The sequence below is a fragment of the Streptomyces sp. NPDC059455 genome (assembly GCF_042750115.1).
Taxonomy (GTDB): Bacteria; Actinomycetota; Actinomycetes; order Streptomycetales; family Streptomycetaceae; genus Streptomyces; species Streptomyces endocoffeicus.
Genome location: NZ_JBHYVB010000005.1, coordinates 1 through 43,808, shown reverse-complemented (window position 1 = coordinate 43,808; position 43,808 = coordinate 1). Strand labels below are relative to the sequence as shown.

Annotated in this window: 37 protein-coding genes, 1 tRNA gene and 4 pseudogenes (1 of these 42 running past the window's edge); 33 read left to right on the top strand and 9 right to left on the bottom strand. The window is 70.2% G+C overall.

Features of this window, described 5'->3' with window-relative positions:
- Positions 1-822, bottom strand: partial view of a TIGR02677 family protein gene (locus ACFXB5_RS03090; protein WP_385201815.1) — the 5' portion only. It extends 120 nt beyond the left edge of the window; the window shows 822 of its 942 coding nt (coding positions 1-822); its start codon is at positions 820-822; its stop codon lies off the left edge, out of view.
- A 473-nt stretch (positions 823-1,295) separates the two neighbouring features.
- On the opposite strand from ACFXB5_RS03090, the pseudogene ACFXB5_RS03085 reads away from it, so the two are divergent.
- A pseudogene (locus tag ACFXB5_RS03085) lies at positions 1,296-1,450 on the top strand (AAA family ATPase); the annotation flags it as partial.
- A 286-nt stretch (positions 1,451-1,736) separates the two neighbouring features.
- On the opposite strand, the gene ACFXB5_RS03080 reads toward ACFXB5_RS03085, so the two are convergent.
- Positions 1,737-2,426, bottom strand: coding sequence for a hypothetical protein (locus tag ACFXB5_RS03080; RefSeq protein WP_385201813.1), 690 nt, complete (start codon positions 2,424-2,426; stop codon positions 1,737-1,739).
- A 562-nt stretch (positions 2,427-2,988) separates the two neighbouring features.
- Between ACFXB5_RS03080 and ACFXB5_RS03075 the strand changes: the two genes are divergently transcribed.
- Both ACFXB5_RS03075 and ACFXB5_RS03070 read left to right on the top strand, forming a co-directional pair.
- Positions 2,989-4,422 (top strand): ATP-binding protein, encoded by a 1,434-nt coding sequence (locus tag ACFXB5_RS03075; RefSeq protein ID WP_385201811.1) that lies wholly within the window; start codon positions 2,989-2,991, stop codon positions 4,420-4,422.
- Positions 4,423-4,535: 113 nt separating this feature from the next.
- A pseudogene (locus tag ACFXB5_RS03070) lies at positions 4,536-4,715 on the top strand (SWIM zinc finger domain-containing protein); the annotation flags it as partial.
- Between the two features lie 446 nt (positions 4,716-5,161).
- Here the strand turns inward: ACFXB5_RS03070 and ACFXB5_RS03065 are convergent.
- Both ACFXB5_RS03065 and ACFXB5_RS03060 read right to left on the bottom strand, forming a co-directional pair.
- Positions 5,162-5,350: pseudogene (locus ACFXB5_RS03065) on the bottom strand (helix-turn-helix transcriptional regulator); the annotation flags it as partial.
- 811 nt (positions 5,351-6,161) lie between these two features.
- Positions 6,162-6,233, bottom strand: a tRNA-Arg gene (locus ACFXB5_RS03060).
- Between the two features lie 169 nt (positions 6,234-6,402).
- Between ACFXB5_RS03060 and ACFXB5_RS03055 the strand changes: the two are divergent.
- From ACFXB5_RS03055 to ACFXB5_RS02935, 25 genes and pseudogenes are all read left to right on the top strand, one after another.
- A pseudogene (locus ACFXB5_RS03055) lies at positions 6,403-6,883 on the top strand (response regulator).
- A 209-nt stretch (positions 6,884-7,092) separates the two neighbouring features.
- On the top strand, positions 7,093-8,115 hold the full coding sequence (gene nrtL / locus ACFXB5_RS03050) for an ArgS-related anticodon-binding protein NrtL (RefSeq protein ID WP_385201809.1): 1,023 nt from the start codon (positions 7,093-7,095) through the stop codon (positions 8,113-8,115).
- Between the two features lie 38 nt (positions 8,116-8,153).
- Positions 8,154-9,554: a diaminopimelate decarboxylase gene (gene lysA, locus ACFXB5_RS03045; RefSeq protein ID WP_385201807.1), complete on the top strand. Its 1,401-nt coding sequence runs from the start codon at positions 8,154-8,156 to the stop codon at positions 9,552-9,554.
- 236 nt (positions 9,555-9,790) lie between these two features.
- The gene (locus tag ACFXB5_RS03040; RefSeq protein WP_201851301.1) at positions 9,791-11,083 is read left to right on the top strand and encodes a homoserine dehydrogenase; all 1,293 of its coding nucleotides are present in this window, start codon (positions 9,791-9,793) and stop codon (positions 11,081-11,083) included.
- Positions 11,084-11,186: 103 nt separating this feature from the next.
- A complete protein-coding gene (thrC, locus tag ACFXB5_RS03035; RefSeq protein WP_385201805.1) occupies positions 11,187-12,305 on the top strand; it encodes a threonine synthase in 1,119 nt (372 codons plus the stop codon).
- Positions 12,306-12,785: 480 nt separating this feature from the next.
- Positions 12,786-13,700 (top strand): homoserine kinase, encoded by a 915-nt coding sequence (gene thrB / locus ACFXB5_RS03030; protein WP_385201803.1) that lies wholly within the window; start codon positions 12,786-12,788, stop codon positions 13,698-13,700.
- 402 nt (positions 13,701-14,102) lie between these two features.
- Positions 14,103-16,262: a transcription termination factor Rho gene (rho, locus tag ACFXB5_RS03025; protein ID WP_385201802.1), complete on the top strand. Its 2,160-nt coding sequence runs from the start codon at positions 14,103-14,105 to the stop codon at positions 16,260-16,262.
- Between the two features lie 357 nt (positions 16,263-16,619).
- Positions 16,620-17,744, top strand: coding sequence for an LCP family protein (locus tag ACFXB5_RS03020; RefSeq protein ID WP_385201800.1), 1,125 nt, complete (start codon positions 16,620-16,622; stop codon positions 17,742-17,744).
- Positions 17,745-17,932: 188 nt separating this feature from the next.
- Complete coding sequence (gene rpmE / locus ACFXB5_RS03015) at positions 17,933-18,157, top strand: 50S ribosomal protein L31 (protein WP_201851294.1); 225 nt, start codon at positions 17,933-17,935, stop codon at positions 18,155-18,157.
- Between the two features lie 263 nt (positions 18,158-18,420).
- Positions 18,421-19,491: a peptide chain release factor 1 gene (gene prfA / locus ACFXB5_RS03010; RefSeq protein WP_385201799.1), complete on the top strand. Its 1,071-nt coding sequence runs from the start codon at positions 18,421-18,423 to the stop codon at positions 19,489-19,491.
- Between the two features lie 61 nt (positions 19,492-19,552).
- Positions 19,553-20,398 carry a peptide chain release factor N(5)-glutamine methyltransferase gene (prmC, locus tag ACFXB5_RS03005; protein WP_201851290.1) on the top strand — a complete coding sequence of 282 codons (846 nt, stop codon included), beginning with the start codon at positions 19,553-19,555 and terminating at the stop codon, positions 20,396-20,398.
- Positions 20,399-20,444: 46 nt separating this feature from the next.
- Positions 20,445-21,092 carry an L-threonylcarbamoyladenylate synthase gene (locus tag ACFXB5_RS03000; protein ID WP_014054918.1) on the top strand — a complete coding sequence of 216 codons (648 nt, stop codon included), beginning with the start codon at positions 20,445-20,447 and terminating at the stop codon, positions 21,090-21,092.
- Complete coding sequence (locus tag ACFXB5_RS02995) at positions 21,089-21,748, top strand: protein-tyrosine-phosphatase (protein ID WP_201851288.1); 660 nt, start codon at positions 21,089-21,091, stop codon at positions 21,746-21,748. The genes ACFXB5_RS03000 and ACFXB5_RS02995 overlap by 4 nt, the downstream gene beginning before the upstream one ends.
- 137 nt (positions 21,749-21,885) lie before the next feature.
- Positions 21,886-23,175: a serine hydroxymethyltransferase gene (glyA, locus tag ACFXB5_RS02990; RefSeq protein WP_385201796.1), complete on the top strand. Its 1,290-nt coding sequence runs from the start codon at positions 21,886-21,888 to the stop codon at positions 23,173-23,175.
- A 75-nt stretch (positions 23,176-23,250) separates the two neighbouring features.
- On the top strand, positions 23,251-24,645 hold the full coding sequence (locus ACFXB5_RS02985) for an MraY family glycosyltransferase (protein ID WP_385201794.1): 1,395 nt from the start codon (positions 23,251-23,253) through the stop codon (positions 24,643-24,645).
- 301 nt (positions 24,646-24,946) lie between these two features.
- Complete coding sequence (locus ACFXB5_RS02980) at positions 24,947-25,402, top strand: hypothetical protein (RefSeq protein ID WP_385201793.1); 456 nt, start codon at positions 24,947-24,949, stop codon at positions 25,400-25,402.
- A 264-nt stretch (positions 25,403-25,666) separates the two neighbouring features.
- Positions 25,667-26,476 (top strand): F0F1 ATP synthase subunit A, encoded by an 810-nt coding sequence (gene atpB, locus ACFXB5_RS02975; RefSeq protein WP_385201791.1) that lies wholly within the window; start codon positions 25,667-25,669, stop codon positions 26,474-26,476.
- A 77-nt stretch (positions 26,477-26,553) separates the two neighbouring features.
- On the top strand, positions 26,554-26,796 hold the full coding sequence (atpE, locus tag ACFXB5_RS02970) for an ATP synthase F0 subunit C (protein ID WP_037951036.1): 243 nt from the start codon (positions 26,554-26,556) through the stop codon (positions 26,794-26,796).
- Positions 26,797-26,834: 38 nt separating this feature from the next.
- On the top strand, positions 26,835-27,398 hold the full coding sequence (locus tag ACFXB5_RS02965; protein WP_037951034.1) for a F0F1 ATP synthase subunit B: 564 nt from the start codon (positions 26,835-26,837) through the stop codon (positions 27,396-27,398).
- Positions 27,395-28,210: a F0F1 ATP synthase subunit delta gene (locus ACFXB5_RS02960; RefSeq protein WP_385201789.1), complete on the top strand. Its 816-nt coding sequence runs from the start codon at positions 27,395-27,397 to the stop codon at positions 28,208-28,210. The genes ACFXB5_RS02965 and ACFXB5_RS02960 overlap by 4 nt, the downstream gene beginning before the upstream one ends.
- A 90-nt stretch (positions 28,211-28,300) precedes the next feature.
- Complete coding sequence (gene atpA, locus ACFXB5_RS02955; RefSeq protein WP_385201787.1) at positions 28,301-29,872, top strand: F0F1 ATP synthase subunit alpha; 1,572 nt, start codon at positions 28,301-28,303, stop codon at positions 29,870-29,872.
- Positions 29,873-29,874: 2 nt separating this feature from the next.
- The gene (locus tag ACFXB5_RS02950; protein WP_385201785.1) at positions 29,875-30,789 is read left to right on the top strand and encodes a F0F1 ATP synthase subunit gamma; all 915 of its coding nucleotides are present in this window, start codon (positions 29,875-29,877) and stop codon (positions 30,787-30,789) included.
- Positions 30,790-30,793: 4 nt separating this feature from the next.
- Complete coding sequence (gene atpD, locus ACFXB5_RS02945) at positions 30,794-32,239, top strand: F0F1 ATP synthase subunit beta (protein ID WP_119991496.1); 1,446 nt, start codon at positions 30,794-30,796, stop codon at positions 32,237-32,239.
- A gap of 111 nt (positions 32,240-32,350) precedes the next feature.
- Positions 32,351-32,728: a F0F1 ATP synthase subunit epsilon gene (locus ACFXB5_RS02940; protein ID WP_037951023.1), complete on the top strand. Its 378-nt coding sequence runs from the start codon at positions 32,351-32,353 to the stop codon at positions 32,726-32,728.
- Between the two features lie 120 nt (positions 32,729-32,848).
- Positions 32,849-33,298 carry a DUF2550 domain-containing protein gene (locus ACFXB5_RS02935; protein ID WP_385201782.1) on the top strand — a complete coding sequence of 150 codons (450 nt, stop codon included), beginning with the start codon at positions 32,849-32,851 and terminating at the stop codon, positions 33,296-33,298.
- Between the two features lie 72 nt (positions 33,299-33,370).
- Here ACFXB5_RS02935 and ACFXB5_RS02930 read toward each other — a convergent pair whose 3' ends face one another.
- Positions 33,371-34,060 carry a response regulator gene (locus ACFXB5_RS02930; RefSeq protein WP_385201780.1) on the bottom strand — a complete coding sequence of 230 codons (690 nt, stop codon included), beginning with the start codon at positions 34,058-34,060 and terminating at the stop codon, positions 33,371-33,373.
- A 23-nt stretch (positions 34,061-34,083) separates the two neighbouring features.
- Positions 34,084-35,313: a sensor histidine kinase gene (locus tag ACFXB5_RS02925; protein ID WP_385201778.1), complete on the bottom strand. Its 1,230-nt coding sequence runs from the start codon at positions 35,311-35,313 to the stop codon at positions 34,084-34,086.
- 172 nt (positions 35,314-35,485) lie between these two features.
- Here ACFXB5_RS02925 and ACFXB5_RS02920 point away from each other — a divergent pair, with 172 nt between their 5' ends.
- Positions 35,486-36,037 (top strand): hypothetical protein, encoded by a 552-nt coding sequence (locus tag ACFXB5_RS02920; RefSeq protein ID WP_385201777.1) that lies wholly within the window; start codon positions 35,486-35,488, stop codon positions 36,035-36,037.
- Positions 36,038-36,217: 180 nt separating this feature from the next.
- Here ACFXB5_RS02920 and ACFXB5_RS02915 read toward each other — a convergent pair whose 3' ends face one another.
- Genes ACFXB5_RS02915 through ACFXB5_RS02905 form a run of 3 tightly spaced genes read right to left on the bottom strand, consistent with a single transcriptional unit; the run spans position 36,218 to position 38,389 of the window.
- On the bottom strand, positions 36,218-36,790 hold the full coding sequence (locus ACFXB5_RS02915; RefSeq protein ID WP_385201775.1) for a cob(I)yrinic acid a,c-diamide adenosyltransferase: 573 nt from the start codon (positions 36,788-36,790) through the stop codon (positions 36,218-36,220).
- Positions 36,791-36,813: 23 nt separating this feature from the next.
- Positions 36,814-37,569, bottom strand: coding sequence for an ABC transporter permease (locus ACFXB5_RS02910; protein ID WP_385201773.1), 756 nt, complete (start codon positions 37,567-37,569; stop codon positions 36,814-36,816).
- Between the two features lie 37 nt (positions 37,570-37,606).
- The gene (locus tag ACFXB5_RS02905) at positions 37,607-38,389 is read right to left on the bottom strand and encodes an ABC transporter ATP-binding protein (RefSeq protein WP_385201772.1); all 783 of its coding nucleotides are present in this window, start codon (positions 38,387-38,389) and stop codon (positions 37,607-37,609) included.
- Positions 38,390-38,469: 80 nt separating this feature from the next.
- Between ACFXB5_RS02905 and ACFXB5_RS02900 the strand changes: the two genes are divergently transcribed.
- The 4 genes from ACFXB5_RS02900 to ACFXB5_RS02885 all read left to right on the top strand — a co-directional run bounded on the left by ACFXB5_RS02900 (position 38,470) and on the right by ACFXB5_RS02885 (position 43,511).
- The gene (locus ACFXB5_RS02900) at positions 38,470-39,111 is read left to right on the top strand and encodes a TetR/AcrR family transcriptional regulator (protein WP_385201770.1); all 642 of its coding nucleotides are present in this window, start codon (positions 38,470-38,472) and stop codon (positions 39,109-39,111) included.
- A gap of 125 nt (positions 39,112-39,236) precedes the next feature.
- Positions 39,237-40,085, top strand: coding sequence for a 3-hydroxyacyl-CoA dehydrogenase family protein (locus ACFXB5_RS02895; RefSeq protein WP_385201768.1), 849 nt, complete (start codon positions 39,237-39,239; stop codon positions 40,083-40,085).
- A gap of 155 nt (positions 40,086-40,240) precedes the next feature.
- Positions 40,241-40,564 carry an STAS domain-containing protein gene (locus ACFXB5_RS02890; protein WP_201851260.1) on the top strand — a complete coding sequence of 108 codons (324 nt, stop codon included), beginning with the start codon at positions 40,241-40,243 and terminating at the stop codon, positions 40,562-40,564.
- Between the two features lie 211 nt (positions 40,565-40,775).
- Complete coding sequence (locus tag ACFXB5_RS02885; RefSeq protein WP_385201766.1) at positions 40,776-43,511, top strand: ATP-binding protein; 2,736 nt, start codon at positions 40,776-40,778, stop codon at positions 43,509-43,511.
- Positions 43,512-43,808: the final 297 nt, after the last annotated feature.

Below are 43,808 nucleotides of genomic sequence, written 5' to 3'. Positions count from 1 at the left end.
GCGCCCCCACCAGTTCGCCGCCCCCCGATAATCCGCCTGCTCCTGGGCGTTTTGGGCTTCGGGGGGCGGGGGGGGGGCGGCCCCCGGGCCCGCCGCCAGCCGCAGCAGCACACCGGCCCGCCCGTCCTGCTCCAGCTCGCCGATGAGCACCGCGATCCGCCCGCCCAGCGTGATCAGATCCTGGATGAACCGCTCCAGATACTGGATCAGCCGGTCCTTGTAGGCGAGGAACACCTCGACCTCCACACCGTGCAGATCCATGGTGCGCTGCAGCGACCCCATGAACGCCCGCGCGTTCTCCGCCAGCGCCTCGAACCGGCCCGTCAGCGCCGACAGCGCCAGATGCGCCTTCGCCGCGTCCGGCCCGCCCTCCTCCCGCTCAGCCGCGATCACCAGAAGGGCCCGCAGCTGCGTGACGATGTCGTGCAGCGCCACCGCCTGCAGCGCACCGCGCCGCCCCAGCGCCTCGTCGTACACCGACAACGCCTGTTCGGCGGCCTCCCCGGCCTGCGTGAGCTGGTAGATGAACCGCTTGCGGTAGAAGTCCTCGACCGCGGTGACCCGGGAGGTGTCCGGATCCGCCCGCAGATTGCCCCACTCCACGAGGCTGTCCAGCGCCTTCACCACCGCGTCCGGATCGGGCGGCCGGTGCTCCGGCTCCAGCGCGGCGTGCACGTCCTCGGGCCGCAGATGCACCGCGAACCGCTCCTTCGCCGCGAGGAACGCACGCATCACCTGACGGTACAAGGCCGCGTTCGGCACGGTCAGATGGATGAACGGCGCGTGCTCGCTGCCGCGCGGACCGGAAGCTGGAGACGTCATCGTCCCGGCATTCTTCCCGACACGTACACCGGGGCGGAAATCCCCGCCGCGGGGATTGACAGGACGCCCTGCCGGCCGCTTACGCGTCACACCCCGCATGCGCGGAGCGACCGGTCGCTCGCGGACCACACCGACCTCCCATCGGGAGCACGACGACACGACGTACCTCTTCGGCAGCCGGCTCCGCCCCAGAAACATCGCCGGCCACGAAGAAAACCGTACGGCGCACCACTGACAGACCCGGCGGACGCAGTACGACCGCCGCCACGCGCGGGAGGTGAGGGCGCGGTTCGCGCGCGGTCAGATCCTGATAACGGTGGCCCGGCTGCCGCGCAGTGTGGCCAGACGACCACCAGCAAACGTGCCGTCGTGCGTATCGCCTCCTTGGCGTCGGCCGACGACGATGCGTGGCGAAGGCCGATCTGTTGCGGTATGTGTCTTCGCGGCGATCGCCTACCGGATAGGTTCATCCCATGCCCAGCCGCCTCCTCGAACTCCACGTCGAGAACTTCCGAAGCCTGCGCGACGTGACCATCCCGCTCGGTCCGCTGACCGTGCTGGTGAGGCCGAACGGCGTGGGCAAGTCGAACGTGTTGAAGGTTTCGACTTCCTTGCCGACATCATTCGCGGAGGCGTTCCCGAGACGATCAGTCGGCAACCGCTACGGCCATCCAGCGCCACGGCCTCCCCGCGCGCTGACCCCTGTACTCGCCGAGGGTCCTCCACCCGCTCCGCTGGGCCATGGGCGTTCCGGGGGGACGAGTTGCGCCTTTCGTGCGGGTTGTGCTCGCGGCCGATCGGGATGCTCGGGTACCTGTGGAGCAGTAGTCGGCTTATACCGGGGTAGTGAGCGCTGGCAACCGTCCAACACTCCTCGTGCCCGCCCCACCTGAACGATCGATCGCTTCCGAACGTCAGCATGGCCACGATGTCGGAGGTGGGCCGAATGCGTGACGACCGGCCCTCACTGCCAGAGTGGCCATGGCAGCGTTGGCGCCACCACCGATCACAGCGCCGATACCGAACGGTGCCACTCGACCGAGAACGATGATTCCCTGCTTGGTCCCGTACTTGGTGACGAAGTTCGTCCCCAAGATCCGGTTGATCTGACGTAACGTCTCGACAGGCACCTTGGCGACAACCTGACGCCCCCAGTGTTGTCCCGTACGCTCGGCGACCTTGGCAATGGTGGTGGAGCCGGTCCCGCCGAGCATGATTCCCATCACGATCGTTCGGCGGCGCTCGATCTCGTCGATGGCGACTCCGTGGACTTCGGCGATCGAGAGCGCGAAGAGGGCGGTCAGCTCAAGAGACGACAGAGCCTCGCCTGCCGACAGTGCCAGTGCGACTCCCGTACCGACACCGGGCGCGGCTGCGGCTCCTCCGACCGCAGCACCCGTCCCGGCCAAGGCGCTGACGTACATCCGCTCCAGATTGCGGATTACCTGTGCTGGTGTCGCCTCTGGGTTCCGCTGGCGGGCCCGGGCGATGTTCTTGCGCACCAGAGGGCTCTGGATGTCGATGGCCTTGTCCAGGAGGTCGAGGACTCGCTGCCCACGTATGTCTGCTGCCGGAACCGGTCCACCGTGGGCATCTGTTGCCATGCTTTGAACTCCTTAGGTCGTTACGTCCCAACGGAGTTTCCCACTCAGACTGTCGATTCCGGGACGTATTCCCGAGACCACGGTCGGCTGTTCTTCAACGAGCGGGGTGGGATCGTCGCTTCGTGCACCTACTACCGGGTTTGGCGTGATGTGCCAGGCTTGGCGCTCCCGCCCGATCAGGTCGCTTCGCCGCTGGCGGCCCGCCCGTATGGCCTGGCAGCACTCGGGGCTGTCCACCTGGCGCGAGGTGCCCCCGGCGAAGGGCCCGGTGCATGCGGACGAACTGACCCAGTGGTGGGCGGTGAGCTGGTGATCCAGGCGGTCGTCCCGGTGAATCGAGCGAGCGCGTAGCCGATCGGTGCTTCGACCGCTGCATACGGGAGCCGCCCTCGCGGCTCCCTGCCGCGCCCGGCGTTTCTCGACTTCAGGGGCAGGGCGTCTGTCGGGCCCGATCGATGCCGGAGTCGGCTGCGGCACCCTAAGAAGCGAGCTAGCATCTAAGTAAGATTCAATCTACGTAAGATCGAAACTATGTTTGATAGGGGTCGGAGGTACGGCAGGGATGGACTTCAAGGGCAGGCTCGCTGACCTCGATCTCCTGACCAGGCAACTGGGCGTCGTGACCGGGGGCGCGGGAGCCACCCGGGGCCAGGCTGTGATCATGACGGGGCGGCGTCGGGTGGGGAAGTCTCGTCTGGTCCAGGAGTTCTGTGACCGGTCCGGTGTTCCGTACGTGGTCTTCCAGGCGACCCGGGGCCGTAACGCCGTCGCCGAGCGGGCGGACTTCTCCGCGGCGCTCGCGCAGTCCGCGCTGCCCGGGGCGGAACTGGTGGCCGGGCTGCACGCCGCGGACTGGAACCAGGCGCTGCGGTCCCTGGCCGTCGCGGTTCCGGACGATGCCCCGAGCGTCGCGGTGATCGACGAAGTGCCCTGGCTGGTGGAGCAGGACCAGGAATTCGAAGGGGCGCTGCAGACGGTCTGGGACCGCCACCTGTCCGCCAAGCCGGTGCTGCTGATCCTGGTGGGCAGCGACATGTCGGTGATGGAGGCGCTGCAGTCGTACGGCCGTCCGTTCTTCGGCCGGGCCGCGAAGATGACCGTACGGCCGCTGCACCTGGCCGATGTGCAGGCCATGACCTCTCTGGGCGCGGCGGACGCGGTGGACGCGCTCTTGATCACGGGGGGCTTCCCCGAGATTGTCCAGTCGTGGCGACCGGGAATGGGCCGTACGGACTTCCTACGCGAGGCCGTGGCCAACCCTCTGTCGCCGCTACTGGTGGCAGGCGAACTCTCACTCCTGGGCGAGTTCCCCGAAGCCTCGCATTCGCGGGCGGTGCTGGAGGCGGTCGGCAGCGGCGAGCGGACCTTCTCCACCATCGCCGCACAGGCCGGAGGCGCGGGTGCCCTGCCCTCCGGGACCCTGTCGCCATTGCTGCACACCCTGCAGGCCAAGCGCATCTTGGCCACCGACCTCCCGCTTTCCACGAAGCCCGATACCAAGAACAAGCGCTATCGGATCGCCGACCCGTATCTCCGGTTCTGGCTGGCCTTCCTGCGGCGGGGAATCCCGCTCATCGAACGCGGCCGCGGCGATCTGGCCCTGGAGCGCATCGAGCGGTCCTGGACCACGTGGCGAGGACGTGCGGTCGAGCCGGTCATCCGCGAGTCGTTGCTGCGCCTCCTCCCCGATGACAGATGGCCCCAGACGGAAGCGGTCGGCGGCTGGTGGAACCGGCAGAACAACCCCGAGATCGACCTGATCGGCGCCGACCGCGAACCGGTCGCGGGGGCGGTGCACTTCATCGGCTCCATCAAGTGGCTGGAGTCTCATCCGTTCGGCCGCCGCGAGTACGACGCCCTGGCCCGGGACATGCTCGCGGTGCCCGGCGCCGAACCGGACACCCCACTCGTCGCCGTCTCACGCTGCGGCATCGAGGACGACCTGCCGCTCGCGGCGCACTGGGGCCCGGAAGAACTGGTCCGCGCGTGGCAGTAACCGGGGAAAAGGCGGGCGAGCGCTCCAGAGGGCGGACGCCGGGCAACCGGCGGGCAGGCGCCCCAGAGGGCGGATGCCAGGGTCAGCAGACGGCACGAGAGCAGAGGAAGGCCATGGAAGGGTTCAGCGAGTCGACTCTGCGGGCGTTGGCCGGCCCCCGCTCCTACGAGCGCGGGCTCGGCTACCTGGACGCGGTGTCCGGGGTCGAGGTCGGTGACGGCTGGGTCACCGCGAGTGTCCATGGCACGGAGCGGTACGAGGTGGAGCTGACGCTGGACGGGCCAGGTGGGCTGTTCTGCCGACGCATCCACATCTCAGCCTCGGTCATCCGGTCATCCCGCATGATCTCGCCGAGATAGACACGCTGCCGCTCATTCAAGTCCTCCCAGGTGCCGACTGCTGAAGCCGGTGGGCCCTTCCGTTCCCGGTCGGGCAGACTCGGGGGTTCATCAGCCGGCCGCGTACGCATCCAGGCGTCCATGACCATGCGGACCGGCACTTCGTACACGGCGGCGAGCTGCTGCACGAGCCGGCCGGTGTATTCGGTCTTCTTCCAATTCCAGCCGGACACCCGACGGTTCCGCTCCAGGCTGCGGATCTTGTGGGCGTCCACGAAGAGATCCTTCCCGGCGGGAGTGGCGCGCAGCCGGGTTGAGACCTGCTCAGCGGTGAGACCGGATGCATACCGGAGGTCGGCCAGTGTCTCGGTTCCGCTCGGCGTACCCGTGAGCTCGGCGGTGGCGCAGCCCAGCGCATCGGCGAGACGCCGCACATTCCGGGCTTCCGGTACGTACCTGCCCTCCTCCCAGTACATGACCACGCGATACGTGACTCCCACGCGGTCAGCGAGCTCCTGTGGGGTCAGTCCAGCCCGCTCGCGCAGCGTCCGGATCTTCGGGTGCTCAATCGCCAGCAAACGCCTCGGCATACCGGCCAGAGAACCTCAGTGAAGTCTTCATGGCAACTTGTTTTGCGCCGAGCGGCTCATGACCTCAGCATGAGATCCGCCGCGAGCTGAGGCAGCTACAAACTCTCGCGGTGTGTGCACGGAAGGCTGCTCACTGGCGGACCGAAGCGCCCTGACAAGGTGGCGGACTGGCTCAACGCATGGTGCCCGACTGACGCAGTGAGCATCGGATGCCCGCTTGGCGATGACTGGATGGGCGGAGTGACCGACCTCGCCGTCCTCAACGCTCGCGACCGGGCACACAGCATCGTGGAGTACCTCGCCCACGCCGAGGTCGCCGGCAAGGTCGGCAGTCGGCTCGCTGTCTGAACCCTGGACCTCGTCGGCCCTGCAGCAGCAACCGCAGTGGCATTGCTGCTCGAGCTTTCGGCACCCCCTGTGGGCGATGTAGGTCGCGGCATCCCGGCGAGCGCGCCAAGATCAATACGGCATGACCCTCATTGCTCGGGCTGAATTGGCAACGACCCACCAGACCGCTTACGTTTCTGCGTGACGTCAGCCACATCAATGCAGGTCACGGGCAGTGTGCGCGGAAAAGCGGCGCTCCGATGCCCACGACGAGGTGCGGTCAATATGTGTTGGTGGGCGAGACCGCAAAACGCCGCGCCGCGGGTCTTTGACCTGCGGAAATCTGTCAGCGGAAGAGGTTATTCACAGCGTGTGGAGCGATGCCCGTACCGAAAAGGGCAACGGTCAAAAGACCGTGTGCGTTTTGGCGTGAACGCAAAAACTCCCAACCTGTATTTCTGCAGGTCAGGAGCCTTTCCCGGAGTGCCCCCGGCAGGATTCGAACCTGCGCACACGGCTCCGGAGGCCGTTGCTCTATCCCCTGAGCTACGGGGGCTTACGTCTGTCGCTGCTGTCTCGCGGCGACAGGTAGAACACTATCAGCTCGCAGAGGGTGGTCATGAACGTTTATCGGGGGGGGCGGATGTGGGAGTGGAGGGGCGTATACCGCATGTGGAGGGTGGGGCGCAGGGGTCTTGGGGAAAGGTCCCTCGCACGGGGCGGAAGTGGGGAAAACCCGGACGCAGCCGCGGCTGCGCGCCTACTCTTCAGGATGTGCCTGGCTTGTCCGGCCGGGTCCTTGTCGTCGACGACAACAAGGTCATCCGGCAGCTGATCAGGGTCAACCTCGAGCTGGAGGGCTTCGAGGTCGTGACCGCGGCCGATGGTGCCGAGTGCCTGGAGATCGTTCACCAGGTGCGGCCCGATGTGATCACTCTCGATGTCGTGATGCCCAGACTTGATGGGCTGCATACGGCGTCGAGGCTGCGTGCTGATGCTCGAACGTGTCATGTGCCCGTCGCGATCATCAGCGCGTGTACGCAGTACGAGATGGACAGCGGGAAGGCGCTGGGCGTCGATGCCTTCCTCGCGAAACCCTTCGAGCCCGTCGATCTTGTCGAGCTCGTGCGGCGGCTGATGCGGCAGGGGGCGGCCGGTGCGGCCGCGCCTGGTGATGCCGAGCCGGTTGTGGGGCCCACCGGGTAGTGGTGGGCCCCAGGCCCGGGCCTCTGCCTTTTCCTTCCGGTTCGGCCCGGGGGGCTTGGGCTTCGGTTCTGTTCGGGGCTTGGGTTTTTTGTGGGTTCGGTCGGGTCCCGGGTCTCTTTGGGCCCGGGGCCCGTCCTCCTCGTTGTGCGCTCGTCCGAAGGGCGAAACCGGTTCGCTTTCGTACCCCCCTCCTCCCATACGCTTGTGCCGTGACTCCCGCCCAGCTCTCCCGCACTGTGCTGCACACCGTGCGTCGTGCCGTTGAGGACGACGAGCTGTGCGTTGCCGTGCCGGAGCGGGTGAAGGTGCGGACGCCGCCTCGGCCTGGGTGTGGGGATTACGCCACCAATGTCGCCCTGCTGCTGGCCAGGGGGGAGGGGGATGCGCTCGTTATCGCCGAGGTTTTGCGGCGGCGGCTTGTCCTCGCTCCCGGGATCGCCCGCGTTGATGTCGCCGCTCCTGGGTTTCTCAACATCACCCTTGATGCCCATTCGCATGCTCAGCTTGTGCGGGACGTCCTCTCCCAGGGGTCTCGCTACGGGCACGGGGAGGCGCTTGCCGGGGTTTCGGTTCCGCTGGGGTCAGCTGATGAGGTGCGGGCCGCCCTCTTCGCTCATGTGGTGCGAGGGCTCGTCGGCGCTGTTGGGGGAGTCGTTGTTCCTGGGCATGGGCCTGTTGTGCGGCCCGTTCCGGTCTCCGGGGCTGATCTGCTCCGCTCCCTCGGGCCCGACGCCGCCCGCTGGGCGTTGCTTCGGCCCGCCGGGCATGATCTGCCCGATCTCGACCCTGCCCGGCTTCTCTCGCAGCGCGAGGACAACCCCCTCTTCCGGGTTCAGTACGCATACGCCCGCACCCGCGCCCTCGTGCGGAATGCGCGCCAGCTCGGCATCACGCCCGAGCCCGCGTCCGGGGCGTACGACCACCCCGCCGAGATCGGCCTTCTCGGCCTCCTCGCCGATCATCCCCGCATCATCGAGGCCGCCGCCCGGCATCGTGCGCCCGATCAGCTCGCGCGGCATCTTGTCGGCGTCGCCGATGCCTTCTTCCGGTTCCATGACCGGTTCCTTGACCGGTTCCATGACGACTGCCCGGTCCTGCCCTCCGGAGACTCCTCCCACCAGCACAAACCCTCGGCCGTCCACCGTTCCCGGCTGGCCCTTGCCGATGCCACCGGGGCGGTGCTCGCCGGCGGCCTGCATCTGCTCGGCATCAGCGCACCCGAACATCTGTAGACCTTGTGTAAGACCTTGAGAGAGACAGCAGAGACAGCATGAGCCGTTCCGCCCATCCCGCCGGGCCCCGCCACGCCGATGTCCTTCCCGAGGGGCACTACGCCGCGCCGCCCGCCGATCTCAATCAGCTCGATCCGCGCGTGTGGTCCCGTACGGTCGGCCGGAACGCCGATGGCGTCGTGGCCGTCGGCGGGATCGACGTCAAGACGCTCGCGGAGGAGTTCGGGACGCCCGCGTACTTCCTCGACGAGGCCGACTTCCGGGCCCGCTGCCGGGCCTGGCGGGAGGCGTTCCAGGAGCAGGAGGAGGACGCCGACGTGTTTTACGCCGGGAAGGCGTTCCTCTCCCGCGCCGTCGTGCGCTGGCTGAACGAGGAGGGGCTCAACCTCGATGTGTGCTCCGCCGGGGAGCTGGCCACCGCGCTCGCCGCCGGGATGCCCGCCGAGCGGATCGCGCTGCACGGGAACAACAAGTCCACAGCCGAGATCGAGCGGGCGGTCGAGGAGGGCGTCGGGCGGATCGTGCTCGACTCGTTCCAGGAGATCGTGCGGGTCGCGCATATCGCCCAGCGGCTCGGCAGGCGCCAGCGGGTGCAGATCCGGATCACCGTGGGTGTGGAGGCGCATACCCACGAGTTCATCGCGACCGCCCACGAAGACCAGAAGTTCGGCATTCCGCTCGCGGGCGGGCTGGCCGCCGAGGCCGTGCGGCGGGCGCTCAAGCTCGACGGGCTCGAGCTCATCGGGATTCACTCGCACATCGGGTCGCAGATCTTCGACACATCCGGGTTCGAGGTCGCGGCACACCGGGTCGTGGGGCTGCTGAAGGAGATCCGGGACGAGCACGGCGTCGAGCTGCCCGAGATCGACCTCGGCGGCGGCCTCGGCATCGCGTACACCTCGGAGGACGACCCGCGCGAGCCGCACGAGATCGCCAAGGCGCTGCGCGACATCGTGCACCGGGAGTGCGACGCGGCCGGGCTCGCGGTGCCGCGGCTGTCGGTCGAGCCGGGGCGGGCGATCGTCGGGCCGACCGCGTTCACGCTCTACGAGGTGGGCACGGTCAAGGAGCTGCCGGGGCTGCGGACGTACGTCAGCGTCGATGGCGGGATGTCCGACAACATCCGTACCGCGCTCTACGACGCCGAGTACTCGGTGGCGCTGGTCTCCCGCGCCTCCACCGCCGAGCCGATGCTCTCCCGCGTCGTCGGCAAGCACTGCGAATCCGGCGACATCGTCGTACGGGACGCCTTTCTGCCCGCCGATCTGGCGCCCGGCGATCTGATCGCCGTCCCCGCCACCGGCGCGTACTGCCGCTCGATGGCGAGCAACTACAACCACGCGCTCCGGCCGCCCGTCGTCGCCGTACGGGACGGGCAGGCGCGCGAGATCGTCCGGCGTGAGACGGAGGAAGATCTGCTGCGGCTCGATGTCGGCTAGCGAGGATCCGCTGGTGGGGGCCTGCTGGTGGGGGCCTGTTGGTGGGGATCCGCTGGTCGGGACCTGCTGGTATGGGACTGCTGGTGGGGCCCGCCAGCGGCAATCCGCCGGTGGGAATCGGCTAGCGAGAAATAGATCTCGGATACTGGACCCGGGACAGGAAATCCCGTCCAGTGCATGAGACTGGTGCACTAACGCGCTGATGCATTAACGCGATGGATGAGAGACGAGGTCGGATGATGCGTACGCGTCCGCTGAAAGTGGCGCTGCTGGGCTGTGGAGTGGTCGGCTCAGAGGTGGCGCGCATCATGACGACGCAGGCGGACGACCTCGCGGCGCGCATCGGGGCCCCGGTCGAGCTGGCCGGGATCGCCGTGCGCCGTCCCGGCCGGGTCCGGGAGGGGGTGCCGGCGGAGCTGGTGACCACCGATGCCACGGCCCTGGTCAAACGCGGGGACATCGATGTGGTGGTCGAGGTCATCGGCGGGATCGAGCCCGCCCGCACCCTCATCACCACCGCCTTCGACCACGGCGCGAGCGTGGTGTCCGCGAACAAGGCGCTGGTCGCCCAGGACGGCGCGGCGCTGCACGCCGCGGCCGAGCAGCGCGGTGCGGACCTCTACTACGAGGCCGCGGTCGCGGGGGCGATCCCGCTGGTGCGGCCGCTGCGCGAGTCGCTCGCGGGCGACAAGGTCAACCGTGTCCTCGGCATCGTCAACGGCACCACCAACTTCATCCTCGACCGGATGGACTCCAGCGGCGCCGGCTACAGCGAGGCGCTGGACGAGGCCACGGCCCTGGGTTACGCCGAGGCCGACCCGACCGCCGACGTCGAGGGCTTCGACGCCGCCGCGAAGGCCGCGATCCTCGCCGGGATCGCCTTCCACACCCGGGTCACCCTCGACGATGTGCACCGCGAGGGCATCACCGAGGTGACCGCCGCCGACATCGCCTCCGCCAAGCGCATGGGTTGTACGGTCAAGCTGCTCGCGATCTGTGAGCGGGCCGCCGACGGCCAGTCGGTCACCGCGCGGGTGCACCCGGCGATGATTCCGCTGAGCCACCCGCTCGCCTCGGTCCGCGAGGCGTACAACGCGGTCTTCGTGGAGGCCGACGCCGCGGGGCAGCTGATGTTCTACGGGCCGGGTGCGGGCGGTTCGCCGACCGCCTCGGCCGTCCTCGGCGACCTCGTCGCCGCCTCCCGCAACAAGCTGGCGGGCGCCACCGGACCCGGGGAGTCCGCCTACAGCCGGCTCCCGGTGAGCCCGATGGGCGATGTGGTCACTCGCTACCACATCAGCCTGGACGTCGCCGACAAACCGGGAGTTCTGGCGCAGGTCGCCACAGTCTTCGCCGAGCACGGCGTGTCCATCGATACGGTCCGCCAGCAGGGGAAGGACGGCGAGGCGTCCCTCGTCGTCGTGACCCACCGCGCGAGCGACGCCGCGCTGTCGTCGACCGTGGAGGCGCTCCGTCGGCTCGATACCGTCCGCGATGTCGCGAGCATCATGCGGGTCGAGGGCGAGTAGAGGGCGACTGGAGGATGAGTCGTGGGCGAGCAGTGGGCGAGCAGAGGCCGGGTAGCGGCCGCGCTGAGGCCGTACAGAGGGTGAGCGGAGAGTAAGGAAAATCATGAACGCAATCGCCGACGCCGGGCCTCGAATGTCCGGCACCCGCCAGTGGCACGGCTGGCGGGGCATCATCGAGGAGTACCGCGACCGCCTCCCGGTCGGCGGGACCACCCCCGTCGTCACCCTGCGCGAGGGCGGTACGCCGCTTGTCCCCGCGCAGGTGCTCTCCGAGCGCACCGGCTGTGAGGTCCACCTCAAGGTCGAGGGCGCCAACCCCACCGGGTCGTTCAAGGACCGCGGGATGACGATGGCCATCAGCGCGGCCAAGGAGGCCGGCGCCAAGGCCGTCATCTGCGCCTCCACCGGCAACACCTCGGCCTCGGCGGCGGCGTACGCCGTACGGGCCGGGATGGTCTGCGCGGTGCTGGTCCCGCAGGGGAAGATCGCGCTGGGCAAGATGGGCCAGGCCCTCGTCCACGGCGCGAAGATCCTCCAGGTCGACGGCAACTTCGACGACTGTCTGACGCTGGCGCGCGGGCTGTCGGAGAAGTACCCGGTGGCGCTGGTCAATTCGGTCAACCCGGCCCGGATCGAGGGCCAGAAGACCGCCGCCTTCGAGATCGTGGACATGCTCGGGGACGCGCCCGACATCCATGTGCTGCCGGTTGGCAACGCGGGCAACATCACGGCCTACTGGAAGGGCTACACGGAGTACGCGGCGCCGTTCGCCGACAGCGAGCCGTGCGCCTCCCGTACGCCCCGGATGTGGGGCTTCCAGGCGTCCGGCGCGGCGCCGATCGTGCGTGGTGAGCCGGTCAAGGAGCCGAGCACCATCGCCACCGCCATCCGCATCGGCAACCCGGCCTCGTGGACCTTCGCCGAGCAGGCGCGCGACGAGTCCGGCGGCCTCATCGACGAGGTGACCGACCGTCAGATCCTCGCCGCCTACCGGCTGCTCGCCGCCCAGGAGGGCGTTTTCGTCGAGCCCGCCTCCGCGGCGAGCGTGGCGGGTCTGCTGAAGGCGGCCGAGCAGGGGCTGGTCGACCCGGGCCAGCGCATCGTCTGCACGGTGACCGGGAACGGGCTCAAGGACCCGGACTGGGCGGTGGCGGGTGCGCCGCAGCCGGTCGTGGTCCCGGTGGACGCGGACGCCGCGGCCGTACGGCTCGGGCTGGCCTGACACCGCGTGCCGCGGCGCGACCCGGAGCGGGCCGGTCCGGTAAGGCGCGGTGCGCCTTGGGCCGGGCCGCTCCGATACGCCGCGACCCGGCTCTGACCAGGGCCGGGACCTGATGTGGTGGGGGTTTCGGCGGCCGCGCGGACCGGCCCGCCGAGCCTCCGCGCAACCCCCCATCGGTCCCTCGTTCAACCCGTTCCGTAGGCTTCTCTAAAGATCCACTCAAGTGGTGGCAGAGCAGCGCGAGGGCGCGCGGAGCGCTCCAGTAGAGTGGTCGCGGACGATGGCAGGGAGCGCGACACGCATCGTGCGCCTCCCGTGCGCCCTATGTCGCCACAGAACCTTCCTTCGATAGGCTGTACTGAATCCGCCCCGACGCAGAGCGCTCGCCTCTGCGCGGCGTCGCCGTACTTGTCACGGCCCTCGCGGTGTTCCGTACCTCTTCGAGCAATCGCACGTAACCACAAGGAGAGTCATCGAGCGATGGCCGGTCCAGCGTTCCGCGCCGCCGCCGTCCGAGTGCGCGTCCCCGCCTCGAGCGCCAATCTCGGTCCTGGCTTCGACGCCCTCGGCCTGGCCCTGGGCCTCTACGACGACGTGGTGGTCCGGGTGGCCGACTCCGGTCTCCACGTCGACATCGCCGGTGAAGGCGCGGAGTCGCTCCCGCGCGACGAGAACCATCTGCTCGTACGCTCCCTGCGCACCGCCTTCGACCTGCTGGGCGGGCAGCCCCGCGGCCTCGAGCTGGTCTGCGCCAACCGCATTCCGCACGGCCGGGGCCTGGGCTCCTCCTCCGCCGCCATCTGCGCCGGGATCGTCGCCGCGCGCGCGGTGACCATAGGCGGCGCCGAGCGGCTCGACGACGCGGCGATGCTGGAGCTGGCCACCGAGATCGAGGGCCACCCCGACAATGTCGCCGCCTGTCTGCTCGGCGGCTTCACCTTGGCCTGGACGGAAGCGGGGTCCGCCCGTGCGATCAGGATGGACCCCGCGGATTCCATCGTTCCGGTGGTCTTCGTCCCTGGCCGGCCGGTGCTCACCGAGACCGCCCGCGGCCTGCTGCCGCGCACCGTCCCGCATGTGGACGCCGCGGTCAACGCGGGCCGGGCCGCACTGCTCGTCGAGGCCCTGACCAGGCGTCCCGAGCTGCTGCTGGCCGCGACCGAGGACCGACTGCACCAGGAATACCGTGCTCCGGCGATGCCCGAGAGCGTGAGCCTGGTGAACCGACTGCGGGCGGACGGCGTCCCCGCGGTCATCTCCGGCGCGGGCCCCACGGTGCTCGCGCTGGTCGAGGACGGTGCGGCCGACAAGGTCGCACGACTGGCGGGCGAGGGGTGGGCGGCCAACCGGCTGGCTCTCGACGCCGGGGGGGCGAGCGTCCTGCCGCTCACCTGACACCGCGCTCCGGGGTGTCCCCGGAGCCGGGAAAACTCGATAGCCGGTCTTGGAGAGGGGGAATGTTTGTTGGATCCGGTAGTGTTAACCTCAAGTCTGCACTCGATGCCTCTTGGATGTACTCGGAGGCGAGGTGCGCAGTGTCCCTATCAGGGACCACCCTTCTTCCGGGAGCCTCCCCCACTGCCTGAGCAGCCTGCCTGAGCAGTATCGAGCACGCTCCGGAATCGGCGTGGCGGATTCTCGTGAATCCTCCGCTGCGTCGGAACCATGAACTGATTCCTCCGCCGTACCCGGCGGACCACCGCCCCGGCCCGGTCCGTAACCGAAGGACCACAGCCGGACAGCACAACCGGTCGCCGAGCCAGACAGGCCGACGCCCGCTCCAGGGAAGGACCCTTCGTGAGCGACACCACCGATCTGATGGGCGTGAACGCCTCCGGCACCTCCGACAGCGGTGTCGGCAACAACGCGCCCGCCACGGACGCTTCCGCGCCCGCCAACGGTGCTGCCACTGGCGCTGCCCCGCGGCGACGCCGCTCGGGCACCGGCCTCGACGCCATGGTCCTGGCCGAGCTTCAGCAGCTCGCCTCGAGCCTTGGCATCAAGGGCACCGCGCGGATGCGCAAAGGCCAGCTGATCGAGGTCATCAAGGAGAAGCAGGCCGCGGGCTCCGGCTCCGCCCAGGGCTCCGAGAGCACTCCGTCCGACGCGGAGGGAGTGACCAAGCCGAAGCGCCGCACCACCTCCCGGGCCCGTACGGGCGACGACGCCGAGGAGAAGACCGGCGCCAAGTCCTCGAAGTCCGCCGGGAAGGCGGAGAAGGCCGACAAGGCCGACACTGAGGAGAAGGTCGCCGCGCAAGCGCAGATCGAGATCCCCGGCCAGCCCGGTGAGCCCGCCGGCGATGAGCAGCCGGCCGGTGAGCGCCGCCGCCGCCGGGCCACCGCGCCCGCCGCCACCCCCGACTCCGGGGGCACGGCCACCGCTGTCGAGACCAAGACGGAGGCGCGCAGCGACGTCTCCGCGAAGACCGAGGCCAGGACCGAGCCCAAGGGCGACGGGAAGGCCGAGGCCGCCGCCGACACCGCCGAGGGCAAGGGTGCCAGGGGCGGTGACCGCCAGGAGCGCGGTCAGAAGGGCGACCGCCGGGACCGCCAGGACCGCCAGCGCGACCGTGGAGACCGCGGAGACCGTGGAGACCGTGGAGACCGCGGTGACCGCCGCGGCAAGGGCGAGGACGGCCAGCAGGGCGGCGGCCGTCAGCAGCGCGACGGGCGCGGCCAGAGCCAGCAGCGCGCCGACGAGGCCGACGACGACTTCGACGGCGGGCGCCGCGGGCGCCGCGGCCGCTACCGCGACCGGCGTGGCCGCCGTGGCCGTGACGACTTCGGCAATGAGCCGCAGGTGTCCGATGACGATGTGCTGATCCCCGTCGCGGGCATCCTCGACATCCTCGACAACTACGCGTTCATCCGGACCTCCGGCTACCTCCCGGGCCCGAACGACGTGTATGTCTCGCTCGCCCAGGTGCGCAAGAACGGTCTGCGCAAGGGCGACCACGTCACCGGCGCGGTCCGTCAGCCGCGCGAGGGCGAGCGCCGCGAGAAGTTCAACGCGCTGGTGCGGCTGGACTCGGTGAACGGCATGGCGCCCGAAACCGGGCGCGGGCGGCCGGAGTTCGGCAAGCTGACGCCGCTTTACCCGCAGGACCGGCTGCGTCTGGAGACCGAGGCCGGCGGGCTGACGACCCGGATCATCGACCTGGTCGCGCCGATCGGCAAGGGCCAGCGCGGTCTGATCGTGGCCCCGCCGAAGACCGGTAAGACCATGATCATGCAGGCGATCGCCAACGCGATCACCCGCAACAGCCCCGAGTGCCATCTGATGGTCGTCCTCGTCGACGAGCGGCCGGAAGAGGTCACCGACATGCAGCGGTCGGTCAAGGGCGAGGTCATCTCCTCGACCTTCGACCGCCCGGCCGAGGACCACACCACCGTCGCGGAGCTGGCGATCGAGCGGGCCAAGCGCCTGGTCGAGCTGGGCCATGACGTGGTCGTCCTGCTGGACTCGATCACCCGCCTGGGCCGTGCGTACAACCTGGCGGCGCCCGCCTCCGGCCGCATCCTGTCCGGTGGTGTCGACTCGACCGCGCTCTACCCGCCGAAGAAGTTCTTCGGCGCCGCGCGCAACATCGAGGACGGCGGCTCGCTGACCATCCTGGCCACCGCGCTGGTCGAGACCGGCTCGCGGATGGACGAGGTGATCTTCGAGGAGTTCAAGGGCACCGGCAACATGGAGCTCAAGCTCGACCGGAAGCTCGCCGACAAGCGCATCTTCCCGGCGGTGGACGTCGATCCGTCCAGCACCCGTAAGGAAGAGATCCTGCTGGCGCCGGAGGAGCTGAACATCGTCTGGAAGCTGCGCCGGGTGCTGCACGCGCTCGACTCCCAGCAGGCGATCGAGCTGCTGCTGGACAAGATGAAGCAGACGAAGTCGAACGCCGAGTTCCTGATGCAGATCGCCAAGACCACGCCCACCCCGGGCAACAACGGCGACTGACCGGACACCCGCCGGAACGCTCGGTAGCCGAGGCCCCCCGCATCGCGGGGGGCCTCGTTTGCGTTCCATGAGAGGTGAGCCACATCTTCCGGCCAGGCCACGGACCGGTTCTGATCATGTTATCGCCCGCGAAAGTGCAGGTCAGAGCGGTAAGACGGACGAAGGGGACGAACGGTACGCCCGGCGGCCCGGGCGAAAACCGGCCATCGCAGATATGCAACCCTGGCGCACGGCCTTCCATCTGTCAGGTCGGAATACGGGGCCGGAACACAGGCTGACTCCACCGCGAAACGCGACGCCACGCCTGACCGTGACGGCAGGGGGTACTCGGGCACCACAAAGAGGACTGAGGAGCACATGGCCGAGGACAGCAACAACGCACCGGGGAGCGCGGGCCGCCACCGTGCCCGCGGCACGACGGCCGGGCGCCGTCGCAAGGGGCCCAGCACGCGCCGTAGGGCCGTGCTCTACACGGTGTGGACGCTGGCCGCCGTGCTGGTGCTCGGCGGTGCCGGACTCGGCTACCTCTACTACAAGCTGAACGGGAACCTCACCGGCGTCGACGTCAACGCCGCCCTCGGCACCGACCGCCCCGAGAACGTCGACAACGGCTCGATGGACATCCTCGTGCTCGGCTCCGACTCCCGGGCCGGCAAGAACGCCAAGTACGGCACGGACGAGGGCAGCTCGCGCTCCGACACGGCGATGATCGTCCACGTCTACAAGGGCCACAAGAAGGCCAGCGTCATCAGCATCCCGCGCGACACCCTCATAGAGCGGCCGTCCTGCACCACCAAGGGCGGGCAGCAGACGCCCGCCGTGCGGGCGGCCATGTTCAACAGCGCCTACGAGGCCGGCGGCCCGGCCTGCACCATCAAGACCGTCGAGTCCATGACGGGCATACGCATGGACCACTTCCTCGAGGTCGACTTCTCCGGCTTCAAGCAGCTGATAGACGACCTCGGCGGCGTCAACATCACCACCACCGCCCCGATCCACGACCCCAAGAGCCACCTCGACCTGGAGGCCGGCCCGCACACCCTGGACGGGGAGCAGTCGCTGGGCCTGGTGCGCACCCGGCACGGCGTGGGCGACGGCAGCGACCTCGGCCGGATCAAGCTCCAGCAGGCGTTCGTCAAGGCGCTGCTGGACCAGGTCAAGCACGTGGACCTGTTCGGCAACCCGAAGAAGCTCTACGACCTCGCGGACACCTCCACCAAGGCCCTCACCACCGACTCCGAGCTGGCCTCGGTGAGCAAGCTGAAGGGCTTCGCCGAGTCCCTGAAGGGCATCGGCTCGGGCAACATGAAGATGACCACGCTGCCCGTCGAGTACGACCCGCAGAACCCGGCCCGGGTGCTGCCCATGGAGCGCAAGGCCAAGCTGATATGGACCGCGCTCCGCGATGACCAGCCCGTTCCCGCCTCCGCCACCAAGGGCTCCGCGGGCGATGCCACCAGCGCGGGCAAGGTCGTCAAATAGGGCCGTCCAAGGTCAAACGGGGCTGTCCGAGGGCGTTCCGACAGCCTCCCGGGCGGGCCGGGAATATCCGGGCCCGCCCCCCGGTTTTGGGGGATGCGGCCAGTACTGGCAAACTGGATCGTCGGTCCCGGTTCACGACAGGCAACCCGCCCATCGACCCGGTGCCCTCCCGAACCTAGGAGATTCCCTTGAAGCGCGAGATCCACCCGGAGTACGTCGAGACGCAGGTCAGCTGCACCTGTGGCGCGTCCTTCACCACCCGTAGCACCGTGAGCGGCGGCACCATCCGCGCCGACATCTGCTCCGAGTGCCACCCGTTCTACACGGGCAAGCAGAAGATCCTCGACACCGGTGGCCGTGTGGCGCGGTTCGAGGCCCGCTTCGGCAAGAACGCCGGGTCCGCCAAGAAGTAGCGACCCGCACGGCGCCCGTCTTGGGGGGGCCCCATTAAGGGGGGGCCCGGCCCGCCGGTTTTTGTGAACCGGCCGCCCGCCCCATTAGCACACACCCCCCCCCCCCCACCCACAGCCCCCCCCCCCACACACCCACGCCCCCCCCCCGGCCCCCGCCTCCCCCCACCCAGCCCGCCCCCCCCCCCCGGACCGGCGTTTTGTCGTCACCGGTCCTCCGGCACTTTCCGCAACGCCACCACGCAGACCACTCAGGGAGCCCTCCGATGTTCGAGGCGGTCGAGGAACTCATCGGCGAACATGCCGACCTCGAGAAGCGGCTCGCCGACCCCGCGGTCCACGCCGACCAGCGGGAGGCGCGGCGGCTCAACAAGCGCTATGCCGAGCTGACCCCGGTGGTCACGGTCTATCGCGCCTGGAAGCAGGTCGGGGACGACATCGGGACCGCCCGCGAGCTGGCCCAGGACGACCCCGACTTCGTGGCCGAGGTCAAGGAGCTGGAGCAGAGCCGCGAGCAGCTCACCGACCGGCTGCGGCTGCTGCTCGTCCCCCGCGACCCGAGCGACGACAAGGACGTCATCCTGGAGGTCAAGGCCGGGGAGGGCGGCGAGGAGTCCGCGCTGTTCGCCGGCGACCTGCTGCGGATGTATCTGCGGTACGCCGAACGGATCGGCTGGAAGGCCGAGATCATCGACTCCAACGGATCCGACCTCGGCGGCTACAAGGACGTCCAGGTGGCGATCAAGACCAGGGGCACCATCGAGCCCGGCCAGGGCGTCTGGGCCCGGCTGAAGTACGAGGGCGGGGTGCACCGGGTGCAGCGGGTGCCCGCCACCGAGTCCCAGGGCCGTATCCACACCTCCGCGGCCGGTGTGCTGGTCACGCCCGAGGCCGAGGAGGTCGAGGTCGAGATCGGCCCCAACGATCTGCGGATCGACGTCTACCGCTCCTCCGGACCCGGCGGCCAGTCGGTCAACACCACCGACTCCGCGGTGCGCATCACCCACCTGCCCACCGGCATCGTCGTCTCCTGCCAGAACGAGAAGAGCCAGCTCCAGAACAAGGAGCAGGCGCTGCGCATCCTGCGCTCGCGGCTGCTGGCCGCGGCCCAGGAGGAGGCCGAGCGGGAGGCGTCGGACGCGCGGCGCAGCCAGGTCCGCACCGTCGACCGGTCCGAGCGCATCCGTACGTACAACTTCCCGGAAAACCGGATCTCGGACCATCGTGTCGGTTTCAAGGCGTACAACTTGGACCAGGTGCTCGACGGTGAACTCGATCCGGTCATCCAGGCGTGCGTCGACGCCGACGCGGCCGCCAAACTGGCGGCCGCGGGCTGAGCCCTGAGCCACCCACTGATCAACGCTTTGTGCCCTTGTCCGGACCGGCTGGAGGAATTCAGTGAACGTGCTGCTCGCCGAGGTGGCGCAGGCCACTCAGCGGCTGGCCGACGCGGGCGTGCCCTCACCGCGCTTCGACGCGGAGGAGCTCGCCGCCTTTGTGCACAGCGTCAAGCGGGGAGAGCTGCACGGCGTGCCCGACGCCGACTTCGACGCCCGCTACTGGGAGGCGGTCGCCCGCCGGGAGGCTCGCGAGCCCCTTCAGCACATCACCGGCCGCGCCTTCTTCCGCTATCTCGAGCTCCAGGTCGGACCGGGGGTCTTCGTGCCCCGGCCGGAGACCGAGTCGGTGGTCGGCTGGGCGATAGACGCGGTGCGCGCCATGGACGTCGTCGAACCGCTCATCGTCGATCTGTGCTCCGGCTCCGGGGCCATCGCGCTCGCGCTCGCCCAGGAGGTGCCGCGCTCCCGGGTGCACGCCGTGGAGCTGGACGAGGGCGCCCTGCGCTGGGCTCGCAAGAACGTCGAGGGGTCCCGCGTCGTTCTCCATCACGCGGACGCGTTGGCGGCCCTGCCCGAGCTCGACGGGCAGGTGGACCTCGTCATCAGCAACCCGCCGTACATCCCGCTGACCGAGTGGGAGTACGTGGCGCCGGAGGCCCGCGATCACGACCCCCAACTCGCGCTCTTCTCCGGTGAGGACGGCCTCGATGTCATCCGTGGCCTGGAGCGCACCGCCCACCGGCTGCTGCGCCCCGGGGGCGTGGTGGTCATCGAGCACGCAGACACCCAGGGCGGCCAGGTGCCGTGGATCTTCACGGAGGAGCGTGGCTGGGCGGACGCCGCCGACCACCCCGACCTGAACAACCGGCCCCGGTTCGCCACCGCGCGGAAGGCCATGCCGTGACGGCGGCACCGCACCACACATTGGCCACGTACGAGGAGGTCCGTTAATGGCACGGCGATACGACTGCGGGGACGCGACAGACCGCAAGACCGGCCTGCGCGAGGCCGCCTCCGCCGTCCGCCGCGGCGAACTGGTCGTGCTGCCCACCGACACCGTCTACGGGATCGGCGCGGACGCCTTCAACGCCGAGGCGGTAGGGGATCTGCTCGAGGCCAAGGGGCGCGGCCGCAACATGCCCACACCGGTGCTGGTCGGCTCGCCGAACACCCTGCACGGACTGGTCACCGACTTCTCCGAGATGGCCTGGGAGCTGGTGGACGCCTTCTGGCCCGGCGCGCTCACCCTCGTCGCCCGCCATCAGCCGTCGCTCACCTGGGACCTGGGGGAGACCCGGGGCACGGTGGCGGTCCGGATGCCGCTGCACCCGGTGGCCATCGAGCTGCTGACGGACTTCGGCCCGATGGCGGTCTCCAGCGCCAATCTGACCGGACACCCCTCCCCGCAGGACTGCGACGCCGCCCAGGACATGCTGGGGGACTCGGTCTCGGTGTACCTCGACGGCGGGCCGACCCCGGCCGCCGTGCCCTCCTCGATCGTCGATGTGACCGGCAAGGTGCCGGTGCTGCTCCGGGCGGGCGCGCTCACCGCCGAGCAGCTCCGGGAGGTCGTACCCGACCTCGAGGTGGCCAATTGACAGCCCCTGAGGGGCGTGGCATAGCGGAACACCGTGAGAAGAACGCCGAGGCCACCTTCCGCATCCTCCACGTCAGCACCGGCAATGTGTGCCGCTCGCCGATCACCGAGCGGCTGACCCGGCATGCGCTCGACCACCGCCTCGGAAGTGTCCGCACCCGCGGTCTGATCGTGGAGTCCGCCGGCACCTGGGGCCATGAGGGCGCGCCCATGGAGGCGCACGCCGCGACGGTCCTGACCGACTTCGGGGCCGACCCGGCGGGCTTCCTCGGCCGTGAGCTGCTGGACGAGCACGTCATCCGCGCCGACCTGGTGCTGACCGCCACCCGTGACCACCGGGCGCAGGTGATCTCGATGGGGCACTCGGCGGGGCTGCGCACCTTCACGCTCAAGGAGTTCACCCGGCTGGTGCGGGCCATAGACCCCGCGACGCTGCCCGACCCGGCGGAGGCGGGCGGCGTGGTGGAGCGCGCCCGCGCCCTGGTGCAGGCGGCGGCCGCGCTGCGCGGCTGGCTGCTGGCGCCCAACGAGGACGCGGACGAGGTGCACGATCCGTACGGGGCGCCGATCACCTTCTTCCGCTCCATCGGGGACGAGATCAACCAGGCCCTGGACCCGGTCGTCACGGCGCTGACGGGGGTTCCCGCCCCCGCGTAGGCCCCTCGGGGACCCGGGGGCGCGCCGTAAAGGGGCCTTCACGGGCCGTACGGCGCGCCGTACGGCGTCGCGAGGCCTACATTGGGGGTGACCGTAAGCGTCGACCCGCTGTCCCCTCCGAAGGCTGTGAGCACGCCATGGCCGTCACCCCCTGGGGCCCCGATTTCGCAAGCCTCGCCCGCCAGGACCCGGAGCTGGCGGGAATCATCCTGAGCGAGATCGACCGCGTCTCCGGCGGACTCCAGCTGATCGCGGCCGAGAACTACACCTCGCCGGCCGTGCTGGCGGCGCTCGCCTCACCGCTGGCCAACAAGTACGCCGAGGGATATCCCGGCGCCCGCCACCACGGCGGCTGCGAGATCGTGGACATCGCCGAGCGGGTGGCCCAGGACCGGGCGAAGGCGCTGTTCGGCGCCGAGCACGCCAATGTGCAGCCGCATTCGGGGTCCTCCGCGGTGCTGGCCGCCTACGCCGCGCTGCTGCGGCCCGGGGACACGGTGCTGGCGATGGCGCTGCCGCACGGCGGCCATCTCACCCATGGCTCGCCCGCCAATTTCTCCGGCCGCTGGTTCGACTTCATCGGCTACGGCGTCGATCCGGCGACCGGGCTGATCGACTACGAGCAGCTGCGCGGGCTCGCCCACGCCCACCGTCCGAAGGCCATCGTCTGCGGGTCGATCTCCTATCCCCGCCATCTGGACTACGCCGCCTTCCGTGCCGTCGCCGACGAGGTGGGCGCGTATCTCATCGCCGACGCCGCCCATCCGATCGGCCTGGTCGCGGGGAAGGCGGCGCCGTCCCCGGTGCCGTACGCGGACGTGGTGTGCGCAACGACACACAAGGTGCTGCGCGGGCCGCGCGGCGGAATGCTGCTGTGCGGTGCGGAGCTCGCCGAGCGGGTGGACCGGGCGGTGTTCCCGTTCACCCAGGGCGGGGCCCAGATGCACACCGTCGCGGCCAAGGCGGTGGCGTTCGGCGAGGCCGCGGCGCCCGCCTTCACCGCCTATGCGCGGCGGGTGGTGGCCAATGCCCGGGTGCTGGCGGACGCGCTGGTCGGGGAGGGTCTGGCGGTCACCACGGGCGGCACCGACACCCATATGATCACCGCCGATCCGGCCCCGCTCGGCCTGGACGGACGGGCCGCGAAGGGCCGCTGCGCGGCCGCCGGGATCGTGCTGGACACCTGCGCGCTGGCGTCCGCCACGGAGCCCAGGGGATGCGTCAAGGGGCTGCGGCTGGGCACCGCCGCGGTGACCACCCAGGGAATGGGAGCCCCGGAAATGGAGCGCATAGCCAATCTCATGGGAACCGTGTTGCGGGACGAGGGCGTGGTACGGGAAAAGGTGGCGGATCTGGCCGGGAGATTTCCGCCCTATCCGGACGACGGCCGAATCATGCAACCATCCGAAGGTGTAGGACGTCTGTAAGTACGTTCACCGCGAGGCGTCGGACACGCATAGGGTGTGGGGCTGTGATGGCCAGCGATACCTCTGGGGCAGCCTGTGCGTGAATACCTGCTGACTCTGTGCATCACGGCCGCGGTCACCTATCTGCTGACCGGGCCGGTGCGGAAATTCGCCATCGCGGCCGGTGCGATGCCCGAGATCCGCGCCCGTGATGTGCACCGTGAGCCCACGCCGCGGCTCGGCGGCATCGCCATGTTCGGCGGGCTGTGCGCGGGGCTGCTGGTCGCCGCCCACCTGACCAACCTCAAGGACGTCTTCGAGGTCTCCAACGAGCCACGGGCGCTGCTGTCCGGCGCCGGGCTGATCTGGCTGCTCGGGGTGCTGGACGACAAGTGGGGCGTGGACGCGCTGATCAAGCTGGGCGGCCAGATGATCGCCGCCGGTGTGATGGTGCTCCAGGGTCTGACCATCCTGTGGCTTCCGGTGCCCGGTGTGGGACCGGTCTCGCTGACGCCCTGGCAGGGCACGCTGCTCACCGTCGCGCTGGTCGTCATCACCATCAACGCGGTCAACTTCGTTGACGGGCTCGATGGTTTGGCGTCCGGGATGGTGTGCATCGCCGCCGCGGCGTTCTTCATGTACGCGTACCGCATCTGGTACGGCTACGGCCTGGAGGCGGCCGCGCCCGCCACCCTGTTCGCCGCCGTCCTCATGGGCATGTGCCTGGGCTTCCTGCCGCACAACGCCCACCCCGCGCGGATCTTCATGGGCGACTCGGGCTCGATGCTGATCGGGCTGGTGCTGGCGGCGGGCGCCATCTCCATCACCGGCCAGGTGGACCCGGACGCGATGAAGCTGTTCGAGGGGTCCGAGCAGGCCGCGGTGCACGCCACCGTCCCGGTCTACATCCCGCTGCTGCTGCCGCTGACCGTCATCGCGGTGCCCTTCGCCGACCTGGTGCTGGCGATCGTCCGGCGCACCTGGCGGGGCCAGTCGCCGTTCGCCGCCGACCGCGGCCATCTGCACCACCGGCTGCTGGAGATCGGCCACTCGCACAGCCGGGCCGTCCTGATCATGTACTTCTGGTCGGCGCTGATCGCCTTCGGCGCCGTGGCGTACTCGGTGAACTCGGCCGGTGTGTGGTTCGTGCTCGCGATCGTGGCGCTGAGCGGGGTCGGGCTGGTGCTGTTGCTGCTGCCGCGGTTCACCCCGCGCGTTCCGCGCTGGGCGGAGGCGTTCGTTCCGCCGCGCTACCGCCGCGCCAACCGGATCGCCAGGGCCGAGCGGGGTGCCGAGGCGGCCGCGGAGCCCGTGGCGGCCACGGCCGGTGCCGGGTCCGCCGCCTCGGAGCCCGAGCCGGCCAAGCCCGAGCCGGTGGGCTCCGGGATGAACGGCGGGGCGAGCAGCGGGGTGAAGGGTGTGAACGGCGCCACCGCGATCGGCGACCGGTCCCGCTTCACCCACCGCCGGCGCATCGGAACACCCCAGTAATCTCCCCAGTCATCGCCGCGATGTCCCCAGTCATCGCCCCGGCCGAAGGGTCCGGCGAGACCGATGAAGATCACAGGGCGGCGTCAGCACGGTACACACCTCATAACTCTCCCGTGTGACGTGCAGCACACTCGGTGGGTAAAGACCTCATCAAATAGTTTGTGATACCGTTCACTAAACCCGGTGCTAGACCCGAGGGGCCGTAGGGCGACGGCTCTTCCTCGTGAGGTCCTCTCTGCTCCCGGGGATACGCTCGTCCACGACGAATCGTTGCTTCCGACACTTGCCGGAGAAACCCTTCATGCAGTCCAACGACGCCAGAACGCTCCTGAGTTGCGCCGTGCCCACAGCCGTCGCCGGTGTGGTCGCCGTCGCCGTCGGTTCTGTGCTCGCAGGTGGCAAGGGAGCGATCGGCGCGGGCTTTGGCACATTCGTCGCCGTGGTGGTGATGGCTTCCGGGCTGATCGTGCTGGAGCGCACGGCGAAGCACCTGCCCCATCTGTTCCAGGCCATGGGCATGGTGCTCTTCATGGCCGAGTTCCTGCTGGTGGCGGTCGTGCTCGCGGTGTTCCAGGACACCACGATGTTCAACGTCAAGGCTTTCGCCCTCGCACTGCTCGCCGCGACCCTGGTGTGGGTCGGCGCACAGACCCGTGCGCACATGAAGGCCAAGATCCTCTATGTGGAGCCGGAAGCCGAGGACGAACGCAAGCCCGGGGGGGCGAAGAAGTCCGCTCCTGCCGGGTCCACGCCGTGAGAAGTAGGGCCGGGATAAGAGCATGTGCGCTCACCTGCTATCGTCCGGTGCCATCTGAGGCACAGCGGGCGCAGGTAGCTGAACCCCCGGAATCCACGGGACGGAATCGGCGGCCCATGCAGCTGATGCCCGACATACCACTCGGCCACGCGCCGATCAGCCGCCCCCACATTCGTAAGACCAGTCCAGTGCCGCTCCGTGGCCGCGTGCCGCGCCGACACAACGAGGTTGCCGTACCCATGCGCCACGCTGAAGGAGCTCGCGGTGAGTTCTGACCAGACGCTCGCCTTCGAGACGAACTGCCACATCTTCGACGGGTGCGGCTTCCCGGCACCCGGACTCCATTCGTTCAAGTTCGAGCCGCTGTTCTCAGTCGGCGGATTCGACTTCAACAAGCCGATGCTGCTCGCGTTGCTGGGCACCGTCGTCATTGTCTGGTTCTTCTGGGCCGCATTCGGCCGGGCCAAGGTGGTCCCCGGCAAGCTGCAGATGGTGGGCGAGGCCGGTTACGACTTCGTCCGCCGCGGGCTGGTCTACGAGGCCCTCGGGAAGAAGGAGGGCGAGAAGTACGTCCCTCTCATGGTCTCGCTGTTCTTCTTTGTGTGGATCATGAACCTGTGGTCGATCATCCCGGTCGCCCAGTTCCCGGTGACGTCGATCATCGCCTTCCCGGCCGGTCTCGCCGCCATCGTCTACGTCCTCTGGATGTACCTGACCTTCAAGAAGCACGGCTTCGTCGGCGGCTGGAAGAACATCACCGGCTACGACAAGGAGCTCGGCGCGATCCTGCCGATGATCGTCGTGATCGAGTTCTTCTCGAACGTGATCATCCGGCCCTTCACCCACGCGGTCCGGCTCTTCGCCAACATGTTCGCCGGCCACCTGCTGCTGCTGATGTTCACCATCGGCTCCTGGTACCTGCTGAACGGCATCGGGATCGTCTACGCGGGCGCGTCCTTCGTGATGACGATTCTGCTGACCGCCTTCGAGCTCTTCATCCAGGCTGTCCAGGCGTACGTCTTCGTGCTCTTGGCCTGCAACTACGTTCAGGGCGCGCTCGCCGAGCACCACTGAGCACACCTGCCTCCCAGACCATCAGACGTCCGGTGGCCAACCCCCACCGGCCCATGAAACGCAAAGGAAGAACCGGCATGTCCGCTCTCCAGACCCTCGCCGCCGACGGCATCACCGGCAACCTCGGCTCGATCGGTTACGGTCTCGCCGCCATCGGCCCCGGCGTCGGCGTCGGCATCATCTTCGGTAACGGCACCCAGGCCCTCGCCCGTCAGCCCGAGGCGGCCGGCCTGATCCGCGCCAACCAGATCATGGGCTTCGCCTTCTGTGAGGCGCTCGCGCTGATCGGTATCGTCATGGGCTTCCTTTTCAAGTCCTGAACGGACCGCTTTAACCACGACAGACGGAAGGCACTGATGTGAACGCCCTGGTACAGGTGGCGGCTGAGGAGAGTGAGAACCCCCTCATCCCGCCGATCCCGGAGCTGGTCATCGGCCTGATCGCCTTTGCCATCGTCTTCATCTTCCTCGCCAAGAAGCTCCTCCCGAACATCAACCGGGTTCTGGAGGAGCGCCGCGAGGCGATCGAGGGCGGCATGGAGAAGGCCGAGGCCACTCAGGCCGAAGCCCAGCAGGTCCTCGAGGACTACCGAGCCCAGCTCGCCGACGCCCGTCACGAGGCCGCGCGACTGCGCCAGGAGGCACAGGAGCAGGGCGCCGCGCTCATCGCCGAGATGCGCGCGGAGGGCCAGCGGCAGCGTGAGGAGATCATCGCGGCCGGTCACTCGCAGATCGAGGCCGATCGCAAGCAGGCCGCTCAGACCCTGCGCCAGGACGTGGGCAGGCTCGCCACCGACCTGGCCGGCCGGATCGTCGGTGAGTCGCTCGAGGACGTGGCCCGGCAGAGCCGCACCATCGACCGGTTCCTCGACGAGCTCGAGGCGAAGGCGACCGATGGCTCGAAGGCCGAGGCCGGCCGATGAACGGAGCGAGCCGGGAGGCACTGGCAGCCGCGCGCGAGCGCTTCGACGCCCTGACGGACAACACCGCCGTCGACGCGACGAAGCTCGCCGATGAGCTGGCCGCCGTCACCGCGCTGCTCGACCGCGAGGTCTCGCTGCGCCGGGTCCTCACCGACCCGGCGCAGCCAGGGGAGGCCAAGGCCGAGCTGGCCGCGCGGGTGCTGGGCGGGCAGGTCGGCGGCGAGACCATCGACCTGGTCTCCGGCCTGGTCCGGGCCCGCTGGTCGCGCTCGCGCGACCTGGTGGACTCGCTCGAGGAGCTGGCCAGCGCCGCCGACCTGGTCGCGGCCGAGCGGGCCGGCACCCTCGACGACGTGGAGGACGAGCTGTTCCGGTTCGGCCGGATCGTCTCCTCCTCGTCCGAGCTGCGCGGCGCGCTCACCGACCGGCGCGCGAGCGTCTCCGCCAAGTCCGGGCTGGTCGGCGAGCTGCTCGGCGGCCGGGCCGACCAGCGGACCGAGCGGCTGGTGATCCGTCTGGTGACCCATCCGCGGGGTCGTAGCCTGGAGGCGGGTCTCGACGAGCTGTCCAAGCTGGCGGCGGCGCGCCGGGACCGTACGGTCGCGATCGTCACCTCCGCGGTGCCGCTCAGCGACCGGCAGAAGCAGCGGCTCGGTGAAGCACTGGGGAAGCTGTACGGACGGAAGATGCACCTGAACCTCGACGTGGACCCCGAGGTCCTGGGCGGGATCTCGGTGCGCATCGGCGACGAGGTCATCAACGGGACCATCGCGGACCGCCTCGAAGGGGCGACCCGGCGGATGGCCGGCTGACTCGAGCCACCAACTCAACAAGCATGTAAGCGGCCCGAGTTGGGCCGTAGTCAAACACTTCGGGCCCAACAAGGAGAGCAGGGAACCCAGATGGCGGAGCTCACGATCCGGCCGGAGGAGATCCGGGACGCGCTGGAGAACTTTGTCCAGGCGTACAAGCCGGACGCGGCCTCGCGCGAGGAGGTCGGGACGGTCAGCGTTGCCGGCGACGGCATCGCGAAGGTCGAGGGTCTTCCCTCGACCATGGCGAATGAACTGCTGAAGTTCGAAGACGGCACCCTCGGCCTCGCCCTCAACCTCGAGGAGCGCGAGATCGGTGCGGTCGTCCTCGGTGAGTTCAGTGGCATCGAGGAGGGTCAGCAGGTGCACCGCACCGGCGAGATCCTCTCGGTCGCCGTCGGCGAGGGCTACCTCGGCCGCGTGGTCGACCCGCTGGGTGCCCCGATCGACGGCCTCGGCGAGATCGAGACCGACGGCCGCCGCGCCCTCGAGCTGCAGGCCCCCACGGTCATGCAGCGCAAGTCGGTGCACGAGCCGATGGAGACCGGCTACAAGGCCGTCGACGCGATGACCCCGATCGGCCGCGGCCAGCGTCAGCTGGTCATCGGTGACCGGCAGACCGGCAAGACCGCGCTGTGCGTCGACACGATCATCAACCAGCGTGACAACTGGCGCTCCGGCGACCCGAAGAAGCAGGTCCGCTGCATCTACGTCGCCATCGGCCAGAAGGGCTCCACCATCGCGTCCGTGCGCGGCGCGCTGGAGGAGGCCGGCGCCCTGGAGTACACGACGATCGTCGCCGCCCCGGCGTCCGACCCCGCGGGCTTCAAGTACCTGGCCCCCTACACCGGCTCGGCCATCGGCCAGCACTGGATGTACCAGGGCAAGCACGTCCTGATCGTCTTCGATGACCTGTCCAAGCAGGCCGACGCCTACCGCGCGGTGTCCCTGCTGCTGCGCCGCCCGCCGGGCCGTGAGGCCTACCCGGGTGACGTCTTCTACCTGCACTCCCGGCTGCTGGAGCGCTGCGCCAAGCTCTCCGACGACATGGGCTCCGGTTCGATGACCGGTCTGCCGATCGTCGAGACCAAGGCCAACGACGTGTCGGCGTTCATTCCGACCAACGTCATCTCCATCACCGACGGCCAGTGCTTCCTGGAGTCGGACCTGTTCAACGCCAACCAGCGGCCGGCCCTCAACGTCGGTATCTCGGTCTCCCGAGTCGGTGGTTCCGCGCAGCACAGGGCGATGCGCCAGGTCTCCGGCCGGCTCCGGGTGGACCTCGCCCAGTACCGTGAGCTGGAGGCGTTCGCCGCCTTCGGTTCCGACCTGGACGCGGCCTCGAAGGCGTCGCTGGAGCGCGGTGCGCGCATGGTCGAGCTGCTGAAGCAGGGCCAGTACGCCCCGTACTCCACCGAGGACGAGATCGTCTCCATCTGGTCCGGCACCAACGGCAAGATGGACGACGTGCCGGTCGAGGACGTCCGCCGCTTCGAGCGTGAGCTGCTGGACTACCTGCACCGTGAGCACAAGGGGCTGCTGACCGGCATCGTCGAGGGCGGCAAGATGTCCGACGACACGATCGCGGCGCTGGGCGAGGCCGTCGACAGCTTCAAGAAGCAGTTCGAGACCTCGGACGGCAAGCTGCTGGGCGAGGGCTGAGTATGGGTGCCCAGGCCAAGGTCTACAAGAGGCGGATCAAGTCCGTCTCCGCGACCAAGAAGATCACCAAGGCGATGGAGATGATCGCCGCCTCGCGCGTCGTCAAGGCGCAGCGTCGCGTGGCCGCGTCGACTCCGTACGCCACCGAGCTCACCCGAGCGGTGGGCGCGGTCGCCAAGGGCTCCACCACCCAGCACGCGCTGACCACGGAGAGTGAGAACCCGACCCGCGCCGCGGTGCTGCTCATCACGAGCGACCGGGGTCTGGCGGGCGGCTACTCCTCCAACGTGATCAAGGCGGCCGAGGAGCTCACCGAGCGGCTCACCCGTGAGGGCAAGGAGGTCGACGCGTACATCGTCGGCCGCAAGGGCGTAGCGTACTACTCCTTCCGTGAGCGCAAGGTCACGGAGTCGTGGGGTGGCTTCACCGACAGCCCCACCTACGCGGACGCCAAGAAGATCGCGGGCCCGCTGATCGAGGCCGTCCTCAAGGCCACGGCCGAGGGCGGCGTGGACGAGCTGCACATCGTCTTCACCGAGTTCGTCTCGATGCTGACGCAGACCCCGGTCCAGGACCGGCTGCTGCCGCTCAGCCTCCAGGAGACGGCGGAGGAGCAGGAGAAGAAGGGCGAGATCCTCCCGCTCTTCGACTTCGAGCCGTCGGCCGAGGACGTCCTGGACGCCCTGCTGCCCCGGTATGTCGAGGCCCGTATCTACAACGCCCTGCTCCAGGCCGCCGCCTCCAAGCACGCGGCCACCCGGCGGGCGATGAAGTCGGCGACCGACAATGCCGATGAACTCATCAAGTCGCTCACGCGGCTTGCCAACGCGGCCCGCCAGGCCGACATCACCCAGGAAATCAGCGAGATCGTCGGTGGCGCGAGCGCTCTGGCCGACGCCTCCGCGGGGAGTGACTGACACTATGACCACCACTGTTGAGCCAACCGCTGTGGCCGCCGGCCGCGTCGCGCGGGTCATCGGCCCGGTCGTCGACGTGGAGTTCCCCGTCGACGCGATGCCGGAGATCTACAACGCGCTGACCGTCGAGGTCGCCGACCCGGCCCAGGACGGGGCGAAGAAGACCCTGACCCTCGAGGTCGCGCAGCACCTCGGCGAGGGCCTGGTGCGCTCCATCTCCATGCAGCCCACCGACGGCCTGGTCCGCCAGGCCGCCGTGACCGACACCGGCGCCGGTATCACCGTGCCCGTCGGCGACGTCACCAAGGGCCGGGTGTTCAACACCCTCGGCCAGATCCTCAACGAGCCCGAGGCCGAGTCCGAGGTCACCGAGCGCTGGTCCATCCACCGCAAGGCCCCGGCGTTCGACCAGCTCGAGTCCAAGACCGAGATGTTCGAGACCGGTCTGAAGGTCGTCGACCTGCTGACCCCGTACGTCAAGGGCGGCAAGATCGGCCTGTTCGGCGGCGCGGGCGTCGGCAAGACCGTCCTCATCCAGGAAATGATCATGCGTGTGGCCAAGCTGCACGAGGGCGTTTCCGTGTTCGCCGGTGTCGGCGAGCGCACCCGTGAGGGCAACGACCTGATCGAGGAGATGGCCGAGTCCGGCGTGCTCCCGCAGACCGCGCTGGTCTTCGGCCAGATGGACGAGCCCCCGGGCACCCGGCTGCGGGTCGCCCTGGCCGGTCTGACCATGGCGGAGTACTTCCGCGATGTGCAGAAGCAGGACGTGCTGTTCTTCGTCGACAACATCTTCCGCTTCACCCAGGCCGGTTCCGAGGTCTCGACCCTGCTCGGCCGGATGCCCTCCGCGGTGGGCTACCAGCCGAACCTGGCCGACGAGATGGGCCTTCTCCAGGAGCGCATCACCTCGACCCGTGGCCACTCGATCACCTCGATGCAGGCGATCTACGTCCCCGCGGACGACCTGACCGACCCGGCCCCGGCGAACGTCTTCGCGCACCTCGACGCGACGACGACGCTCTCCCGGCCGATCTCGGAGAAGGGCATCTACCCGGCGGTGGACCCGCTGGACTCGACGTCCCGGATCCTGGACCCGCGCTACATCTCGCAGGACCACTACGACTGCGCCTCGCGCGTGAAGTCGATCCTGCAGAAGTACAAGGACCTCCAGGACATCATCAACATCCTGGGCATCGACGAGCTCGGCGAGGAGGACAAGCTCACCGTCTTCCGCGCCCGTCGTATCGAGCGCTTCCTGTCGCAGAACACCCACGCGGCGAAGCAGTTCACCGGTCTCGACGGATCGGACGTGCCGCTGGACGAGTCCATCGCCGCGTTCAACGCGATCGCCGATGGTGAGTTCGACCACTTCCCCGAGCAGGCGTTCTTCATGTGTGGTGGCCTGGACGACCTCAAGGCCAAGGCCAAGGAGCTGGGCGTCTCCTGAGCCCGGTAGCTCCGCGAGAGGGGTGGGCCCGGTCCCGCCCCTCTCCGTACGCCCGTTATTCTTTGACGAAAGCCCTGCCCGACCCGGCAGGGAGAGACCCGAGGAGCCACGTTGGCTGCTGAGCTGCATGTCGAGATGGTCGCGGCGGACCGTAGTGTCTGGTCCGGTGCGGCCACCTTGGTCATCGCGCGCACCACATCGGGTGACATCGGCGTCATGCCCGGCCACCAGCCGCTGCTCGGTGTGCTGGAGTCCGGCCCGGTGACCATCCGTTCGGTCGACGGCGGGACGGTCGTGGCCGCGGTGCACGGTGGGTTCATCTCGTTCTCGGACGACAAGCTCTCACTGCTGGCCGAGGTCGCGGAGCTGTCCGACGAAATCGATGTGAAGCGCGCGGAGCGGGCGCTGGAGCGTGCCAAGTCGGAGGCGGACGCCGCCGCCGAGCGGCGCGCCGACGTCCGGCTGCGCGCGGTGGCGGGAGCGCACTGAGCCTGTCACGTACGGTCGGAAAACCTCAGCCGCGGACCTCGCTGGAGCTCCCCTTCAGCGGTCCGCGGCTGAGGCGATGCAGGTGCGGTTTTTCCGGATGACGCGAGGAGGTCGGTGAAGATGGTCCTCGCTCTGCTTGTGGGCGGCGCGGTCGTCGCGCTGGTGGTGGTGGGACTCTTCGTCTTCGGTCTCCGGCGGCGGCTGATCCAGCGGTCCGGCGGAACCTTCGACTGCTCACTGCGCTGGGATCCACCGCCAAGCGAATCCGAGCCCAGCGGCAAGGGCTGGGTGTACGGCGTCGCCCGCTACAACGGTGACCGCGTCGAGTGGTTCCGGGTCTTCTCCTACGCGCCGCGGCCCCGGCGGATCCTGGAGCGCGCCTCGATCGAGGTGCTGGAGCGGCGCACCCCCAAGGGCGAGGAGGAGCTGGCGCTGCTCTCCGACGCGGTGGTGCTCGCCTGCCGGCACGGCGGCACCCGGCTGGAACTGGCCATGAGCGACGACGCGCTGACCGGCTTTCTGGCCTGGCTGGAGGCCGCGCCCCCCGGCCAGCGCGTCAACGTGGCCTGAGCAAGTCGGAGGAAGTCCGCTACGGTTTGGGCAGCGCCCCGAAGGGGCGCGGGGCTGTGCCCCGCGGAGCGCTTAGCGCACGCCCAGTTCCTGGGCCAGTACCGCGGCCTGGACCCGGCTGCGCAGCTCCAGCTTGTTCAGCAGTCGGCTGACATGTGTCTTCACCGTCGCCTCCGCCATCGTGAGCCGCTGCGCGATCTGCGCGTTCGACAGCCCCTGACCGAGACAGGCCAGCACCTCCCGCTCCCGCGGGGTGAGCGTGGCGAGCACCTCGGGGCTGGGCGTGGTGGGGGAGGGGGCGGCCTGTGGCCGGGCGAACTCCGCGATCAGACGGCGGGTGACCGCGGTGGCGATCATGCCCTCGCCGCGCCCCACCGTACGGACCGCCTCGATCAGATCGGCCGCCTCGCTGTCCTTGAGCAGGAACCCGGAGGCGCCCGCGCGCAGCGCCCCGAAGACGTACTCGTCCAGGTCGAAGGTGGTCAGCACCAGCACGTCCGCCAGCTGCTCGGCGACCACCTGGCGGGTGGCCGACACCCCGTCCAGCCGGGGCATCTGGACGTCCATGAGCACCACATCGGGGCGCAGCGCCCGTGCCATCTCCACCGCCTGGAGGCCGTCCACCGCCTCGCCGACCACCTCGACATCGGGGGCGGACCGCAGGATCAGCACCAGCCCGGAGCGGACCGCGCCCTGGTCCTCGGCGACCAGTACCCGGATCGGCTCGGACGCGGAACGGGACGGTGGGGCGAGCGGGGTCACGGCGGCTCCTGGTCGTCGGAGGGTCATGGCACAGGCTGAGTGCTCATGCTCTGAGCGCTCTCGTCGTCCAGCGGCAGCGTGGCCCGCACCTGCCACACCGTGCCCCCTGGCCCGGAGACCGGGCCGGCGTCGAGGGTGCCGCCGAGCAGGGACACCCGCTCGCGCATCCCGATCAGCCCGGTGCCGGAGCCGGGCGCCCGGGGGCCCTCGCGGTCCCCGTACGGGCTGATGACGCTGACCTCGAGCGGGCCGTCCGCGCGGTGCGCCAGCGTCACGTCCACCCGGCCGGGCGCGGCGTGCTTGAGGGCGTTGGTGAGCGACTCCTGGACGATGCGGTACGCGGCGAGCTCGACCGGGGCGGGCAGCGGGGCGGCGCCGTCGGGCCGCTCGTCGCACAGGACGATGTCCTGGCCGCCGGGGCGGGCGTTGGTGCGGGCCTGCTCCAGCAGGGTGTCGAGCGCGTCGAGGGTGGAGGTGGCGACCGGTTCCGAGGTGTCCCCGGGGTCCCGCAGCAGCCCGATCAGCCGGCGCATCTCGGTCAGGCCCCGCACGCTGTTCTCCCGGATGACGCCGAGCGCCTCGTCGGTCGCGACGGGGTCCTTGAGCGAGAGCGCCGCGCTGGAGTGGATGGCGATGGCCGAGAGGTGGTTGGCCACCATGTCGTGGAGTTCGCGCGCCATCCGGGAGCGCTCGGAGGCGACCGCCTCCCGCCGGTCCAACTCGGCCAGCAGGGCGACGCGTTCGGCCTCCAGACGGGCGGCCTGGGCCTCTTCGCGGTGGTTGCGGACCACCGACCCGGTCCACGCCGGGGTGACGGTGAGGACGGCGACGAACGCTCCGGCCAGCAGCGCCAGGGGGTCGTTGTAGATGGCCAGCGGCACCACGGTCGCCAGCCCCGAGAGCAGCCAGCAGATCCGGGGGATGCGCCGTGCGGCGACGGGCCCGGAGTGCATGACGGCCGCGTAGATCAGGTCGCTGTACATCAGCATGGTCGCGGCCAGCCCGCCGCTGAGGACGTCGACGGCGAGCGCGGCGGTCCCCACGCCCAGGCCGATGAGGGGCCTGGAGCGCCGCACCAGTTCGGCCGCCGAGACCACGAACAGCGCGACCAGCCCCAGCCACCGGGGCGTGCCGTAGTACGACGGATTGTTGTGCAGCCCCAGCACCCACATCATGACTCCGCCGAGCAGTCCGCCAAGACCGATCAGGACGTCATGCCGGTGTGGGCGTGGGAGGTGGGGACGGGACGGCATGGCACCCATCACACCATGTGGCGCGCCGCGCGAGCCTCCCTCTTGGGGCCGGGCCCGCCGCCCGGCCGCGTACATCGAAGGATGCAGTCGGGTTTCATCGCTGACGACGACGCGCGCGGCCTGATCGACGGGGGAGGGTTGGGACCAAGGGCAGAGCGAGAGAGGAAACACCGTGGTTGTCGCGTTGATCATCGCCTGTGAGGTCGGCTTCTGGGTGCTGTTGGCCGTCGGCCTTCTGCTGCGCTACGTGGCGAACATGCCGAAGGCGAGCACCGTCGTGCTGCTGTGCGAGCCGCTGCTGGAGCTGGTGCTGTTCGTGACGACCGTGATCGACCTGCGGAACGGTGCCGAACCGGACTGGAAGCACGGCCTCGCCGCGGTCTACATCGGCTACTCGGCCGCGCTCGGCCATTCGACGATCAAATGGGTCGACGCCCGGGTGGCCCACCGCTACTTCGGCGGGCCGCCGCCGGTCAAGCCCGCGAAGTACGGCGCGGGGAAGACCCTGCACGAGTGGAAGACCGCGGGCCGCTGGGTGCTCGCCGCGGTCATCGCCATCGCACTGCTCCAGGGCGCGATCTGGTACGTCGGTGACGACGGTGAGATCGGCTCGCTGCGCGACTGGCAGCAGAAGATGCTGTTCCTGATCGGTATCAACGTGGTCATCGCGCTCAGCTACACGCTCTTTCCCAAGCGGGAGCGCTCCGCGTCGTCTGCCCGCTAACCCCCCGCAACGGGCCAGCAAGCCAGGGCCCCCCCCCCCCCCCCCGCCCCCCCGCCCCCCCCCGCCCCGCCCCCCCACCCCCTCACCACCCCCCCCCCCCCCCCCAGGGCCCCGCCCCGCCCCGTCGGCCCCGGCGCCGCGCTGCCACGCGCGACCGGGCCGGCGGGGCCTGTGGCTTTTTCAGCGGTTCTCGCCCGGGACCCACAGGACGTCGCCGACCTCCTTGTTGGCCGAGCGGGCCAGGATGAACAGCAGATCCGAGAGCCGGTTGAGATAGGTGGCGGTGAGCGCGTTCATCGAGTCCCCGTGCTCGGTGAGCGCCGCCCAGGTGGAGCGCTCGGCGCGACGCACCACCGTGCACGCCTGGTGCAGCAGCGCCGCGCCCGGGGCGCCGCCCGGGAGGATGAAGCTGCGCAGCTTCTCCAGCCCCTCCAGGAAGTGGTCGCAGTCCGCCTCCAGCTTGTCGACATAGCCCTGCTCCACGCGCAGCGGCGGATGGGCGGGGTCCTCCACCACCGGCGTGCACAGGTCCGCGCCCACGTCGAACAGGTCGTTCTGGACGCGGACCAGCACCTTGACGATCTCGGCGGGCAGTTGGCCCAGTGCGATGGCCACCCCGATCGCGGCGTTCGCCTCGTTGGCGTCGGCGTACGCGCCGATCCGCGAATCGGTCTTGGCGGTGCGGCTCATATCGCCGAGGGCGGTGGAGCCCGTGTCGCCGGTACGCGTATAGATGCGGGTGAGATTGACCATGGCTCCGAGCCTACGCGGCGGCCCTACGCACCGGCCCGCTGGAAGAGCCGCGCCCCGAGGGTGACGGCCACGGCCGCGAGCGCGGTGGCGACCAGCGCGGCCAGCGCGATCTTCCCGTCCCCGTACTCCCCGGCGAAGGCGGCCCGCACCCCGTCCACGAAATAGCGGAACGGCACGAAGTGCGAGGCGATGTCGAGCCAGCGGGGCCCGAGCGACATCGGCAGCAGAATCCCGGACAGCAGCATCGCGGGCATGGTGATGGAGTTGATGACCGGCGCGAACCCCTGCGGCGAGGACACCCGCATCGCCAGCGCGTAGGAAAGCGAGGCGAGCGAGATCGTCAGCACGCCGACGAAGACGAAGCCGATCGCCACGCCCAGCACCGGGGCGCGCAGCCCGAGCGCCACGGCGACGCACACCAGCGCCAGGGACTGCGTCAGCAGCAGTACGACGTCCTTGAGCACCCGGCCCATCAGCAGCGCCAGCCGGCTGACCGGGGTGACCCGCATCCGCTCGATGACGCCCGTACGGCGCTCGAGGATCAGCCCGATCCCGGTGAACGAGGCGCTGAACAGGCCGAGTTGGACGAGGATGCCGGGGACGATGGTCTGCCAGGAGCCGGCCCGGCCGCCGAGCGGCAGATCGGTGAGCAGCGGGCCGAAGAAGACGAGGAAGAGCAGCGGCTGGACCATCCCGAAGATCAGGGCGGGTTTGGAGCGCAGCGTCTGGCGGGCGTAGCGGCCGAATATCAGGGCCGTGTCGGAGACGAGATGAGGCATCGGGCCTTCTTCCGGGGCTCGGGGGCAGGTGTCCTGGTCAGACGGCGAGCGGGGCGGGGTTCCGGGGGGCGGTGCCGCGCCCGGTGATGGCGATGAAGGCGTCCTGGAGGGTGGCGTCCGGTGCGCCGCCGTGCTCGGCCTTGAGCCGCTCCGCCGTCCCCTCGGCGGCCACCAGGCCCTGGTCGACGATGACCAGCCGGTCGGACAGCGCCTCCGCCTCGTCCAGGTAGTGGGTGGTCAGGAAGACCGTCATGCCGTGCTCGGCGCGCAGCCGGCGGATCAGCTGCCAGAGGTCGGCGCGGCTGCCGGGGTCGAGCCCGGTGGTCGGCTCGTCCAGGAAGAGGACCTCGGGCCGGTGGACCAGGCCGAGGGCGATGTCCAGCCGCCGCCGCTGGCCGCCGGAGAGCGCGGCACAGGGGCGGTCCAGCAGCTCGGCCAGGCCCAGGTCCCGGGCCAGCTCTCCGGCGCGGGCGGTCGCCTCGGCCCTGCCCATCCGGTACAGCCGCGCCTGGGTGACCAGTTCCTCCCGTACGGAGACGGTCGGATCGACCCCGCCGGACTGGGCCACATAGCCGATCCGCCGGCGCACCCCGGCCGGATCGCGGGCGAGGTCGTGCCCGGCGACGGTGGCGCTGCCGCCGGTGGGCGGGAGCAGCGTGGTGAGCATGCGCAGCGTGGTGGTCTTGCCCGCTCCGTTGGGTCCGAGGAAGCCGAGGATCTCACCGCGCTCGACGGTCAGGTCGATACCGCGCACGGCTGCCACGGGGCCGCGCTTGGTCCGGAAGGTGTGGGTGAGGCCGTTCGTCGTGATGACTGCCATGGGTCCCAGAAAAACAGAGCAGCACCAATTTTGCAATCACCCCAAAAATCAAGGATCCCCAGCGAAGCTAGGATGAGGTCATGGCGGAAGGACTCAGGGAGCGGAAGAAACGGCAGACCAGACAGCACATCTCGGACGTCGCGACCGGGCTGTTCATGGCGCGCGGCTTCGAGGCGGTCACGATCGCGGAGATCGCCGAGGCGGCCGAGGTCTCCGTCAACACGGTCTACAACTACTTCCCGACCAAGGAGGACCTCTTCGTCGACCGTGAGGAGGAGGTCGTCGACCGCCCCTCCCGGCTCGTACGGGAGCGCGCGGCCGGACAGTCGGCGGCGCGGGCGCTGATGGACCAGCTGCGCCAGGACATCCGCGAACGGCACGCCTATGTCGGGCTGAGCGAGGGCTACGACCGGTTCCGGCAGGTCATCGTGGCGTCCCCGACGCTGATGGCCAGGCTCTTCGCCATCCAGGGCAAGGCGGTCCACCAGCTCGGGGTCACCCTGCGCGAGGAGGCCGCCGCCGACCCCGGGGACCCCAGACCCGAGTTCATCGCCCACCAGCTCGTCGGGTTGCAGAACGCGGTGCTGCGTTCGATCATCCACGGGCTCGCGGAGGGCGGCGGTGTGGACGCCGTCGCCGAGGACGCCCTCCGTAAGGTCGACGTCATGGAGTCGCTCCTGAGCGACACGGTCCTCAACTATGCGGCGAAGAACACACCGTGACGCGCGTTACGAGGGGCTGCCCGCGGGGGTGAACGGACGTTAAGGTCCGGCACATCGGACTGTCGACAGATCAGACGGACTGCCGGCGGAACGGACGGAAGCTACCGAACAGAGAGGTGTGTGTCGTGGCCAAGAAGCTCGCGGTCATCGGAGCCGGACTCATGGGGTCCGGTATCGCGCAGGTCTCGGCCCAGGCCGGCTGGGACGTGGTACTGCGCGATGTGACCGACGAGGCGCTGCGGCGCGGCACGGACACCATCCGGGCCTCGTACGACAAATTCGTCTCCAAGGGCAAGCTGGAGGCGGAGGCGGCCGAGCGGGCGCTGGGCCGGATCACCACCACGACCGACCTGGACGCCGCCGCCGACGCGGATGTCGTGGTGGAGGCGGTCTTCGAGAAGATCGAGGTCAAGCGGGAGATCTTCCGCACCCTCGATGAACTGGTCAAGGACGACACGATCCTGGCCTCGAACACCTCGGCCATCCCGATCACCAAGATCGCCGCGGCCACCCGGCGCCCGGAGCGGGTCGTCGGCACCCACTTCTTCTCGCCGGTGCCGATGATGCGGCTGTGCGAGCTGGTGCGCGGGCACAAGACGAGCGACGAAACCCTGGCCGCCGCACGGGAGTTCGCGGAGGGCGTCGGCAAGACCTGTATCGTCGTCAACCGCGATGTCGCGGGTTTCGTCACCACCCGGCTGATCTCCGCCCTCGTGGTGGAAGCGGCGAAGCTGTACGAGTCCGGGGTCGCCACGGCCGAGGACATCGACACCGCCTGCAAACTGGGCTTCGGCCATGCGATGGGACCCCTCGCGACGGCCGACCTGACCGGCGTGGACATCCTGCTGCACGCCACCGACAACATCTACACCGAGTCGCAGGACGAGAAGTTCGCACCGCCGGAGATCATGCGCCGGATGGTCGATGCGGGGGACATCGGCCGGAAGAGCGGCGAGGGCTTTTACCGCTACTGAGGGCCTTGGTGCGGCGCCAGGCTCGGAATTCACCCTCCTGGGTGAATTCGGTATCGGTTCGCTTACAGACGGCAACTTCCTCGTGTGAGAGACAGTCAGTTCTGTAGACAGAAATGGCGCATTGACGACACGACGCACCGTATTGGGGAGCGCATATGCACATCAGGGGCGACCACGCCGAGCTGGTCGTCGGGGGCCGACTGGACGTCCGGAGCGCGGCGGACGCCCGTACGGCCCTGCACACCGCCGTCGACAGGGGCGGCGGGGATCTCGTCCTCGACCTGACCGAACTGGACTCCTGGGACGCCACCGGGCTCGGGGTGATCATGGGTGCCCACCGCCGCGCGGGCCGGGTGGGCAGACGGCTGGTGCTGCGCGGGGTGCCGCCCCAGATGCAGCGTCTGCTGGTGGCCACCCGGCTGCACCGCATCCTCGCGATCGAAGGCGGACTGGAGGCCGAGTCCCTGCCGCGTGTCTGAGCGGCGGGGACCGCCTGCCCCGGGGGCGGTCGGTTACCCGGGGTGGCGTGGGCCCCCTCCGGCGCGGTGGATACTGTGAGCAGGTCCAGGCCGTCTGATACGGCCCGGGGTTCGGTGAGCACCGAACACATTCCCTACGGCGGCACCGGACCAGAAGCGAAGGCAGGCCGGGGAGCCTTGGAGCACGCCACGCATCTGGGGGGCAAGGACAGTGGACCCGAAGAACCGCGGATCGCAGGAGCACGGCCACGACGAGGCCGCGCCGGGTGCGGCTTCCGGCGCGCCGCGTGCGGCGGACAGCCCGGACGACGGCTCGTCGCCGCGCCCGCCCGCGCCGACGGGGGACGTACCGACGCCCCCGCTGGGCGCCCCGGTGCCCGGTGCGTCCGCCTCCCCGCCCTCCTCCGCCTCCTCCGCCTCCTCCGCCTCATCCGTCTCATCCGCTTCCTCCGCGCCCGCCTCCGCCTCCCCGGCCCGCACCGCGCGCATCGTCGCCGGTGACCACCTGCTGACGGTCAACCCCGTCGACGGCAGCGAGATAGCACCCTGCCCGCCCGGTGCGCGCCCCGCCCGGCCCGAGCGCCACGACCCCGACGAGCGGGCCGAACTGCGCCGCGCTGCCGCCGCGCCCCGCCCGTCCGGCACCGTCCTGCCCGAGCTGCCGACGCTGGAGCGCGACGAGGAGCGCGAACGGCTCGCCCGGCTGCTCGCCCGCGGCCGCTCGGTACGGGTCACCGGGCCCTCCGGCGCCGGGCGCAGCACCCTGCTGGAGGCCGTCGCCTCCGACTGCGAGCAGCTCGCGCCCGACGGTGTCGTCCGCCTCTCCGGCTACCACCGCACCCCCACCGACCTCCTCCACGACCTCTACGCCGCCGTCCTCAGCGCCCCGTTCCACCGGCCGGACCGCGCGGAGCTGCTGGCGGCGGTCCAGGAGATCGGCGCGGTCGTCGTCCTCGATGACATCGAGTTCGGCGGCGCCGCGCTGGACGAGTTCCTCGACGCGACCCCCGAATGCGCGTTCCTGATCTCCGCCACCCCCGATGTCCCGGCGCCGTCCCCCGACTCCCACCTGGAGGAGGTCTTCCTCTCCGGGCTCAGCCGTACGGCCGGACTCGAGCTGCTCGAGCGGGCCGCACGACGGCCCCTGGACGAGGACGAGGCGAGCTGGGCCGCGGACCTGTGGTTCGAGTCCGAGGGGCTGCCGCTGCGCTTCGTCCAGGCGGGCGCGCTGCTGCGGCAGCGGGACGCCCAGCGTGACGCTCAACGGGACGCTCAACGGGACGCCCAGCGCGACGCTCAACGGGACGCCCAGCGCGACGACGCCTCCGCGCCGGAGGCCGGGATCCCGCTGCCCTCGATCGCCGAGGCGGCGTCCCCCGCCGCGCTGCTCGCCGCCCGGCTGAGCGGGGCGGCCCAGGACACGCTGCGGTTCGCGGTCGCGCTCGGCGGCGAATGCCCGCACCAGGTGCATCTGCGCGCGCTGTCCGCGGACAGCCACGCCGACGCGGCCCTCGGCGAACTCCTCGGCTGCGGCCTCGTCACCCCGGCCGGATCGCACTACCGGCTGGCGGCGCACGTCACCGCCCAGCTCGCGGAGGCGGGCTACGCCGACGAGGACGCCGAGCGCGCGCACACCGTCGCCCAGCACTACGCCTGGTGGGCCGCACACCCCTCGGTGGCCCCCGAGCGCGTCGCCGCCGAGGCCGACGCGATCCTCGCGGCGATGACCGCGCTCATCGGCAGCCGCGAGGCGGGCCACGCCGACGCCGCCGTGCTCCTGGGCCGCGCCGCCGCGCCCGCCCTCGCCGCGGCGCTGCACTGGGGCGCCTGGGAGCGCGCGGTGCGGCACGGACAGGAGGCCGCGCGGCTGGCGGGGCAGGTCGCGGACGAGGCGTACTTCCACCACGAGCTGGGCGTCCTCGCGCTGTGCACGGGCCATCTGGACCGGGCCCGCGCCGAACTGGAGGCGTCCATCGGGCTGCGGGGCGTCCTCGCGGACAAGCGGGGCACGGTCGCGGGCCGCCGCGCGCTGGCGCTGGTCGCCGACCGCTCGCCCGGCTCGGCGATGGCCGGGGCGTTCGGGACGAGCGGTGGCAACCGTAAGGACGACACGGCGCCCCCGGCGGCGGACGGAGCGCCGGACGACACCGAGACCACGATCGTCACCCCGAAGGTGGCGACGACGACGCCGATGGCCGCCATAGGCAGCACAGCGGCGACGACGGCGGCAACGACGGCGGCGGCAGCGACGGCGGCGACAACGGCGGTGACCGCGGCGGTCCCGTCCGCCTCCCGGACCTCCGTGGCGGCCCCCGCCACCCCCACGGCCCGCACCGCCGCCTCCGCCCCCGCCGGGCCCTCGGGCGGCAAGCCGGGCGGCCTGCGGCGGCTGGCGATGCACGGCGGCCGGCGCAATGTGGTCGCGGCGGCCGCGGGTGTGCTCCTGGTGGCCGTGCTCGGCACCGTGGTGACCCTGGGCATCTCGGGGAACGACTCTGACAGCCCGGCCGACAAGGTCAAGCCGGACCGTACGGCCAGCCAGCGGGACGACGACAAGGGCCTGACCGCCGACGAGCCCACGAGCGGCACCAGCCAGGCCCCCCAGCCGGGCCTCAGCGGGGTGCCGAAGGCGTCCACGTCCCCGACCGCGCCGAGCGGCAGCGGCTCGCCCAGCGGCTCCACGGCGACCGGCGGCCCGTCGTCCACGAGCGGCTCGCCCTCGGACACCGAGCAGCCGCCCTCGCCGCCGTCCTCGCACCCCACGACCTCCGACCCGCGGCCGACGACCAAGCCGCCGACGAGCAGGCCGCCGACGCCGACCGGCGAGCCCACCAAGCCGACGCCCACGACGTCGTCCCCGACCACGACCCCCACCGGAGACACCTCCACCACCGCGAGCGCCCCCACGACCCACACGGCGTCGAGCACGGCCACGCCGGTCGCGTAGCGGGCGTAGCCCGGGAGGGTGTACGGGGGCGGGGCGCCCGTCGGGGGCGCCGGATCGCGCCAGGGGGCGCGCCGCGCCAGTGGCGTGATGTGGTCGGCGCGGGGGTGTCCGGACGCCTGCGGCGGGCTGTCCCCCACCCCGCCCCTCCCCGAAACCGGGGCTCCGCCCCAGACCCCGGCCCGGGGCTCCGCCCCAGACCCCGGCCCGGGGCTCCGCCCCAGACCCCGGCCCGGGGCTCCGCCCCAGACCCCGGATCGGGGTTCTGCCCAGACCGCGGACGGGGGATCCGCCCCAGGC

Excerpts from the sequence above, each read along its gene's own strand:
- ACFXB5_RS03080 (WP_385201813.1), bottom strand. The coding sequence starts at position 2,426 with ATGGCAACAGATGCCCACGGTGGACCGGTTCCGGCAGCAGACATACGT.
- ACFXB5_RS03075 (WP_385201811.1), top strand. The coding sequence starts at position 2,989 with ATGGACTTCAAGGGCAGGCTCGCTGACCTCGATCTCCTGACCAGGCAA.
- lysA (WP_385201807.1), top strand. The coding sequence starts at position 8,154 with ATGAGCCGTTCCGCCCATCCCGCCGGGCCCCGCCACGCCGATGTCCTT.
- ACFXB5_RS03040 (WP_201851301.1), top strand. The coding sequence starts at position 9,791 with ATGATGCGTACGCGTCCGCTGAAAGTGGCGCTGCTGGGCTGTGGAGTG.
- thrC (WP_385201805.1), top strand. The coding sequence starts at position 11,187 with ATGAACGCAATCGCCGACGCCGGGCCTCGAATGTCCGGCACCCGCCAG.
- thrB (WP_385201803.1), top strand. The coding sequence starts at position 12,786 with ATGGCCGGTCCAGCGTTCCGCGCCGCCGCCGTCCGAGTGCGCGTCCCC.
- ACFXB5_RS03020 (WP_385201800.1), top strand. The coding sequence starts at position 16,620 with ATGGCCGAGGACAGCAACAACGCACCGGGGAGCGCGGGCCGCCACCGT.
- prfA (WP_385201799.1), top strand. The coding sequence starts at position 18,421 with ATGTTCGAGGCGGTCGAGGAACTCATCGGCGAACATGCCGACCTCGAG.
- ACFXB5_RS03000 (WP_014054918.1), top strand. The coding sequence starts at position 20,445 with ATGGCACGGCGATACGACTGCGGGGACGCGACAGACCGCAAGACCGGC.
- glyA (WP_385201796.1), top strand. The coding sequence starts at position 21,886 with ATGGCCGTCACCCCCTGGGGCCCCGATTTCGCAAGCCTCGCCCGCCAG.
- ACFXB5_RS02980 (WP_385201793.1), top strand. The coding sequence starts at position 24,947 with ATGCAGTCCAACGACGCCAGAACGCTCCTGAGTTGCGCCGTGCCCACA.
- atpE (WP_037951036.1), top strand. The coding sequence starts at position 26,554 with ATGTCCGCTCTCCAGACCCTCGCCGCCGACGGCATCACCGGCAACCTC.
- ACFXB5_RS02960 (WP_385201789.1), top strand. The coding sequence starts at position 27,395 with ATGAACGGAGCGAGCCGGGAGGCACTGGCAGCCGCGCGCGAGCGCTTC.
- atpA (WP_385201787.1), top strand. The coding sequence starts at position 28,301 with ATGGCGGAGCTCACGATCCGGCCGGAGGAGATCCGGGACGCGCTGGAG.
- ACFXB5_RS02950 (WP_385201785.1), top strand. The coding sequence starts at position 29,875 with ATGGGTGCCCAGGCCAAGGTCTACAAGAGGCGGATCAAGTCCGTCTCC.
- atpD (WP_119991496.1), top strand. The coding sequence starts at position 30,794 with ATGACCACCACTGTTGAGCCAACCGCTGTGGCCGCCGGCCGCGTCGCG.
- ACFXB5_RS02935 (WP_385201782.1), top strand. The coding sequence starts at position 32,849 with ATGGTCCTCGCTCTGCTTGTGGGCGGCGCGGTCGTCGCGCTGGTGGTG.
- ACFXB5_RS02925 (WP_385201778.1), bottom strand. The coding sequence starts at position 35,313 with ATGCCGTCCCGTCCCCACCTCCCACGCCCACACCGGCATGACGTCCTG.
- ACFXB5_RS02915 (WP_385201775.1), bottom strand. The coding sequence starts at position 36,790 with ATGGTCAATCTCACCCGCATCTATACGCGTACCGGCGACACGGGCTCC.
- ACFXB5_RS02910 (WP_385201773.1), bottom strand. The coding sequence starts at position 37,569 with ATGCCTCATCTCGTCTCCGACACGGCCCTGATATTCGGCCGCTACGCC.
- ACFXB5_RS02905 (WP_385201772.1), bottom strand. The coding sequence starts at position 38,389 with ATGGCAGTCATCACGACGAACGGCCTCACCCACACCTTCCGGACCAAG.
- ACFXB5_RS02900 (WP_385201770.1), top strand. The coding sequence starts at position 38,470 with ATGGCGGAAGGACTCAGGGAGCGGAAGAAACGGCAGACCAGACAGCAC.
- ACFXB5_RS02890 (WP_201851260.1), top strand. The coding sequence starts at position 40,241 with ATGCACATCAGGGGCGACCACGCCGAGCTGGTCGTCGGGGGCCGACTG.